40 protein-coding genes, 1 tRNA gene and 1 pseudogene are annotated in these 45,079 nt (G+C 71.6%); 25 read left to right on the top strand and 17 right to left on the bottom strand.

Annotation, left to right across the window (positions count from 1 at the left end; all coding sequences use genetic code 11):
- The 7 genes from ON36_RS12680 to ON36_RS12710 all read right to left on the bottom strand — a co-directional run.
- Window positions 1-1,930 (bottom strand): sensor histidine kinase (locus tag ON36_RS12680; RefSeq protein ID WP_043651819.1); only part of this gene is annotated, 1,930 nt, incomplete at its 3' end.
- A 208-nt stretch (window positions 1,931-2,138) separates the two neighbouring features.
- Complete coding sequence (locus ON36_RS12685; RefSeq protein WP_157224857.1) at window positions 2,139-2,522, bottom strand: DUF779 domain-containing protein; 384 nt, start codon at window positions 2,520-2,522, stop codon at window positions 2,139-2,141.
- 11 nt (window positions 2,523-2,533) lie between these two features.
- A complete protein-coding gene (locus ON36_RS12690; protein ID WP_043651823.1) occupies window positions 2,534-3,982 on the bottom strand; it encodes an aldehyde dehydrogenase family protein in 1,449 nt (482 codons plus the stop codon).
- 103 nt (window positions 3,983-4,085) lie between these two features.
- A complete protein-coding gene (locus tag ON36_RS12695; RefSeq protein ID WP_052313923.1) occupies window positions 4,086-5,336 on the bottom strand; it encodes an AfsR/SARP family transcriptional regulator in 1,251 nt (416 codons plus the stop codon).
- Between the two features lie 86 nt (window positions 5,337-5,422).
- Window positions 5,423-5,749, bottom strand: coding sequence for a hypothetical protein (locus ON36_RS12700; protein ID WP_043651824.1), 327 nt, complete (start codon window positions 5,747-5,749; stop codon window positions 5,423-5,425).
- Window positions 5,750-5,854: 105 nt separating this feature from the next.
- On the bottom strand, window positions 5,855-6,874 hold the full coding sequence (locus ON36_RS12705; protein ID WP_306306908.1) for an alkaline phosphatase family protein: 1,020 nt from the start codon (window positions 6,872-6,874) through the stop codon (window positions 5,855-5,857).
- A gap of 207 nt (window positions 6,875-7,081) precedes the next feature.
- Window positions 7,082-7,693 carry a TetR/AcrR family transcriptional regulator gene (locus ON36_RS12710; RefSeq protein WP_043651829.1) on the bottom strand — a complete coding sequence of 204 codons (612 nt, stop codon included), beginning with the start codon at window positions 7,691-7,693 and terminating at the stop codon, window positions 7,082-7,084.
- A 113-nt stretch (window positions 7,694-7,806) separates the two neighbouring features.
- On the opposite strand from ON36_RS12710, the gene ON36_RS12715 reads away from it, so the two are divergent.
- Both ON36_RS12715 and ON36_RS12720 read left to right on the top strand, forming a co-directional pair.
- The gene (locus tag ON36_RS12715) at window positions 7,807-8,847 is read left to right on the top strand and encodes an SDR family oxidoreductase (RefSeq protein ID WP_043651831.1); all 1,041 of its coding nucleotides are present in this window, start codon (window positions 7,807-7,809) and stop codon (window positions 8,845-8,847) included.
- A 15-nt stretch (window positions 8,848-8,862) separates the two neighbouring features.
- Window positions 8,863-9,078 carry a hypothetical protein gene (locus ON36_RS12720; protein ID WP_043651834.1) on the top strand — a complete coding sequence of 72 codons (216 nt, stop codon included), beginning with the start codon at window positions 8,863-8,865 and terminating at the stop codon, window positions 9,076-9,078.
- Window positions 9,079-9,484: 406 nt separating this feature from the next.
- Here ON36_RS12720 and ON36_RS12730 read toward each other — a convergent pair whose 3' ends face one another.
- Both ON36_RS12730 and ON36_RS12735 read right to left on the bottom strand, forming a co-directional pair.
- Window positions 9,485-10,324, bottom strand: coding sequence for an NmrA/HSCARG family protein (locus ON36_RS12730; RefSeq protein WP_218001193.1), 840 nt, complete (start codon window positions 10,322-10,324; stop codon window positions 9,485-9,487).
- A gap of 26 nt (window positions 10,325-10,350) precedes the next feature.
- A complete protein-coding gene (locus tag ON36_RS12735; protein WP_052313925.1) occupies window positions 10,351-11,268 on the bottom strand; it encodes an EamA family transporter in 918 nt (305 codons plus the stop codon).
- 79 nt (window positions 11,269-11,347) lie between these two features.
- On the opposite strand from ON36_RS12735, the gene ON36_RS12740 reads away from it, so the two are divergent.
- Window positions 11,348-12,220, top strand: coding sequence for a LysR family transcriptional regulator (locus tag ON36_RS12740; protein ID WP_043651839.1), 873 nt, complete (start codon window positions 11,348-11,350; stop codon window positions 12,218-12,220).
- On the opposite strand, the gene ON36_RS12745 is transcribed toward ON36_RS12740, so the two are convergent.
- The 3 genes from ON36_RS12745 to ON36_RS12755 all read right to left on the bottom strand — a co-directional run bounded on the left by ON36_RS12745 (window position 12,210) and on the right by ON36_RS12755 (window position 14,785).
- Window positions 12,210-13,511 (bottom strand): vWA domain-containing protein, encoded by a 1,302-nt coding sequence (locus ON36_RS12745; RefSeq protein ID WP_083885094.1) that lies wholly within the window; start codon window positions 13,509-13,511, stop codon window positions 12,210-12,212. The two genes, ON36_RS12740 and ON36_RS12745, sit on opposite strands and share 11 nt — an antisense overlap.
- Before the next feature lie 165 nt (window positions 13,512-13,676).
- A complete protein-coding gene (locus ON36_RS12750) occupies window positions 13,677-14,105 on the bottom strand; it encodes a nitroreductase/quinone reductase family protein (protein ID WP_043651841.1) in 429 nt (142 codons plus the stop codon).
- Between the two features lie 68 nt (window positions 14,106-14,173).
- On the bottom strand, window positions 14,174-14,785 hold the full coding sequence (locus ON36_RS12755; protein ID WP_043651902.1) for an HAD family hydrolase: 612 nt from the start codon (window positions 14,783-14,785) through the stop codon (window positions 14,174-14,176).
- A 381-nt stretch (window positions 14,786-15,166) separates the two neighbouring features.
- On the opposite strand from ON36_RS12755, the gene dprE1 reads away from it, so the two are divergent.
- From dprE1 to ON36_RS12805, 10 genes are all read left to right on the top strand, one after another.
- Complete coding sequence (gene dprE1, locus ON36_RS12760; protein ID WP_245558058.1) at window positions 15,167-16,576, top strand: decaprenylphosphoryl-beta-D-ribose oxidase; 1,410 nt, start codon at window positions 15,167-15,169, stop codon at window positions 16,574-16,576.
- A gap of 68 nt (window positions 16,577-16,644) precedes the next feature.
- On the top strand, window positions 16,645-18,138 hold the full coding sequence (locus ON36_RS12765; protein ID WP_043651843.1) for a flavin-containing monooxygenase: 1,494 nt from the start codon (window positions 16,645-16,647) through the stop codon (window positions 18,136-18,138).
- Between the two features lie 160 nt (window positions 18,139-18,298).
- On the top strand, window positions 18,299-19,570 hold the full coding sequence (locus tag ON36_RS34195) for a GlnX family signal transduction membrane protein (protein ID WP_245558059.1): 1,272 nt from the start codon (window positions 18,299-18,301) through the stop codon (window positions 19,568-19,570).
- On the top strand, window positions 19,567-20,538 hold the full coding sequence (locus ON36_RS12775) for a glutamate ABC transporter substrate-binding protein (RefSeq protein ID WP_043651845.1): 972 nt from the start codon (window positions 19,567-19,569) through the stop codon (window positions 20,536-20,538). Before ON36_RS34195 ends, ON36_RS12775 begins: the two co-directional genes overlap by 4 nt.
- Before the next feature lie 52 nt (window positions 20,539-20,590).
- Window positions 20,591-21,766 (top strand): hypothetical protein, encoded by a 1,176-nt coding sequence (locus ON36_RS12780; protein WP_043651847.1) that lies wholly within the window; start codon window positions 20,591-20,593, stop codon window positions 21,764-21,766.
- On the top strand, window positions 21,763-24,066 hold the full coding sequence (locus ON36_RS12785; RefSeq protein ID WP_083885096.1) for a serine/threonine-protein kinase: 2,304 nt from the start codon (window positions 21,763-21,765) through the stop codon (window positions 24,064-24,066). Before ON36_RS12780 ends, ON36_RS12785 begins: the two co-directional genes overlap by 4 nt.
- Complete coding sequence (locus ON36_RS12790; protein ID WP_043651850.1) at window positions 24,063-25,067, top strand: PP2C family protein-serine/threonine phosphatase; 1,005 nt, start codon at window positions 24,063-24,065, stop codon at window positions 25,065-25,067. The genes ON36_RS12785 and ON36_RS12790 overlap by 4 nt, the downstream gene beginning before the upstream one ends.
- Window positions 25,064-26,353 (top strand): vWA domain-containing protein, encoded by a 1,290-nt coding sequence (locus tag ON36_RS12795; protein ID WP_043651853.1) that lies wholly within the window; start codon window positions 25,064-25,066, stop codon window positions 26,351-26,353. Before ON36_RS12790 ends, ON36_RS12795 begins: the two co-directional genes overlap by 4 nt.
- Before the next feature lie 2 nt (window positions 26,354-26,355).
- Window positions 26,356-27,018, top strand: a complete 663-nt coding sequence (locus tag ON36_RS12800; protein WP_043651856.1) for an FHA domain-containing protein — start codon at window positions 26,356-26,358, stop codon at window positions 27,016-27,018.
- 33 nt (window positions 27,019-27,051) lie between these two features.
- Window positions 27,052-27,906, top strand: coding sequence for an SDR family oxidoreductase (locus ON36_RS12805; protein ID WP_043651858.1), 855 nt, complete (start codon window positions 27,052-27,054; stop codon window positions 27,904-27,906).
- Between the two features lie 34 nt (window positions 27,907-27,940).
- Here ON36_RS12805 and ON36_RS12810 read toward each other — a convergent pair whose 3' ends face one another.
- Window positions 27,941-28,882, bottom strand: a complete 942-nt coding sequence (locus ON36_RS12810) for a serine/threonine dehydratase (RefSeq protein WP_043651860.1) — start codon at window positions 28,880-28,882, stop codon at window positions 27,941-27,943.
- Window positions 28,883-29,051: 169 nt separating this feature from the next.
- On the opposite strand from ON36_RS12810, the gene ON36_RS12815 reads away from it, so the two are divergent.
- The 5 genes from ON36_RS12815 to thpD all read left to right on the top strand — a co-directional run bounded on the left by ON36_RS12815 (window position 29,052) and on the right by thpD (window position 32,926).
- Window positions 29,052-29,762 (top strand): response regulator transcription factor, encoded by a 711-nt coding sequence (locus ON36_RS12815; protein ID WP_043651861.1) that lies wholly within the window; start codon window positions 29,052-29,054, stop codon window positions 29,760-29,762.
- A 96-nt stretch (window positions 29,763-29,858) separates the two neighbouring features.
- A complete protein-coding gene (gene ectA, locus ON36_RS12820) occupies window positions 29,859-30,407 on the top strand; it encodes a diaminobutyrate acetyltransferase (RefSeq protein WP_043651864.1) in 549 nt (182 codons plus the stop codon).
- Window positions 30,404-31,663, top strand: coding sequence for a diaminobutyrate--2-oxoglutarate transaminase (gene ectB, locus ON36_RS12825; protein ID WP_043651866.1), 1,260 nt, complete (start codon window positions 30,404-30,406; stop codon window positions 31,661-31,663). Before ectA ends, ectB begins: the two co-directional genes overlap by 4 nt.
- Window positions 31,660-32,064 (top strand): ectoine synthase, encoded by a 405-nt coding sequence (locus ON36_RS12830; RefSeq protein WP_043651869.1) that lies wholly within the window; start codon window positions 31,660-31,662, stop codon window positions 32,062-32,064. Before ectB ends, ON36_RS12830 begins: the two co-directional genes overlap by 4 nt.
- Window positions 32,057-32,926 (top strand): ectoine hydroxylase, encoded by an 870-nt coding sequence (thpD, locus tag ON36_RS12835; RefSeq protein WP_043651872.1) that lies wholly within the window; start codon window positions 32,057-32,059, stop codon window positions 32,924-32,926. Before ON36_RS12830 ends, thpD begins: the two co-directional genes overlap by 8 nt.
- Window position 32,927: 1 nt before the next feature.
- On the opposite strand, the gene ON36_RS12840 is transcribed toward thpD, so the two are convergent.
- Together ON36_RS12840 and ON36_RS12845 are read right to left on the bottom strand one after the other, a co-directional pair.
- The gene (locus ON36_RS12840; RefSeq protein ID WP_043651874.1) at window positions 32,928-33,797 is read right to left on the bottom strand and encodes a tetratricopeptide repeat protein; all 870 of its coding nucleotides are present in this window, start codon (window positions 33,795-33,797) and stop codon (window positions 32,928-32,930) included.
- Window positions 33,798-33,933: 136 nt separating this feature from the next.
- Window positions 33,934-34,956, bottom strand: coding sequence for an ABC-2 transporter permease (locus ON36_RS12845; RefSeq protein ID WP_043651877.1), 1,023 nt, complete (start codon window positions 34,954-34,956; stop codon window positions 33,934-33,936).
- A gap of 69 nt (window positions 34,957-35,025) precedes the next feature.
- Here ON36_RS12845 and ON36_RS12850 point away from each other — a divergent pair, with 69 nt between their 5' ends.
- The 4 genes from ON36_RS12850 to ON36_RS34700 all read left to right on the top strand — a co-directional run bounded on the left by ON36_RS12850 (window position 35,026) and on the right by ON36_RS34700 (window position 38,414).
- Window positions 35,026-35,463 carry a MarR family winged helix-turn-helix transcriptional regulator gene (locus tag ON36_RS12850; RefSeq protein WP_043651880.1) on the top strand — a complete coding sequence of 146 codons (438 nt, stop codon included), beginning with the start codon at window positions 35,026-35,028 and terminating at the stop codon, window positions 35,461-35,463.
- Window positions 35,464-35,549: 86 nt separating this feature from the next.
- A complete protein-coding gene (locus ON36_RS12855; protein WP_083885097.1) occupies window positions 35,550-36,824 on the top strand; it encodes a glycosyltransferase 87 family protein in 1,275 nt (424 codons plus the stop codon).
- 76 nt (window positions 36,825-36,900) lie between these two features.
- The gene (locus tag ON36_RS12860) at window positions 36,901-37,989 is read left to right on the top strand and encodes an FAD-dependent monooxygenase (RefSeq protein ID WP_157224858.1); all 1,089 of its coding nucleotides are present in this window, start codon (window positions 36,901-36,903) and stop codon (window positions 37,987-37,989) included.
- Window positions 37,989-38,414 carry an aromatic-ring hydroxylase C-terminal domain-containing protein gene (locus ON36_RS34700; protein WP_157224859.1) on the top strand — a complete coding sequence of 142 codons (426 nt, stop codon included), beginning with the start codon at window positions 37,989-37,991 and terminating at the stop codon, window positions 38,412-38,414. The genes ON36_RS12860 and ON36_RS34700 overlap by 1 nt, the downstream gene beginning before the upstream one ends.
- A 44-nt stretch (window positions 38,415-38,458) precedes the next feature.
- Here ON36_RS34700 and ON36_RS12865 read toward each other — a convergent pair whose 3' ends face one another.
- A complete protein-coding gene (locus ON36_RS12865) occupies window positions 38,459-39,007 on the bottom strand; it encodes a hypothetical protein (protein WP_043651883.1) in 549 nt (182 codons plus the stop codon).
- 98 nt (window positions 39,008-39,105) lie between these two features.
- Between ON36_RS12865 and ON36_RS12870 the strand changes: the two genes are divergently transcribed.
- The gene (locus tag ON36_RS12870) at window positions 39,106-39,627 is read left to right on the top strand and encodes a PadR family transcriptional regulator (protein WP_043651885.1); all 522 of its coding nucleotides are present in this window, start codon (window positions 39,106-39,108) and stop codon (window positions 39,625-39,627) included.
- A gap of 75 nt (window positions 39,628-39,702) precedes the next feature.
- A tRNA-Leu gene (locus ON36_RS12875) sits at window positions 39,703-39,787 on the top strand.
- A gap of 736 nt (window positions 39,788-40,523) precedes the next feature.
- Here ON36_RS12875 and ON36_RS35830 read toward each other — a convergent pair.
- A pseudogene (locus tag ON36_RS35830) lies at window positions 40,524-41,435 on the bottom strand (recombinase family protein); the annotation flags it as partial.
- Window positions 41,436-42,129: 694 nt separating this feature from the next.
- Between ON36_RS35830 and ON36_RS33485 the strand changes: the two are divergent.
- The gene (locus tag ON36_RS33485; protein WP_157224860.1) at window positions 42,130-43,572 is read left to right on the top strand and encodes a GTP pyrophosphokinase; all 1,443 of its coding nucleotides are present in this window, start codon (window positions 42,130-42,132) and stop codon (window positions 43,570-43,572) included.
- The last annotated feature ends 1,507 nt before the right edge of the window (window positions 43,573-45,079 follow it).

The following is a 45,079-nucleotide window of genomic DNA, read 5'->3' on the forward strand; positions in this document are numbered from 1 at the left end:
TGAGCACGATCGCGCGCACGCCGCCGTAGTCGGATTCGCTCAGCCGCACCGACACCCCGTGGCTCTGCGCCAGCCGCGCGACCACGTAGAGGCCGAGCCGCGAGTCGGCGGACAGGTTGCCGACGCCGAAGTCCGGCGGCGCGGACAGCATCTGGTTGTAGCGTTCGAGGTCCTCGGGGCTCATGCCCATGCCCTGGTCGGTGATCTCGATGACCACGCCCTTGCCGACGACGTTGCCCCCCGCCTCGACCCGCGACTGCGGCGGCGAGTAGCTGGTGGCGTTGTCGACGAGTTCGGCGAGCAGGTGGACCAGGTCGGCCACGACGGCGCCGACGACGCTGACCTCGGGCAGCCGGGTGACCCGCACCCGCGCGTAGTCCAGGGTCTCGCCGATGGCCGAGCGGACCACGTCCATCACCGGAATCGGGTTGCGCCACTGGCGGCCCGGGCGGCCGCCGCCGAGGATGATCAGGTTCTCGGCGTTGCGGCGTTCGCGGGTGGCCAGGTGGTCGAGGCGGAACAGCGTCTCGAGCAGGGCCGGATCCTCCTGGCGCCGTTCGGCTTCGTCGAGGATCTCGAGCTGGCGGTGCACCACGATCTGGCTGCGGTGGGCGATGTTGAGGAAGACCGCCTTCACGCCCTCGCGGGTGCGGGCCTCGTCCACGGCGGCGCGCAGCGCGGCGGCCGCGGCGTGCTCGAACGCCTGGGCGACCTCGCCGATCTCGTCCTTGCCGAAGTCCAGCTTCGGGGCGACGTCCGCGGCGTCGACCTGTTCGCCGTCGCGCAGCCGGGCCATGGTCTCGGGCAGGCGCTCGTCGGCCAGGACCAGGGTCTCCGAGCGGAGCCTGCGCAGGCGGAGGATGATCCGGTTGGCGATGAGGAGGGCGGCCAGGAAGCCGAGCCCGCTGATCAGCAGCACGCCGCCGCCCGCGGTGGCCGCGGCGACCTCGGACTCGTGGGCCGTGTCCTGGGCCAGGCCCTGCACGTGGCGGTTGTGTTCGGTGTAGGCGCCGAGCAGCCCCGCGTTGACCTCCCTGGCCGCCGCCTGCCAGGCGGCGAGGTCCATCGGCAGCGCGGGCTGGGCGGTGGTGCTCTGGCGGGCGCTGCCGGAGCTGCCCGTCCCCGCGGCCGCGGCCGCCTGCTGGGCGGCGTAGCGCGCGATCAGGGCGGACTCCATGGCGGACAACTGCTGCCAGGCCGGGGTGGCGACGAGGGCCTCGATCCCGCGCCGCTCGTCGGCGCCGAGCTCGGTCAGGAGGTTGGTGACCTCGCTGTGGTAGAAGCCGACCTGGCGGACCAGCTCGTCGAGGCCGACGGCGGTGGGCCCGCCCGCGGTCGAGAACGACAGCGCGAGCGCGTTGCTGCGCGCCATGGCCTCGCCGGCGTTGAGCACCCGCAGGCCCTCGGCGACGCCTGCGGCCACGGTCGCGTCGGGCGCGCGGCGCTCGGCCACCTTGGTGCCCTGGGTGAAGACGTCGAGCAGCCGGTTGTAGAAGTTGTAGGCGTCGGGCGCGGGCAGCGCGAAGACGTCGGCGCCGCCACGCACCGAACTCAGGTGCGAACCCAGCGTGGCGAATCCGGCCTTGTCGTCACCGATCTCGTCGTCGTCGACCTTGCGGATGCCCGCGGACTGCTCGATCAGCACCCGGAACGCGGTGTCGAGGCGTGCGCGCGCCTGAGGCAGCTGCTGGGCCGCGGCCTCGTCTCCTGCCAGATGGGCCAGGGTCAGCTGCCGCTCGGCCTGCACCGACTCGATCAGCTCACGGCTGTAGGGGCCCGCCTGCTGCATCTCCTCGGCCCAGGTCTTGGCCTTGTCGCCCTGCTGCACCAGGTAACCCGCGGTACCGACACCCACCACCAGCAGGGTCAGACTCGGAATGAGAGCGATCGCGAGAATCCGGGTGCGAACACCGAGCCGTGCTGTGAACATCGGCCCAACGTAACGGAATTGTTGTATTCCCCGCGGCGTATGTCTCGCTGAGCGAGACGCGATTTTGTCTGCGCCGCAAGAATTTTGCTATAGCGCGAAAACGAGCTCGCCCCGCCACCTGAACGCGCTGTGGCGTCCAGGCGGCGGGGGCTCGCCGTGTCCTGCCAAGGCCCCGATCGCCCGGGCAGGACAGGTTCGGAGGCACCCTCTACAGGGTGCGGTCGGCGCCCGTGCGGGGCGGTGGGCCCGCGGCCAGCGCCTCGGCCTCGGCCTCGGTCAGCCCGCGGGTGGCCAGCACGAACCGGATGCCGGTGCCCGCCTCCAGCGATCCGTCCGCCGCGGCGCCGTCGGTCACGTCGAGGGTCAGATGGGTGTCGCGCCAGGCGTCGAATCGGTCCGGGGTGACCCAGAATTCGGTGTGCCAGGTCAGCCGGGCCAGCAGCACGTCGGTGCGGTTGATCCGGAAATCCCGGGCGGAGCGGCAGATCGGGGTGCCGTCGTCGTCGGTGTGATGGAACAGCACCGGGCCGTTCTCCTCGATGAGCTGTCGCAGCAGCGTCTGCGCGGGCTCGGTGATATCGACACGGTGCACCTGACTCAGCATCAGAACATCCCCAGTGCGTTCGGTGAGTAGCTGACCAGCAGACTCTTGGTCCGCTGGTACCGCCGGAGCGTCTCGGCACGATGTTCGCGGCCGAGACCGTAGTGCTGGTGACAGTTGGTCCACACCCGTCCCGTCCGCAGGCCGCGGCCGAGCCGGTGCGCGGTGTCCATGTCACGGGTCCACACGCCCGCGCCGAGGCCGGATCGGGTCTGGTTGGCGATCCGGATCGCTTCGTCGACGCTGTCGAAGCGGGTCACGGCGACCACGGGTCCGAAGATTTCCTCCCGGAATATCCGCATCGTGTGCGTGCCCTCGAAGATCGTGGGCTCGATGTAGTACCCACCGGGCAGACCGTCGACCTTGCGTGCTTCCCCTCCAGTGAGCACGCGGGCGCCTTCGGTCCGGCCGATGTCGATGTGGGACAGGATCTTCTCGTACTGGTCGTTGCCGGTCTGGGCGCCGATCATCGTCTCGGTGTCGAGCGGATGGCCGGCGACCAGGGCCTCGGTGCGGGCGATGCAGCGGGCGAGGAACTCGTCGTAGATCGACGAGTGGATCAGTGCCCGCGACGGTGCGGTGCACACCTCACCCTGGTTGAGGGCGAACATCACGAATCCCTCGACGGCTTTGTCGAGGAACGCGTCGTCGGCCGCCAGCACATCGGGCAGGAAGATGGTGGGACTCTTCCCGCCCGGGGTGCCCGCGGCCGGGACGATCTCGGCGGCTTCCCCGGTGTGGGCGATCGCGGCCACGCGCGGGTGCGCGGCGAGCGGGCCGCCCGCCTCGGGCCCGAAGCCGTTGACCACGTTGAGCACTCCCGGCGGCAGCAGGTCGGCGACGAGCTCGACGACCAGCAGCAGGGAGGCCGGGGTCTGCTCGGCCGGTTTGACGATCACGCAGTTGCCCGCCGCGAGCGCGGGCGCCAGCGTCCGGGCCGCCAGCAGGATGGGGAAGTTCCACGGGACGAGCCGGCCGACGACGCCGAGCGGCTCGTGGTGGTGGTAGGCCACGGTGTCGGCGTCGACGCGCGAGATCCCGCCCTCCTGGGCGCGCAGCGCGCCCGCGAAGTAGCGGAACTGGTCGACGGCCAGCGGCAGATCCGCGGCGAGGGTCTCCCGCACGGGTTTGCCGTTGTCCCACGACTCGGCGACGGCCAGGGGCTCGAGGCTGTTCTCGATCCGGTCGGCGATGGCCAGCAGGATCTCGGCCCGGGTGCGGTCCGCGGTGGCGGCCCAGGCGTCGGCCGCCCGGTGGGCCGCCTCCAGCGCCGCCTCGACGTCGGCGGCGGTGGACCGGGCCACGGTGCAGAAGACCTCCCCGTCCACCGGCGAGGTGTTGTCGAAGTAGCGGCCTTCGATCGGGGCGGCCCAGTCACCCCCGATGAAGTTGTCGTACCGGACGGCATAGCTGACGATGCCGGTGTCCGATCCGGGCTTGCCGTAGATCATCTGTTCCTCGCTGCTCGGCGGCCGTGTCCGTGGTGGGGAACACTATGGTCGGCCGAGGTTGGTGCGAGGTTGGTCAGGCGTCGACGCGGGGTATCGGGGCAGGTCAGAAGCGGTTTGCCTGGTACAGCCGGGCGGTCACGACGGCACGGCGGACGTCGTCGTGGGGGAGCAGCGCCAGGGCGTGCTCGTGGATCTCGGCGTCGTCGGGGCAGCGCTGACCGAAGGCGACGGCGTGTTCGGCGCGATCGCTGGCCAGGACGGCGTTGCGGATGCCGACGTCGAGGATGTCGCGCCAGCGTTCGATGCCGGGCGTGCTCGACCCCGGGAGCAGGGGGCCGCGGTAGAGCCACAGCGCCGAGGTCAGGTCGCCGCCCTCGATGGCGGCCAGCAGGTCGACCGCGTCGCAGGACACGGGACCGGTGAGCGTGTAGCGGCGGTTGGCGATCTCGCCCCGGGTGGCCCGGCGCAGGTGGGAGACGTCGGCCTTGAGCGTGCTCAGCGAGACCGAGCGCTCGCCGTAGACCGCGTCGTGCAGCTGCTCGGGCGTGAAGCCCTCCGGGTGCAGGGCCAGCAGCGCCAGGATCTCGAGCTGGCGCGGCGGCAGCGGTACCGGCCTGCCGTCACGCAGGAGCCGTGCGGCGCCGAGGCATTCGAGCCGGATACCGGGCGCGGGGGCGGGGGCCTCGGCGCGCAGCATCGTCTCCACGGCCGTGACCAGCGCGCGCACCGACGTCATCACCATCGGGTGCGAGCGCTCCCAGGTGGAGGACAGGTCGAGCACGCCGACCTGGCGGCCGTCGGGCCCGTGGATGGGGGCGGAGTAGCAGACCCAGCCGTGCAGGGCGGCGACCAGGTGCTCGGCGGAGAACACGGTGACCGGGCGGTCGTCGTGCAACGCCAGCGACAGGCCGTTGGTGCCCATGTTGGACTCGTCCCAGAGCCCGCCCGGGGCGAAGTTCACGGCATCGGCCTGCCTGCGCAGGCTGCGGTCACCCGCGGTCCACAGGATGGTCCCCGAATCGTCACTGACGACAGCGAGGTAGCCCGAATCCTCGGCGATGCCCCGCAATTGGCCCGCGATCTCGGTGACCGGGCGTCGCAGCGGGGAGTCGGTCCAGCGGTCGGCGATGTCGTCGTGTCCGGGCGCGACGGTGCGGGACGGGTCGACCGTGGTCAGCGACCGGCGCCACGAGTCGACCACGTCGCTGCGCATCGAGCCGTTGTCGCGCGGCAGGCGGGTGGGCCGGGCCGGGGCGGCCAGGCGGTGCCACTCCTTCTCCAGCTCGCCGCGGTAGGCCGAGAGCGAGTCCGCGCGAAGGGGTTCCGGCGCCGGCTCCTGATCTGCACCTGCCATCCGTCCTGTGTAGCAGGTCCGCGGCGATCGCGGTGGCGATTGGCCCCGCCGTGGGGCTCGCGCCGTCGAGCGGTCTGGACGGCGGGCTACTTGTTGAGGAAGATCCCGGCGACGTCGGCGTTCTTGATCGGGGTCTCGGTGTTGCGCTGGGTGGCGCACAGCAGGTCGACCTGGACGATCATCGAGTCGACCGAGGTGCCCGAGGGCTCGTTGTCGGTGCCGAGCTTCTGCTTGAGCGCCTTGGTGATGGTGATGCGCTTGGTGTCGGCGTCCTGGTTGACGTATTCACTGCACGGGGTGTCCCCGCCGCGGTTGACGAGGGTCTCGACCTCGGTGCAGCCGGTCAGCAGCGTGGCCGCCAGGGCCCCGGTCGCCAGCGCGAAGGTGCCGGTGCGGGCGAGGGTGGCGGGCATGGGTCCTCCTGAGGGGTGTTCTCCGGTGCGCGTCCGGCACCGGATCGCCCTCAGCCTAGAAGGTCGGCGCCGGATGCGTGTCCGCTCGGCGCAGGTTTCGCCGGGTCAGGACCGATACACCCGCAGCGGCACGGTCAGCTCGTCCTCGGTGAGCGAGCCGTGATGGCCGATCATGAGGGCCTGGATCGGCTCGGCGGCGCTGCGGACCACGCCGACGGTCTCGCGGGCGACGACGACGAGATCGCCGATGCGCGAAGCGCATTCGTCGCTGACGCGCGGGCCGAACCAGCCGGCGCGCACGGCCTCCTCGCGGGACAGCACGCTGAACCCGGGGCCGAGCGTCGCGGTCCAGGTGTCGCGGACGTCGCCCGCCGCGCCCGGGGTGACGTAGACATGGCGGGCGCGGGGCTCGCCGCCCAGCACGGCGACGCCCTCCTGGAGCTCGGGGTGCGTGTCGAAGTCGATCCGGTCCGACAGCTCGATCATGCCGTGGTCGGCGGTGACGATCAGCGCGGCGCCCGCGGGCAGGCGCTCGGCGATGTCGGCGGCGATGCGGTCGGTGTGCGCGAGCTCGTAGAGCCAGGCGTCGGAGGCGGGCCCGCGGGCGTGCCCGGTGGTGTCCAGGTCCGGGTGGTAGGCGTAGACGAGGGCGCGGTCCGCGCCGCGCAGCGCGTCGGTGGCGCCCGCGACCAGGTCGCCGACGCCGAAGCTGGTGCGGAAACCCCCGCCGCGGAACGACGCCCGGCTCAGCCCCGAACCGTCCTGGTAGCCGGGCCCGATCTGCACGGCCGTGATCCCGGCGTCGGTGGCGCGCTCGAAGACGGTGCGGCGCGGCTGGATCCGCTCGGGCGGGAACTCGGCCAGCGGGTCGCCGTGGCCGTCGCCGTGCAGCCGCCAGCGCAACGTGTTGAACAGCCGGTCCTGTCCCGGCAGCCGCAGCATGTGGCCGACGATGCCGGTCTCACCGGGGGTGGCGCCCGCGCCGAGGGACGTCAGGCTGGTCGCGGTGGTCGACGGGAAACCCGCGGTCAGCGTGGCGGCCGGCAGGCTCGACAGGAAGGGCGCGGCCTCGGGATGCGCGGCCAGCGCGGTGGCGCCGAGGCCGTCGACCAGCAGGACGCACACGCGGGTCGCCGCGAGGTCGAGGCCGATCCGGTCGCGCTCCCCGGCGACGTCCAGGGCCGCCAGCGCGGACGGGAGCAGGTCGGCCAGGGCGCCGTCGCCGTAGCGCGGGGTGTGCAGGGTGCCGGTCGAAATGTCGCCTGTCCGTTCTCGAGGACGATCATGGGGCCGGTTCCACTGTAGGTGATCGGGCCCGCGGCGGTGGGCGGTTCAGCGGGGCGTGAGCAGGGCGCCGAATCCGCGCACGATGTCGTCGACGAGGGTGGCCGAATCGGTGCCGAGCTGGACGCTGCGCTTGTCGAGCTGGCCGTCGACGCCGAGCGAGGCAAGGCCGTGGGCCAGGGCCCACCAGGCCACCGCCAGGGTCTCGGCGCGCTCGGCGGGCAGCACGCCGGCCGCGACTCCGGCGGCGATCGTGTCGGTGAGCACCGCGAAGGCGGCGTCCCCGGCCTCGGCGGCGTCGGGGTGCTTGTCGGGCTGGGACAGCTCGGGCCGGAACATGAGCCGGAAGTGCCCGGGATGCGTGCGGGCGAAGCGCACATAGCCCTCGGCGAGCGCGGTGAGCTGGTCGAGGGGTGCCTCGGCCGTGTCGCGGGCGGCGGCGAGTTCGGTGGCGAGGGCGCGGAAGCCGTCGATGGACAGCGCGGCGAGCAGCGCGGACCGATCGGCGAAGTGGTGGTAGGGGGCGCCGCTGCTGACCCCGGCCTCGCGGGCGACCCGGCGCAGGCTCACCGCCGCCAGTCCCTCGGTCTCGATCAGCCGCAGGCAGGCCTCCAGCAGCGCGTCGCGCAGGGCGCCGTGGTGGTAGCTGGTGCGTCTCACTCGCCCAGGGTAGGCGACCGGGTGCGCGGAATCGGCACTGGACAGCGAATCTAGGCAGTGCTTAGATGATCTGAGCAGCGTTCAGATGTGCTCGTCCTCCCGAAGGAACAGACATGACCTCCCGTGTACTCGTCACCGGCGCAACCGGATACGTCGCCGGCCACTGCATCGCCGAACTCCTCGCCCACGGCTACGCGGTGCGCGGCACCGTCCGCGACCCCGCCGCCGCGCGGACCCGCGCCCACCTGGTCGACCACCTCGCCGCGGGCCGCCTCGAGCTCGTCACGGCCACCCTCGACAGCGACGCGGGCTGGGCCGAGGCGGTGCGCGACTGCGACTACGTCCTGCACGTGGCCTCTCCCTTCCCCTCGACGCCGCCCGCCGATGAGAACGAGCTGATCGAGCCTGCCGTGCGGGGCACCCTGCGCGTGCTGCGCGCGGCGGCCGACGGCGGCGTCCGCCGGGTGGTGCTGACCTCCTCGGTGGCTGCCGTCGCCTACGGGCACGACACCGACCGGGTGCGGACCGAGGCCGACTGGTCGGTGGTCGACAAGGTGCCCGCCTATCAGAAGAGCAAGACCCTCGCCGAGCGTGCCGCCTGGGAATTCGCCGAATCCCTGCCCCCCGAACGGGGATTCGAGCTCGTCGCGGTGAACCCGGGGATGATCCTCGGCCCGGTGTTCGACGAGCGGCTGTCCACCTCGCACGAGGCGATCCGCAAGCTCCTCGACGGGTCGGTGCCCGGATCGGTGCGGACCGGCTGGACCCCGGTGGACGTGCGCGACCTGGCGGTGGCCCACCGCCTGGCCATGGAGACGCCGGGCGCGCCGGGCAACCGCTACATCTGCGCCGCCGACCCGCTCTGGATGGGTGACATGGCGCGGATCCTCGCCGACCGGTACGGGCCGCGGGGCTTCTCGGTGCCCACCCGGGTGCTGCCCGACCTCCTGGTCCGCCTGGTCGCGCTGTTCGACCCGACCGTCCGCCTGACCCTGCCGGTGCTCGGCCGGACCGAGCACGTCAGCGCCGACAAGGCGCGCCGCGAGCTGGGCTGGACCATGCGCCCGGTCGCCGACACCCTCGCCGACACCGCCGACAGCCTGATCGAGCACGGGGTGGTCGCGCCCCGCCGCCCGGCTGCCGCCCGCGTCTGAGGGGCGGGGGCCGTCGTGCTGGTCGCCACGCTGGTCGTGGGTGTGCTCGCGCTGCTGCGCCGGCTCCGCGCACGGGACGCGCCGGGCGCGGCCCGGAGGCGTCGGCCGACGTGGGTGGCGCCCGTGGTCGCGGCGGGCCTGCTGGTCGTGGCGGCGGGGGTGGGCGCCTGGGTGCTCGCGCCGTGCCTGTTCTGCCCGGAAGTGGCGAACGCCGCGTTTCGCGGAATCTGAGGACGGGTAAAGCCCGGGGGCCGGGTGCCGTTGCGGCGCCGGATGTTTCGGGAGGGGAGATTCCGTCGTGTTGATCACGCTGGCGCAGGAGGCGCCCCCGGCCTCCGACAGGCTGGTGCAGCTCACCCGCTATCTGCTGGTCCTGCTGACCGTGGCGGTGCCGGTCGCCGTGCTCGTGGCGGCGGCGGTGATCGTCGTCGTGCTCGTTCGTCGAGGCCGGGCCCGGGTGCCGGGCGCTCCGACGACCGGGGCGGTCCACGACGTCCCGGCGCCGTCCGTGGCCCGGACCCGGCCGGGGCCGCACATACCGCCGCCGCGGACGCGTCCGGTCCCGCCGCGTCCCCCCTCTCCTCCGCTCGGAATCGACGGGGGCGGAGACGATCACACGGTCTGGCGGCGGCCGCACTCAGCCGGTGACGGCGGGCGGCCGTGACCCGGTGAGCCACTCGGTGAAGGTCAGCAGACCGGGATGACGGCGGCGCAGGGCAGGCACGTCGGTGCCGAAACCCTCGCGGTCGATCCAGTCGAACATGCGCGCCGCCGCGTCGTCGGTGGCCCGGAGCTCGGCGATGGCGCGGCGGGTGAAGCGGACCGGCCTGCCGGTCACCGCGGTGACGGCTTCGGCGATCTCGGCGACGCTGAGCTCGTCCCCCGCGAGCGGGCAGGGCCCCGCGGCGTAGGCACCCGGATGAGCGAAGGCGTCGGCGGCGATCCGGCCGATGTCGGCGACCGCGATCATCGGCAACCGGGTGTGCGGTGACAGCGGCACCGCTACCTCGCCGCCGTCGCGGGGCAGCATGCCGAGCCAGTTCTCCATGAAGAACACCGGTCGCAGCACGGTGACGGTCGCAGCCAGTCCGCGCAGGTGTTCCTCGACGCGGGCCTTGGTGTCGAAATGCGGGATGCCCGTGGAGCGTTCGGCGCCCGCCACCGAGCTGTAGACCAGGTGGCCGACCCCGGCCGCGGCCGCCGCGTCGGCGACGCGGATGCCGCGGTCCGGGTCGGCGTCGGGCATGGGCTGGACGCTGAACACCCCGGCGGCCCCGGCCGCGGCCTCGCGCAGCGCGGCGGCGTCGTCGAGGTCGCCGGTCACCAGGTGGGCGCCCCGGGCGGCCAGGGCCCGGGCGGCCGGCGCGTGCGGGTCGCGGACCAGGGCGCGGACGGTCCAGCCGTCGCGCAGCAGGCTGCGGGCGACGGCGCCGCCCTGACTGCCGGTGGCGCCGGTGACGAGGATGGTGCGGTTCACGGGAATTTCCTTTCCGGACAGGGTGATCAGCGGCGCGTACGCGCCGGGGCTGGGAGCTGGCCCGCCACGATGGCGGCGAGGGCGAGCGCGAAGCCGGCGAGCTGGACCGCGCCGAGGGTCTGGCCGAGGATCACCGCGCCCAGGGTCGCGGCGACCAGCGGCGAGAGCAGCACGAGCACGGCGACCGAGGTCACCGGCAGTGCCGCGATCCCCCGGAACCACAGGACATAGGCCATCAGGCCGCCGACCAGGCCGAGCCACAGGTAGCCGAGCGCCGCGGTGCCGTCCACGGCCGGCGGCGCGCCCTCGGTCAGCGCGGTGATCGGGAGCAGGAACAACCCGCCCGCGATCAGCTGCCAGCCGGCGAAGGCCGTCGGGCTCGCCTCCGGCGGCCTGCCCCAGCGCTTGGTCAGCGTGATGCCGAGGGCCATCGACGACGCGGCGCCGAGGCCGGCCAGCACGCCGACGACGTCGAAGGCGGCCGCGGGCCCGAGGACGACCAGCCCGACCCCGGCCATCCCCGCCGCGCCCCACGCCAGCCGCCACCCCGACGGCGGCTCCCGCAGCACCAGCACGGCGAGCACCGCCACGACCAGGGGCTGGGCGGCCGCCAGCGTGCCGGCGACCCCGCCGGGCAGCCGCTCGGCGGCCACGAAGATCAGGGCGTTGAGGACGCCGATGTTGAGGATGCCGAGCACCGCCGCCTTGAGCCACCAGACCCCCGAGGGCAGCACCCGCGTGAAGGCCAGCGCGATGAGCCCGGCGGGCAGGGCGCGCAGGACCGCGGCGAAGACCGGATGACCGGGCGGCAGCATCTCGGTGACCACGATGTAGCTCGTCCCCCACGACGCCGGGGCGAGGGCGGTGAGCAGGGTGCGGGGGAGTACGCCCGCGACACCGCCGGCGGCGGGCGGGGAAACCGGTTGGGCGGCTGCTGTTCTCATACACAGCATCACACCGCGATCCGATCAATGAATCCAACACATGTTTGTCACCGGAACGATCGTCGATCACGATAGATGTATGGAGCTCCAGCAGATGCGGTACGTCCTCGCCGTCGCGGACACCAGCAGTTTCACCCGGGCCGCCGAGCAGTGCCACGTGGTGCAGTCGGCGCTGAGCCACCAGATCGCCCGCCTGGAACGCGAACTCGGCGCGCGGCTGTTCGAGCGGACCAGCAGGCGGGTCCGGCTGACCCCCGCCGGGGCGGCCTTCCTCCCCGCGGCCCGCCAGTGCCTGGACGCGGCCGACCGGGCGGCGGCGGAGGTGGCCGCGGCCGTGGGGGAGGTCCGCGGTCGGCTCGCGGTCGGCCTGATCCCCTCGGTGACGGCCGTGGACATCCCGGCCGCGCTGCGCGTGTTCCGCGGCCGTCACCCGCAGGTCCGGATCGATCTGCGGGTCGGCTGGAGCGAGGTGCTGGCCCAGCAGGTGCGCGACGGGATCCTCGACGTCGCCTTCCTCGGGCTACCGACGAGCGACCATCCGGCCGGGGTCGGCGTGCGCGAACTGCTGCGCGACCGGCTGGTCGCGGTGGTCTCACCCGAACATCCCCTCGCGGGCGCGGGGCCGGTCGGCCTGGCCCGGCTCGCCGAGGAGACCTTCGTCGATCTCCCCGCGGGGACGGCGGGCCGGATGCAGTCCGACCAGGCCTTCGCCGCGGCCGGACTCACCCGCGACGTCGCCTTCGAGGTCTCCACGGCCGACTACGTCGTGCGCCTGGTGGCCGAGAACCTCTGCGTGGCGATGCTGCCCGCCGCCTACGTGCCCGAGGACGCCGCGCTGGTCACCCTCGAGGTGATCGACGGGCCCGCGCGCATCGAGTACCTGGTGTGGAGCGCGACCACTCGCACCCCCGCCGCGTCGGCCTTCCTGGAGATCCTCGGCGTCAGCGGGTGATGCCCGCGGCGCGGGCCGCGCGCAGCCAGTCCGGGAACTCCGAGAGCAGCAGGTGATAGAGCTGGGCGTCGTCGAGCCGGTCGATGTCGTCGACGGCGAAGAAGCCGGCGTTGTCGACCACGCGGCCGTCGAGGTCGTCCAGGGTGCGCAGCAGCCCGAAGTTCGCCTTGCCGAGGCCGACGAACTGCCAGAACGCGGGCAGCGCCGAGGCTTCCCGGATCAGCGCGGCGATCTTGGCCTTCTGGGAGAAGCCGCCGTCGGTGAAGAACAGGACCAGGGTCGGGCCGTCGCCCCGCGACAGGCCGGACAGGATCTCGGTCATGATCGGCAGCTCGTCGTTGCTGGCACCCAGCGGGCCGTAGTCGATGCCGCCGTGCACGCCCGACAGGTGCAGGAACTCGGCGCACCAGGCCTCGCCGTGCTCGACCCGGATGTCGGGCAGCTTCGCGAAACGGCGGGCGTAGAGGTACGGCTCGAGCACGCCGTCGTCGTCGAGCTGGGTGGCCACCGCGATCATGCGCTCCACCACCCGGTGGACGACCCCGCGCCGATAGAGGCTGTGCATGCTGCCGGTCTTGTCCACCACCAGCAGGACCCGGGCCCGCTCCTGCGTCGCCCCCTTGGTCAGCAGGACCTTCGCGACCTCGCGTTTGCGCAGGTCGAGCACCTGGCGCTTCTCGAACGACAGCCGCTCCTCGCCGGGAGCGACGCGCACCACCGGCTCGTCGGGCGTCGGCACCGGCGCGGGCGGCGCGGCGGCCGGGGGCGCGGCCTCGGCGACCGGCTCGTCGTCGACCGCGACCCCGTGATCGGTGACCAGCGCCGCGAAACCGCCCGCATAGCCCTGACCGACCGCGCGGACCTTCCACGCCCCCGCCCGCCGGTAGACCTCGAGCGCGATCACCACCGATTCCGGGCCGAGCCCCTCGATCCGGTACTCGTAGAGCGTGTTTCCGCGCTCGTCGGCGACCGTGGCGACCGGCGGCGCGAACCCGCCGAAGGACGATCCGGCGTCGTCGAGCGTGATCACCGCCCGCACCGTGGCGATCTCGGCGGGCACGCCGTCCGGGTCGACCCGCACCGCGTCCGGCCCGCCGCCCGGCGCCGGGGCCAGCGCGACGCCGGGTCCCCGCGGCTGGTTGAAGAAGACGAAGTCGGCGTCCGAGCGCACGCTGCCCGCCTCGGTCACCAGCAGCGCGGAGATGTCGGCCGGCGCGCCGAAGCGGACGGCCAGCGTGATCGCCCCCGTTGGCAGGGGAGCGTTCTGGCCTTTTGCGAGCGCGGTCACCACGGCTGCCACCCGTCTGTCGTCCTGGTTCGGCGTATCCGGCGCGAGCCTAGTTCAGCGGCGCCGCGCGCGGGGGTTCTCCCGGCGGACCCGGAGCCCGTGCTCCACCGACCGCGCCCCGCGCTGTACCGGCCACCGACGCCGCCGGGCGTCGGTGGCCGGGGGTGGTCAGGCGCGGCGCAGGGCGAGGACCGGGATGGTGCGGATGCCCGCGGTCTTCTCCGCGTAGCCGGCGAAGCCCGGGTAGCGGCGGGCCTGCTCGGCGTAGAGGGTGTCGCGGTCGGGGCCGGTGATCTCCTCGACGGTGACGGGGTAGGTCTCGGTGCCGCGCTCGATCTCGGCGGTGCCCGCGGCGACGAGATTGTGGTACCAGTCGGGGTTGGTCGGGGCGCCCGCCTTGCTGGCGAAGACGTAGAGGGTGTCGGGGTCGTGCTCGTCGGGCAGGTACATCATCGGGGTGAGGAGGTCGCGGCCCGTCTTGCGGCCGCGATGATGGAGCAGCAGCATCGGGGCGCCTTCGAAGTTGCCGCCCACGCGGCCCTCGTTGGCACGGAACTCGGCGATGATCTCGGCATTCCAGTCGTTGGGTGCGCTCATGGGAGCGATTGTGCTGGTGAACCGGCCCTGGCGGCGGGAGGCACGACGGGTGCGGCCGCGCCGGACGGTCAGGACCGCGGATCGAATCCGTCCAGCCAGTCCGGGAATTCGGTCAGGTCGGCCAGGATGACCTCCGCGCCCGCTTCTTTGAGTTCGGTCTCGTCGCACGGGCCCGTGGGGACGCCGACCGCCACCGCGGCGGCGGCCACGGCCGCGCGCATGTCCCCGGCGTGGTCGCCGACGTAGATTCCGGCCCGTTCGGCGAGGAGCACCTCGGCCTTCGCGGTGGACCACAGGTCTCCGGCGAGGCGGTCGACCCGCCAGCCCAGATGGTCCAGATGCAGGCGGGCCAGCGGCTCGTGCTTGCCGGTGACCACCACGACCCGGCCGCCGCGCGCTCCCACGGCCCCGATGGCCTCGGCCGCGCCCGGCATGGCCGGGACCAGCGGGACGATCTCGGGATAGAGGGCGCGATAGCGGGGGACGAGCGCGGGGATCAGCTCGGGCGGCGCGCCGTTGTCGGCGAGCAGGGTGGCCAGCGGTGGGCCGAGATGCGCGGCGAAGCGCTCGCCGTCGAGCGGGATGCCGAACTCGCGACCCAATCGATCGACCGCGACGGCGACCCCGCGGCGGGAGTCGACGAGGGTCATATCGAGATCGAAGCCGACGGTCACAGACACCACCCGAGCCTAGTCGAGGGGCGGTCGCGGGGGCGCCGCCGGGCGGTTTCCGGACGCTCGACCTGCTGATTCACGTGGAACCCCCGCTGCACCGAGTGCAGACCACCCGGTCTGCCGGAGTCGGCCGACGAGGCACGCTGTGCGCGAATGCCCGTCGCGCCGATCGGCCGCAGGACACGGAAGCGACCGGGTCGGAGCCGGGTTACCGGCGGGTCGTGGATCAGCCCGTGCCGCACGCGGTTTCGCGGCGGCAGCACGTGCAGCATTGCACCCGGTGAATCGTCCTGCCGATCAGCGGGTTCCGCCCCGGTCCACGGAGGCGACACCGGAGCTGAACTGCGATCGTGGCGGCCGCCCCGGCGGTTGGCTACGTTCGGCTCGGTGACTTCCCCCTCGACCCGCATCGAGCAGCGCCGCCTCACCGGCTGGGGCCGGACCGCGCCCACCGTGGCGCGGGTGCTGTCCACCCCCGACCTGGACGCCGTCGCCGCGGCGGTCCGCGGCGCCGGTCCGCGCGGCGTCATCGCCCGCGGCCTCGGCCGCAGCTACGGCGACCCGGCGCAGAACGGCGGCGGCCTGGTCGTCGACATGACCGCCCTCGACCGGATCCACCGGATCGACCCGGAGAACGCGACGGTCGACCTCGACGCCGGGGTCAGCCTCGACACCCTCATGCGCGCCGCCCTCCCGCACGGGCTGTGGGTGCCCGTCCTTCCGGGCACCCGCCAGGTCACCGTCGGCGGGGCGATCGCCGCCGACATCCACGGCAAGAACCACCACTCGGCGGGCAGCTTCGGCAACCACCTCGAATCCCTCGACCTGCTCACCGCCGACGGCGAGATCCGCACGCTGGGCCCCGACGGCCCCGGCGCCGACCTGTTCTGGGCCACGGTCGGCGGCATGGGCCTGACCGGCATCGTGGTGCGGGCCCGCCTGCGCCTGAAGCGCACCGAGACCGCGTACTTCCTGGTCGACAGCGACCGCACGGCGAATCTCGACGAGACCATGGCGCTGCTCACCGACGGTTCCGACGAGGGCTACGAGTACTCGGTCGCGGTGCCCGACACCATCGGTATCGGCCCCGGCCTCGGCCGCGCGGGCTTCAGCCGCGGCAACCTGGCCCGGATCGAGGACCTGCCGCCCGCGCTGCGCCGCGACCCGCTGCACTTCGCCGCGCCGCGGCTGTTCACCGTGCCCGACATGTTCCCCGACGGCATGGTCAACGGAGTCACCGCCCGGCTGGGCGCCGAGGTCACCCACCGCACCTTCGCCGCGCGCGGGCGCGGCCTGATCCAGAACATCACCCAGTTCCTGCACCCGCTGGACCTGCTCGGGGAGTGGAACCGCGGCTACGGCAGGCGGGGGTTCCTGCAGTACCAGTTCTCGATGCCCCACGGCGCCGAGCGGGAGCTGGCCGCGGCCGTGCGGGCGATCGCCCACTCCGGGCACCGCTCGTTCCTCAATGTCTTCAAGCGCATGGGCGCGGGCAGCCGGGCGCCGCTGTCCTGGCCGCATCCGGGCTACATGCTCAGCCTCGACTTCCCGATGAAGGCCGGGCTCGACCGGTTCTGCGCGGACATGGACCGCCGTGTCCTGGACGCGGGCGGGCGGCTGTACTTCGCCAAGGAGTCGCGCGCGACACCCGAGACGGTGCGCGCGATGTATCCCCGGCTGGACGAGTGGCGCGCGGTGCGCGACGCGGCCGATCCCGAGCGCGTGTTCGTCTCCGATCTGGCCCGGAGGTTGCGATTGGTGACCGACGAGGAGGCGAAACTAGACGTAACTGCGTGAAACACGTAACCTCGGGGTAGCACGGGCGAAGGCGCCCGGATGTGGACCAGACGAAACGAGTAACCTCAATGACGCGGCATGTCGACGTACTGATCATCGGCGCCGGCCTCTCCGGAATCGGCACGGCCTGCCACCTCACCCGCGAGCAGACCGGTCGCAGCTACGCGATCCTCGAGCGCCGGGAGAACATCGGCGGTACCTGGGACCTGTTCAAGTACCCCGGTATCCGGTCCGACTCGGACATGCTCACCTTCGGCTTCGGCTTCCGGCCCTGGATCGGCACCAAGATCCTCGCCGACGGCGCGAGCATCCGGCAGTACGTCGAGGACACCGCGAAGGAATACGGCGTCACCGAGCACATCAACTTCGGCCGCAAGTTCGTCCACGCCGACTTCGACCGCGCCACCGCCACCTGGACGGTGCAGGCCCTGATCGAGGCCACCGGCGAGACCGAGACCTGGACCGCGAAGTTCCTGGTCGGCGCCTCGGGCTACTACAACTACGACGAGGGCTATCAGCCCGAGTTCCCCGGCGCCGCCGACTTCGCGGGACAGATCGTGCACCCGCAGCACTGGCCCGAGGACCTGGACTACCGGGGCAAGAAGGTCGTGGTCATCGGTTCCGGCGCCACCGCCATCACCCTCATCCCGTCGATGGCCGACGACGTCGCCCACATCACGATGCTGCAGCGCTCGCCCACCTACATCCAGGCGCTGCCGTCCGAGGACCCGTTCGCCGGCGGCTTCAAGCTGGCCCGGGTGCCCCAGGCCGTGGCCTACAAGATCGGCCGCGCGCGCAACATCGCCCTGCAGCGCGCCAGCTTCCAGCTCTCGCGCACCAACCCGGAGCTGGCCAAGAAGGTCATCCTGACCCAGATCAAGCTGCAGCTGGGCAACAAGGTCGACATGAAGCACTTCACGCCGTCCTACAACCCGTGGGACCAGCGCCTGTGCGTGGTGCCCAACGGCGACCTGTTCAAGGTGCTGAAGTCGGGCAAGGCCGACATCGTGACCGACCGCATCGCGAAGTTCACCGAGAAGGGCATCCTGCTGGAGTCCGGCCAGGAGCTCGAGGCCGACATCATCGTCAGCGCGACCGGCCTGAACGTGCAGATCCTCGGCGGCGCGTCCATGTCGATCGACGGCGAGCCGGTGAAGTTCAACGAGACCGTCGCCTACAAGAGCGTCCTGTACTCCGACATCCCGAACTTCCTGATGATCCTGGGCTACACCAACGCCTCCTGGACCCTGAAGGCCGACCTCGCCGCGGCCTACCTGTGCCGGGTGCTCAACCTGATGCGCGACCGCGGCTACGACAAGTTCGAGGTGCACGCCGAGCCCGAGGACATCGCGCCGGAGTCGCTGATGGGCGGGGCGCTGACCTCCGGCTACATCCAGCGCGGCGACGGCGTCATGCCGCGTCAGGGTGCCCGTGGCGCCTGGAAGCTGATCAACAACTACTACCGCGACCGCGCGCTGATGCACAAGGCGCCCATCGAGGACGGTGTGCTGCAGTTCAGCAAGGTCCGCGCGAACGCGGGCAAGGCCGCCGCCGGCGCCTGACCGACCGCGTCTCCCGGCCCCCACGCATGCCGTGCGTGGGGGCCGTTTCGTGTCCGGAGCCGGACTGCGCTGGCGCCCAGGCGATCACACGGCCGGATTGCTTCGCCTCCCGTACTATCGCGATCGAGGGACACCGCCCGGGGAGATGAAGGAGGACGGTGTGAGATCGCGCCTTCCGGCGGCCGTGCGCGCGGCGGGGGTGTGGCTGCGGCGTTTCGCGCGGACCACGCCGGGCCTGATCGGCGCGCTCATCGTGGTGCTGACGGTGCTGTGCGTCGCGGCCGGGCTCACCGCGGGTCGCCAGTTCGACGCCAAGATCGAACGCGGCGACCGCGCGCTCGCCCAGACCGAGCCGCTGGCCTTCGCGGCGCAGCGCCTGTTCGTCGCGCTGTCGACGGCCGACGCGAGCGCGGCCGCGGCCTTCCTGTCCGGCGGCATCGAATCCACCGAGGTCCGCGGCCGGTACGAGCAGGCGCTGGCCGAGGCCGCGGTGTCGCTGGCCGACGCGACCGCGGGCGCCGGGGACGAACAGACCAGGGCGGTCGTGGCGCGCATCGCCGCCGACCTGCCCACCTACACGGGCCTGGTGGAGACCGCGCGGGCCAACAACCGGCAGGGTCACCCCGTCGGCTCGGCCTACCTGCGGCAGGCCTCCGAACTCATGCAGACCTCGCTGCTGCCGCGCGCCCAGGAGCTCGAGGACGCCCGCACCGACGCCGTGCGAGCCGATCAGGACGCGATCGGCGCCGTCCCGTACACCACGGTGGTCCTGCTGGTCCTCGTGCTCGCGGTCTGCGCGGGCGGCTCGGTCCTGCTGACGCGGCGCACCAACCGGCGCGTGAATGTCGGTGTCGCCGTGGCCGGTTGCGCCACCGTGCTGGCCCTGCTGTGGGGCCTCGGCGCCACGCTGGCCGCCGGGCAGCTGCTCGACCGCGGCGCCGGGGGCGCCGGCGCGCGCGCCGACGACCTCGCCCAGGCGCGGATCCTGGCCCAGCGGGCCCGCACCGACGAAATGCTCGGCCTGATCACCCGCGGCGACATCACCGGTTCCGAGGACGCCTACCGCACCCACACCGGCGACCTGCGCGGGCGGCTCACCGCGGCCGGGATCGGCCACTCGGAGGCCGAACGCGCCCTGGTGAGCTGGGAATCCGGGCACCGCACCCAACTGGCGGCCTACGAGTCGGCCGACTACACCCGGGCGGTGGCCCAGGCGATCGGCGGCGGCCCCGACGGCTCCGAGCGCAGCTTCGACCGCCTCGACACCGCGCTGCGCACCGAACTCGCCCAGGCCCGCACCGATCTGCGCGACGGGGTGTACGCGGCGCGGACGGTCCTGATCCCGAGTCCCTACGCACTGCCGTTGCTGCTGCTCGGCGCCGCCGCGGTGGCCGTCGGCGGGCTGTGGCCGCGCCTGAAGGAGTTCCTGTGAGATCACGCGTGTGGCTGCCCGCGCTGGCGCTGGTCGCCGCGGTGACCGCCGGGTGCGGGTCGGCGCCGCCGCCCGCCGTGCCGACCGCGCGGGCGACGGCGCCGAAACTGCCGGGCGCCGAGATCGTCACCCCCGCCGCCGCTCCGCCGGTGGCGACCGACACCTGCGACGCCGAGGCGACCCTGCGCCCGGGCGCCCGCTACGCGCCCGGGGCCATGCCCGCGGGCTCGCCGATGGCCGCCATCGTCGCCAACGGCAAGCTGCGCGTCGGCGTCGACCAGAACACCAACCTGTTCGGCTTCCGCGACCCGGCCACCGGCGAACTGCGCGGGTTCGACATCGACCTCGCCCGCGAGATCGCCCAGGACCTGTTCGGCGACCGCAACCGGGTGGAGTTCCGCTCCGTCACCGCGGCCGACCGGATCAAAGCGCTCACCGAGCACAAGGTCGACATGATCGTGCGCACCTTCACCGTCACCTGCGAGCGCCGCCGCGACGTCGACTTCTCCGCCGTGTACTACCGCGCCGTCGGCCGGGTCGCGGTCCTGGCCTCGTCCGGGATCACCGGCACGGCCGGGCTGTCGGGGAAGCGGCTGTGCGTGGCGCGCGGGACCACGGCCTACAACGAGCTGTCGCGGATGCCCTGGGCGGCGACCGCCCTGGTCGTCGCGACCAACACCGACTGCCTGGTGGCGTTGCAGCAGGGCCAGGTCGATTCGATCGCCACCGACGAGGCCATCCTCTACGGCCTGGCCGAGGAGGAACCGAACCTGCGGATCGTCGGCGACCCGATCAGCTCGGGACGCTACGCGATCGGGCTCCCGCTGGGGCAGCCCGACCTGGTGCGGTTCGTCAACGGCGTGCTCGAGCGGGTCCGGTCCGACGGCACCTGGCAGCGGCTCTACCAGAATCACCTGGCGGTCCTCGGCCCCGCGCCCGCGCCGCCGGAGCCGAAGTACACGCCATGAGCACGCCCCGTCCCCCCGTCACCCGACGCCGCCCCGGTTCCGGCGGACCCCGGTGACCGCGATCCCGCCGCTGCCCGATCTCGACCGCGAGATCGCCGCGCGCACCGCGCAACTGGCCGCGGTCACCGACACGCTGGTCGAGCTCGACCGGCATCCCGGGCTGGCCCAGGTGCGCCGCTACCCGCCGACGGGGGAGACCGCGCGCCGCTGGGCGTCGGTCCAGGAGGCACTGTCGGCGCTGTGGACCGACCTCGGGCACCTGCGCGACATCCTCGACATCGTCCGGGCCACCCGGGGTTCGGGGAACCGGCTGGACGAGGCAGGCCGGGTGACCCTCGCGCGGCTGCTGTGGGGGCGGACCCACGAGATCGAGCGCACGCCCATCCCGCTGGCCGAACGGCGCCTCACCGGGCCGCGCGAACGGATCGTGGCGGTCGGGGTCGCCGACACCCTCGACCGGATGCGCGCCGCCTTCCCGGTGGTCGCCGGCTTCGCCGACGCCGTCGAGTCCGTGAACGGCCGCGTGATCGACGGCGCCGCGCCGCTGCAACGACGCGTCGAGGCGTCCGGGGGCGCGCTCGCCGCCGTCGCGGGCCCGCTGGCCGAGTTGCTGCGCCGCTCCGGCACCGACCCGCTCGGTTTCGCCCCGGGCGAGGTCGAGCGCGCGCTGGCCGACCTCGCCGCGCTCTCCGACGCCGAAACCGCCCGCCACGCCGACCATCTCGCGATCGTCGCCGACTGGCCCGCCGCCCTCGCGGCACTCGGGTCCGCGGTCTCCCGCCTCGCCGAGAGCGAGGCGCGCGCGGCGGGGCTCGTCGCCGAGGCGGCCGCGAAGATCCTGTGCGGGGCCTTTCCCGATCCGGGCGAGCCCGCAGCGGCCCTGCGCGCGGTGGCGGCGGGCCTGCGGGCGCCGACGCGCGCCGACCCGGCCCCGGCGGACGCGCTGCTCGCGCTGCGCGCCCGGGTCGCCGCCGCGCAGGCCCGCGCCGAGGAGCGAGGGGATCTCGCGCAGGGACTGCTCGACCGCAGGGCCGAGCTGCGCGGCCGGTTGCAGGCGTACCGGGCCAAGGCGGCCCGGCTGGGTGTGAGTGAGGAGCGGGACGTGCTGGCTGCGGACCGGATCGCGGCGGGCCTGCTGACCCGCCGCCCCTGCGACCTCGGCGCGGTCACCCGCGCGGTCGCCGACTATCGTCAGATCGTAGGGGAGCGGAAGGGGGCGGCCTCGTGATCTGTGGCGAGCCGGGATGCGGTGGCGCGATCGAGGACGGCTACTGCGCGGTCTGCGGGACGGCGCCGGTCGCGACGGCGGCTTTCGGGCCGGGCACGGGCGCGGTGGGGGTCGCGAAGCCCGCGCTGTGCGCCGAACCCGGCTGCGGCGGAACGATCTCCGACGGTTACTGCGAGACCTGCGGAACCGCGCCGACCGCGGCCGCGCACTCGCCGTCCGCGGTCACCCGGACCGCGAGCGGCCGTTCGTCGCGGCGGTCCTCGCGCACCGGTTCCGCGCGCTCGGCGGCCCGCGGGCGGCTCGGCGCCGGGCTGGTCGAGGTCCCGCCGGTGCCGCGCATCGATCCCGCCTCGGCGGTGCTCACCGATCCCGTCGTGCCGGAGAAGGACCGCGTCTGCGGCTCCTGCGACAAGCCCGTCGGCCGGGGACGCGACGGGGTACCGGGCCGGACCGAGGGCTTCTGCCCGCACTGCGGCACCCGGTACTCGTTCGCGCCGAAACTGCGCCGGGGCGACCTGGTCGGCGGGCAGTACGAGGTCGCGGGCTGCCTGGCGCACGGCGGCCTCGGCTGGATCTACCTGGCCACCGACCATCGCGTCAACGGACGCTGGGTGGTGCTCAAGGGACTGATCGACACCGGCGACGCCGACGCGCTGGCCGCCGCGCTGGCCGAGAAACGGTTCCTCGCCGAGGTCGACCACCCCAACATCGTCAAGATCCTCAACTTCGCCGAGCACGACGGCGACGGCTACATCGTGATGGAGTATGTCGGCGGCACCTCGCTCAAGCAGATCCTGACCACCCGCCGCCGCGAGCACGACGCCCACCTGCCGCCGGCGCAGGCCATCGCCTACGTGCTCGAGATGCTGCCCGCGCTGGGCTACCTGCACGGGCGCGGCTGGGCCTATTGCGATTTCAAGCCCGACAACGTCATGCAGACCGAGGAACGCCTCGAGCTGATCGACCTCGGCGCGGTCATGGCGATGGACGACACCGACAGTGTCATCTACGGCACCCTGGGCTATCAGGCGCCCGAGATCGCCGACACCGGGCCGACCGTGGCGACCGAGATCTACACCGTCGGCCGCACCCTGGCCGTGCTGATGATGCGGCTGCCCACGGTCGACGGCCGGCTCGGGCCCCTGCCCGACCCCGGCGCCGAACCCGTCCTCGCCCGCCACGATTCGCTGTATCGGCTGCTGCGGCGCGCCACCGATCCCGACCCGCTCGCCCGGTTCGAGTCCGCGGCCGAGATGGCCGACCAGCTCACCGGCGTGCTGCGCGAGGTCCTCGCCACCGAGGACGGGGTGCCGCGGCCCGGCATGTCGGTCTGTTTCGGCCCGGCCCGCGGCGTGTTCGGCGCGGGTGCCGAACCGCCGGTCCCTGCCGCGATCGTGGCGGGACTGCCCGTCCCGCTCGTCGATCCCGGTGACACCGGCGCGGCCCTGCTGGCCACCACCGACGCCGCGACACCGGCCGAGCTGGAGGCCGCGCTGACGGCCGGTCTGGCCGCGGTGGTCACCGGGCGCGCCGAGTCACTCGAGATCCCGCTGCGGCTGGTGCGCGCCGAGCTGGAGGCGGGTGACCCCGCCGCCGCGCGCGCCCGGCTCGGCGCGCTGCCCGCGGAGCTCGACGGCGACTGGCGCGTCGCCTGGTATCGCGGCCAGGCCGCCCTGCTCGACGGCGACGCCGCCGCGGCGGCCGCCGATTTCGACGAGGTCTACGGCATGCTGCCGGGCGAGGCCGCGCCCAAGCTGGCGCTGGCCGCCGCCCTGGAGACCGCGGGCGACACGGCGCGCGCCCGCGCGCTCTACGAACTGGTGTGGCGCACCGATCACTCCGCGGTCGCGGCGGCGTTCGGCGCGGCCCGGTCGCGGCGCGGCGACGGCGACATCGAGGGTGCGGTCACGATCCTCGACCAGGTCGACCGGGCCTCGGCCCTGTACACCGAGGCGCGCGTGATCGCGGTGGAAACCCTGCTGGCACAGCGGGATCCGGCGTCGATCGACGAGGAGATGCTGCGCAGGGCGGGCGCGCGCGTGGCACAGTTGCGGCTGGATTCGCGGCGCCGCGCGGCCCAGGTGCGGTTGTATGTATGGGAAGCGGCGCTTCGGCGGTGGGAAGCCGGGCACCGGCCCGGTGCCGGTGAGCAGTTGATGGATGTGGAATGGAACGAGCAAGGGGTGCGGACCGGGTTGGAACGCTGCTTTCGGACGTTGGCCAGGGAGGCCGACGACATGTGGTCCCGGTTCGCGTTGGTCGACCGGGCGAACGCGGTGCGGCCGAGGACCACACGGTGAGCGCGCCCGGCTGCCCGGACTGCGCGGCCGCCGAGGCGGCCGGCGACCGGTTCTGCGAGGCGTGCGGACGCGAACTGGGGGTGCGCCGGGTGGCGTTGCCCTACGCCGATCCGGCGGTGGCGCCGCAGTGCGGTGTGTGCGGCGGCAAGGAGTACAGCGCCGTCGGCTACTGCACGGGCTGCGGCGCGGCGCGGCCGGTCCCGGACCGGTTCGAGGCCGACCTGGGCGCGGTGTGCGTGCTCACCGACCGCGGCATCTCCCACGCCCGCAACGAGGACGCCGTCGCGGCCGCGGTCCGCGACATCGACGGCACCCGGGTGATCGTGGTCAGCGACGGGGTCTCGACCTCGCAGGATCCCCAGGCCGCCTCCGGCACGGCCGCCCGCAGCGGCGTCGACGCGGCGCTGGCCGCGCTGGCCGCGGGCGCGAACGCGCACGAGAGCGTCATGGCCGGGCTGGTCGCCGCCACCGCCGCGGTGCGCGGCATGTCGCGCAGCGAGCACTACGCGCCCTCGTGCACCTATGTCTCGGCCATCGTGCGCGAAACCGCCGAGGGCACCGAGCTCACGGTCGCCAATGTCGGTGACAGCCGCGGCTATTGGCTGGGCGAGCCCGGCAGCACCGGGTCCCAGCGGCTGACCGTCGACGACTCGTGGGCCCAGGCGCTGGTCGAGGCGGGCGCGCTGGAGGAGTCCGCGGCGATGTCCGACCCGCGCGCGCACACGCTGCTGCGCTGGCTGGGCGCCGACGGCGGCGAACGACCCTGGTCGGACAACTGCGTCCGCAGCGTCACGGTGCGCGGGCCCGGCATGCTGTTGCTGTGCAGCGACGGGTTGTGGAACTACCTGCCCGACGCGCAGGCACTGGCCGGCTTCACCGTCGGCGCGGCGCCCCGCTCGGCCGCGCACGCCCTGGCCGAATACGCGCTGCGCTGCGGCGGCAGCGACAACATCACCGTCGCCCTCGCCCCTGTCCCCGTCGCCGATCCAGGAGTGTCATGAGCGTCACCGAGACCGCCGGGTTGTCGATCGCGGTCGACCAGAACGAATTCCTCGCCGAGGGCGCCCACGTGGTCGACGCCGTCCTCACCGTCGCCACCGGCCCCGAGCTGGCCGCGGCCGCCACGCCCCCGCCGCGCCTGGAGATCCTGATCATCGACTGCTCCGGATCGATGGGCAACAACGGCAAGTTCGCCGCCGCCCGCCGGGCCACCGTGGCCGCCCTCGACGAGGTGCCCGACGGCACCGCCTTCGCCATCGTCGAGGGCACCGAGTCCGCGCGGCTGATCTATCCGACGGGGGCGCACTCCGCCCCGGCCGACAGCGCCCACCGGGCCGCCGCCCGCCGCGCCCTCGACCGCCTGCGGCCCGACGGCGGCACCGCCATCGGCAGCTGGCTGGCGCTGGCCCGGGAGATCGCCGGCGCGCACCCGGGTGCGCAGGCGCACGCCATCCTGCTCACCGACGGCAAGAACGAACACGAGCGTCCCGAACAGCTGGCCGCCGAACTCGACCGGGCCGAAGGCGTTTTCGTGTGCGACTGCCGCGGCGTCGGCGCGGACTGGGTGGCCGCCGAGCTGCGCGCGGTCTCCCAGAAGCTGTCCGGCGGCGCCGACCTGGTCGCCGACCCGGCCGACCTGGCCGAGGACTTCGCGGCCATGATGCGCTCCTCGGTGGCCCGCTCGATTCCCGAACTGACGCTGCGGGTGTGGACCCCGGCCGGGGCGCGGGTGCGGATGGTCAAGCAGGTCGCCCCGGTGCTCGAGGACCTCACCGGCCGCCGGACCGACCAGGGCCCGCAGGTGGGGGAGTACCCGCTGTCGTCGTGGGGCAGCGAGGAACGCGAGTACCACGTGCAGGTCGACCTCGAACCCGCCGCGCCCGGGCGGGAGAAGCTGGCGGCGCGGCTGGCGGTGGTCGCCGCGGGCGAGGTCCTCGGGCAGGGGCTGGTGCGCGCGGTCTGGACCACCGACACCTCGCTGTCCACGCGGATCAGCACCCGCGTCGCCCACTACACCGGACAGGTCGAGCTCGCCGCCGCGGTCCAGGAGGGGCTGGAGGCCCGCCGCAACGGCGACGTGCCGACGGCCACCGCGAAGCTGCGGCGGGCGGTGGAACTCGCGGCCGCGTCCGGCCACGAGGACACCGCCAAACTGCTGCGCAACGTGGTCGAGGTGGACGAGCGCGACGGCACGGTCCGGCTGCGCGGCCACGTCGCCGCCGCCGACGAGCTGGCCCTCGACATCCGCTCGACCAAGACGACGCGGGTGCGGCCGGAAGGATCCTGACGATGCCGGTGTGCCCCGACGGCCACGTCTCGACGGCCCTGGACTACTGCGACGTCTGCGGGGCCGCGCTCGCCACCGCCCCCGCACCGGATCCGGTGCCGCTGCGGCTGTGCCCGAACTGCGCGACGCCCTCGGGCGGGCGGTTCTGCGAGAGCTGCGGCCACGATTCGGCCCTGCCCGCGCCGCGCGGCCCGGCCGTCGGCGCCGCGCAGGCGACGGTGATCACCGAGGCGCCGGTGCCCGCGGGCGCGCCGGTGTGGTTCGCGACCGTCGGCGCGGACCGCGAGTACTACGCGCGCGTCCTCGCCCGCGAGGGCCCCGACGCCGAGCAGGTCGGCTTTCCCGGCTTCTTCCCGCGGCGGCGCATCCGGCTCGCGGGGCCGGAGATCCTCATCGGCAAACGGTCCGTGTCCCAGGGCGTCGAACCCGGGATCGACCTCTCGCTCGCGCCCGCCGACGCCGGGGTCTCCCGCGTGCACGCGATGATCCGGCTCGACGGCACCGAACTGACCGTCACCGACCTCGGTTCCACCAACGGCACCTGCCTCAACGGCGACGACCGCCCGCTGCGCCCGCAGGCGCCCGCGGTGCTGCGCGACGGCGACCGCATCCACGTGGGGGCCTGGACGACCATCGTCGTGTCGCTCGGCCCCGCCGAATCGTAGACAACGCATTTCGCCGTCCGTAGGGTCGCGGACATGACGAAGTTCGACGGCAAGACCTGTCTGATCACCGGCGCGGCGAGCGGCCTCGGCCGGGCCACCGCCTTCGCCGCCGCGGACAAGGGCGCCGCGCTGATCCTCACCGACATCACCGCCGACGCCCTCGAGAGCACCGCCCGGGAGATCCGCGAGCGCGGCGGCGAGGTCGTGCTGGCCGAGGCCGCCGACGTCAGCGACCATACCGCCGTCGTCGGCCTGGCCGCGAGGGTCCACGAACTCGTCGGCCACGTCGACATCGTGATGAACGTGGCGGGCATCGCCACCTGGGGCACCGTCGACAAGCTCACCCACCAGCAGTGGCGGCGGACCGTCGACATCAACCTCATGGGACCCATCCATGTCATCGAGGAGTTCCTGCCGCCCATGATCGCGGCCGGTCGCGGCGGGCACCTGGTCAACGTGTCCTCGGCGGCGGGCCTGTTCGGTCTGCCCTGGCACGCGCCCTACAGCGCGACCAAGTTCGGCCTGCGCGGGGTGTCGGAGGTGCTGCGCTTCGACCTGCGCCGGCACCGGATCGGCGTCAGCCTGGTCTGTCCCGGCGCGATGGCCACCCCCATGGTCGACAGCGTCGACATCGCCGGCGTCGACCGCAACGCCGAGGCCCTGCAGAAGGCCATGAAGCAGTTCCTGCGCCACGCCGTGACCCCCGAACAGGCGGCCGCCGCGGTCGTCAAGGGCGTCGAGCGCAACCGCTACTACGTCTACACCTCCCATGACATCCGCCTCGCGCACTGGGGCCAGCGCTACGTGCCGTTCGGCTACGACCTCGTCATGCGCGCGATGAACAACTTCATGACCTCCTACGCGCACAAGAATTCCCTGGTCCGTTGAGCGCCGCGGCGACCGGACGGCAACCGGTCCGGGCTCAGCCCGTCAGGGTCGCCGGGTCGGTGTTGGCGCCGCACAGGATCACCGCGACCCGCTCGTCCGCCGCGGGCCGGTAGGCCGGCCCGTCCGGTCCGTCGAGCAGGGCCGCGTAGGCGGTGGCGGCGCCGTGTTCGACCGCGATCCGGTGCCGGTCCCACAGCGCGCGTCGCGCGGTGACGATCGCCTCGTCGTCGAGGACGACCGAGGACACCGACGGGTCGGTCGCCAGCTCGTAGGCGGTCTGCGACACGATCGGCGCGCCCAGCGAGTCGGCCGCCACCGAATCGACCGGGACCTCGACCGGCGCCCCGGCGGCCAGCGCCGCGTGCAGGGTCGCGCAGCCCTTCGGCTCCACCGCCACCGTGCGCACCCCGTGGTGTCGCGCGGCGACCGCGGTCCCCGCGAACAGCCCGCCGCCGCCCACCGCGACGAGCACCGTGTCGATCCCGGGAACCGCGGCCAGCAACTCCCTGGTCAACGTCCCGGCGCCCGCCGCGATCAGGGGGTGGTCGTAGGCGTGGGAGGCCAGCGCCCCCGACGCGGCGGCGAACTCGCGGCACGCGGCGGCCGCGGCCGGGTAGTCGCGCCCGAACCGCACCTCGGCGCCGAGCTCACGAAGTCGCGCGATCTTCACGGGCGGGGCTGTTTCGGGCAGGAAAACGGTCGCCGGGACCCCCGCCGAGGCGGCCGCCCAGGCACACGCCAGCCCCGCGTTTCCCCCGGACGCGATGGTCAGACCGGCCGCGGGCAGGGCGCCCGTCTCGGCGTGCGCCCGCACGAAATTCTGCGCGCCGCGCGCCTTGAACGTGCCCGTGAACTGCAGGAACTCCAGCGCGAAGAAGACCGGTCCCGCCGGGTCGGCCCGCGCGGTGCTCAGCGGACGGATCCGTCCGGCGATCCGGTGCGCGGCCTGCTCGACATCGGCGTAGGTGAACGGCACTCCCCGACTATAGGCAGCGACGCCGAGTGTTACGGAAGGTTTACAAACGCGTCATCTGGTAACCCCACTAACGGTTCAAACCAGCTCGAGAGCGGGACGACGCGTCGGGGTCGGAGGCGACAGCGCCGGCCCGGTCAGGCGCGCCCGCGTGTCAGCAAAGGATGGAATCGTGAGCGCGAGCCTGATGATCGTCGACGACGACGCCCGGATGCGTGGTGCGTTGCGCCGTGCGATGGAGGACGAGGGATACGACGTCGCGGAAGCCGGTGTGCCCGACGACGCACTGACCAGGCTGCGCTGTGACGGCGCGCCCGACATGATGATCGTGGATCTGATGCGGGGGGAGACCGACGGGTTCGACTGCATCCGTGAGATCCGCCGCGACCACGACGTGCCGATCATGGTGATCAGCACCCGCGACGACACCCACGACGTGGTCGCCGCCCTGGAGGCCGGTGCCGACGATTTCGTGACGAAACCGTTCGAGATCAAGGAGGTGACCGCGCGCATGCGGGCGCTGCGGCGCCGGGCCCGCCTCGCCGCCGACCGCGACGCCGTCGTGGAAACCGTCCTCGACGCCGACCCGGTCGCGCCGCTGGTACTCGCGGCGGACGCGGGCACCGTGCGCCGCGGCGATCGCGACGTGCACCTGACGGTCACCGAGTTCCGGCTGCTGTGCGAACTCGCCGACGCCGCCGGCCGGGTGCTGAGCCGCGCCACGCTGCTGGAACGCGTGTGGGATCACGGCTTCTACGGTGACGAACGCATCGTCGACGTCCACGTCCGGCGCCTGCGGACCAAGATCGAACGCGACCCCGGCGACCCCCGCCTGGTGGTCACCGTGCGGGGACTCGGCTATCGATTGGACCCCTTGTCGTAGAAACTGTGTTGCGCGTTACGGTTTGGGCGTGATCGTCATCCGACCGCAAAGATCTCGACCGGATGACCGCAATATGGGCAGGTCACCGTTGATTGCATGTCAGCACCGACACTGTCCGTCCAGACCGCCGACGCGCCGGGTCCGGAGCTGCGGCTGCGCCCACCGCGTGTGGGCGACGCCGCCCAGCTCTGGCGCATCGCTCGCGACTCGCGAGCACTAGATCTCAACTCGAGCTACGCCTACCTGCTGTGGTGTCGTGACTACGCCGCCACCTCGCTGGTCGCCGAATACGACGGCGACGTAGTCGGATTCGTCATCGGCTACCTGCGGCCGCAGGCCCCCGACACCCTGTTCGTCTGGCAGATCGCCGTCGACGAGCGGGCGCGGGGCCGCGGTGTGGCCGCCGCGCTGCTACATCGTCTGCTCGACATCACCACCGCCGTGGGTGCTCCGAACCTGGAGACCACCATCACCGGCGACAACACCGCCTCGCAGGCGCTCTTCGGCGCCCTCGCCCGCGACCGGGGCGCGACCCTGCGCACCGTCGCGTTGTTCGCGGCAGGCGACTTCCCCGACACCCACTCGGCCGAAGACCTCTACGTCATCACACCCGCCACCCCGGCGAGCCAGGAGGAACGACGATGAACACCAGCGTTTTCGACACGATGGAATCGAATGTGCGCGGCTACTGCCGTGATTGGCCCACCGTGTTCACCACGGCGAAGGGCGCGTGGCTACGGGACGAGGAGGGGCGCGACTACCTGGACTTCTTCGCCGGCGCGGGCGCGCTGAACTACGGGCACAACAACCCCGTGCTCAAGCAGGCCCTGCTGGACTACATCGGCGGGGACGGCATCACGCACGGCCTCGACATGTCGACCGTCGCCAAGCGTGAGCTGCTCGAGGTGTTCCGCGACACCGTCCTGGCTCCGCGCGGCCTCGACTACAAGGTGCAGTTCCCCGGCCCGACCGGCGCGAACGCCGTCGAGGCGGCGCTGAAGCTCGCGCGCAAGGTCACCGGACGCGAGACCGTGCTCTCGTTCACCAACGGCTTCCACGGCATGACCCTCGGCGCGCTGGCGGTCACCGGCAACGCGGCCAAGCGGGCGGGCGCGGGTGTGCCGCTGGCCCACGCCACCCCGATGCCCTACGACGGCTACTTCGACAACACCACCACCGACTTCCAGTGGATGGAGCGGGTGCTCGACGACTCGTCCTCGGGCTTCGACCGGCCCGCCGCGGTCATCGTCGAGACCGTCCAGGGCGAGGGCGGGGTGAACGTGGCGCGGATGGAATGGCTGCGCCACCTGGCCGATCTGTGCCGGGCGCGCGGCATCCTGCTCATCGTCGACGACGTGCAGATGGGCTGCGGCCGCACCGGCCCGTTCTTCTCCTTCGAGGCGGCCGGCATCACGCCCGACATCGTCACCCTGTCCAAGTCCATCGGCGGCTACGGCCTGCCTATGGCGCTGGTGCTGCTCAAGCCCGAACACGACCAGTGGAAGCCGGGCGAGCACAACGGCACCTTCCGCGGCAACAACCCGGCCTTCGTCACCGCGACCGCCGCGCTGCGCGAGTACTGGTCCGGCGCCGGTCTGGCCGAGACCACCGCCGCCAACGGCGCGCACGTGGCCGCCAGCCTCGGCGCGGTCTGCGACACCTTCGACGGCATCAGCACCCGCGGTCGCGGCATGGTCCACGGCATCGTCTTCGACGATCCGTCCCAGGCGGCCAAGGTCTGCCGCACCTCCTTCGAGCGCGGCCTGCTGGTCGAGACCTCCGGGTCCCTGGACGAGGTGGTGAAGTTGCTGCCGCCGTTGACGATCGGCCGGGACGAACTCGACGCGGGCCTCGAGCTGCTGACCGGTTCCATCGAGACCGTCTGTGGTGGTGCCGCATGATCGTGCGCACCACGGCGGAGATCACCGGCACCGACCGCGACGTCGCGGGTCCGGGCTGGCGCAGCAAGCGCATCGTCCTCGGCGGCGACCTCGTCGGATTCTCGTTCCACGAGACCACCATCGACGAGGGCACGGTGCACGAGTTCCACTACCAGAACCATGTGGAAGCGGTGTGGCTGGTCGAGGGCGAGGGGACCCTGCTCGATCGCGAGACCGGCGTGGAATACCCGCTGGGACCGGGCTCGATGTACCTGCTGAACGGTCACGAGCGGCACCGCCTGTCCGCCCGCACCCGCATGCGCATGCTGTGCGTGTTCAACCCGCCGGTCACCGGCCGCGAAGTACACGACGAGAACGGGGTGTACCCCCTGCTACGAGTGGAGGAGGAAGTGGGTGCCTGACCGCGCCGACCGATACCCGACGCGCCTGCCCGAGCCCGCGCCGCACCGCCGACGGGTCGACCCGGTGGTGTGGGGGCGGATCGAGTCCCCGGCACTGACCGAGTTCGACGCCGCCGGATTCGCGATCCTGCCCGATCTGCTGACCCCCGACGAGGTGGCGGAATTCGGTGCCGAGGTGGGGCATCTGGCCCAGGATCCCGCGCTGTTCGGCGACGACCGGGTCATCGTGGAGCCGCGCGCCAACCAGGTGCGTTCGGTGTTCGAGGTGCACCGGCTCTCGGACCGGATCGCCGAGCTGGCGACCCGGCCCGAGATCGCCGGGCTGGCCCGGCAGATCCTGGGCTCGGAGGTGTACCTGCACCAGAGCCGGGTCAACTACATGCCAGGCTTCGGCGGTACCGGATTCTTCTGGCACTCCGACTTCGAGACCTGGCACGCCGAGGACGGGATGCCCGCGCCGCGGGCGGTGAGCGTGTCCATCGCGCTGACCGACAACTACCCGTTCAACGGCAGCCTGATGGTGATGCCCGGGTCGCACCGCACCTTCGTGCCGTGCCTGGGCGAGACACCGGACGGCCACTACCGGGAATCGTTGCGACGCCAGCAGATCGGCGTGCCGACCGAGGAGGACATCACCGCGCTCGCGCAGCGGCACGGCATCGCCCAGTTCACGGGGCGCGCCGGATCGGCGCTGGTGTTCGACTCGAACCTGATGCACGGTTCGGCGGGCAACATCACGCCGTTCCCGCGCTCGAACATCTTCCTGGTGTTCAACAGCGTGGCCAACCGGCTCGAGGAGCCGTTCGCCGCGCCCGCGCCGCGGCCGGAGTACATCGCGGCGCGGGAGTTCGCCGCGGTCTAGGTCAGGCGGGCCGTGTCCCGCCGCGCAGGTCGGCCAGCGCCGCCGCGGCCCGGGGATCACTGGGCGCGGCGGCGCGCCACCAGTGCTCGGCGGCGCCGTGGTCGCCGGAGCGCAGCAGCAGCGCGCCCAGGTCGTAGGCGGCGCCGGGGTGCCCGGCCTGGGCGGCCTGGGTCCACAGCGACCGGGCCGAATCGTGGTCGCCGCGTTCGTGCATGGCCGTGCCGAGATCGTGCAGGGCGCGGCCGACGCCGCCGGGGCCCGCGGTGAGCGGGACGTCGGCGTCGTCGGGGGGCCGCACGACCGCGGGGGAGGGCGCCGCGGGCGCGGGGGCGACCACCGGGACCGGCAGCCGCGTGGTGTCGGCGTCGGCGCCGCCCCCGAGGTATTCGGTGGCCAGCTCGACGACCAGCTCGTTGAAGTCGGGATCGCCGACGCCGGTGCTGCACCACAGCGTGGAGGGCTGCCCGGGCAGCAGGTCGACCACCACGCCGTAGTTGCCCGTCCACGACTCCTGGGCGCCGGATTCGCCGACCCACACCGGGGTCACCGTGAACATCGCCTCGGGCGCGTCGGCGGTCAGCTCGATCTCGATGCCCGAGGCCAGGGCGTCGTACCAGATGTCGACGCCCGCCAGGCGTTTGCCCCCGAGGCTCAGGTGCCCGTCGAGGACCTGCAGCCCGACCCCCATGCCGGTGAGCTCACCGGGCGCGCTGGCCGACAGGGCCTGGAGCCGAACGACGGTGGTGCCCAACGACATCGCCTCGGTGTACATGGGATAGACGGGGGCGCCGCACCAGTCGATGGGGTCGGCGCTGCCGTAGCGTTGCGCCAGCGGTAGCGGGATGTTGTCGTGTCCGCCCGGTTCGGTCATCGCCTCGCACCGTCCTTCCCCTGCCCCGTTCCTTTCGCGGCTACACCGTACTCGCCGTATCCGGCCCGAACACGCGAATCGCCCGAACACACGCCGAGGCGCGTGATCCGGGCGATTCGCCTGGTCGGCAAGGGAATCAGACCGCGACGACCGACTCCTCGAGTTCCTCGGCGACCTCGGCGGGCGCGGGCGGGGCGGCGTGGCGGCGCGCCTCGTACCGGGCGGCGACGAGCATCAGCACGACACCGGCGATCAGCCAGGCCGCCAGGCTCGCCAGGCGACCGCCCAGTCCGGCGCCGCCGTCGAAGTACAGCAGCGAGCGCGTGCCCTCGACGAAGCCCGCGCCGTTCCAGAACGCGTGCAGGGCGCCGAAGAAGCCGTTCTGCAGTTCCGGGCCGTAGACGCCGCCGGAGGTCGTGAAGTTGAGCATCACGAACAGCACGATCATGGCCAGGGTGGTCCAGCGCTGCAGGAAGGTGTGCAGGCCGATGCCGATGGTGATGATCCCTGCCGTGTAGAGCCACATCATGCCGAAGACCGCCGCGTAGTCGTGGTCGACGACGTGGAAGACCGGGCCCGCCACGAGCATCCCGATCGCGCTGATCACCAACGCGGTGCCGACGCCGAGCAGGGCCCGCACCCGCATCCGCACGGCCGCGCCCGCCGCGCCGAGGACCGCCACGCTGGCGTAGGCGCCCACGCTGATCGCCACCAGCAGGAAGAAGATGCCCTGGCCGGTCGGGTCGCCGCCCGCCTTGGCGCTGATGTCGGTGATCCGCAGCGGCACGCCCTGGTGATCGGAGACCTGCCGGAAGGCGACCTCGGCGGCCATGGCCGAGGTGTCCGACGCCGCGCTGGCGACCAGGAGTTCCGGGGTGCGCGGGTCGGGCACGTAGGCGCCGGTGAGGTCGCGTGCGGCCAGGGCGTCCACCGCGGCCGCGCGGTCGGGCAGGGTGACGACGTCGAGCGCGTCGCCGCCCTTGTCCTTCATCGACTGAGCGAGCACCAGCGTCTGCGGGGAGTCGCCGACGACGGCGAGGCGCAGATGGTTCGGCTCGGGGGAGTGGAACGCGCCGAGGTAGGCGAAGGCCATGCCCACGCACATCAGCAGCGGGATCAGCAGGTGCCCGGCGATGTGCCGGAACTGGTGACGGGTCATCGGGACGAACTCCTGGGGAACGGCGATCAAAGTTGGTAAATACAACTATTAATGTTGTACTATACAACTATGAATCCGGAGCGCACAACTCCCCGCGACGTCGCCGTGGACACCATCCATCGCGAACTCACCGCGTTCGCCCGCCGCGCCCGCGGCCGCGCCGCCGAGCTGCACCCCCAGCTGTCCCTGGTCGCCTACAGCATCCTGGGTCTGCTCATCGAACGCGACGGCGCACAGGCCGCCGAGCTGGCCGAGCAGTTCCTGCTCGACAAGTCGACCGTCAGCCGTCAGGTCGCCGCCCTCGAACGCCTCGGCTACCTCACCCGCGAGATCGACCCGGTCAACCGGCGCAACCACATCCTGCGCGCCACCGCCGACGGCCGCCGCGTCGCCGCCGAGGCCGAGGCCAGCAGGCAGGCCGCCTTCGAGCGCCGGCTGAGCACCTGGTCCGACCGGGATCTGGCCCAGCTCGCCGCCTACCTCACCCGCTACAACAACGAGGCCTGAGCAACCCTCCGGCGACCGCGCGGGCGGCGTCACGGGCCGCGGCCCGATGCCGCGACCGCAGGCCGCGGTCGGTATAGTCGCCGCGGATGAGTAGTGACACCACCCACCCCGTATCGAGTCCCACCCGCCCGGTCCGACCCGCGCTGTGGGTGGTGCCGGTGGTGCTCGCCGTACTCGCGCTGTGGTTCAGCTTCCATTCGTGGGGACCGCTGAAGAGGTACTCCGGCGACTTCATCGATCTGCAGGTCTACCAGCTCGGCATCGAAGCCATGCGGCACGGTTCCGACCTCTACGGCCAGCTCCCCAAGACGTCCGCGGGTATCGGCCTGCCGTTCATCTATCCGCCGTTTGCCGCGATCGCCCTCCAGCCGTTCGCGCTGCTGCCGTGGTCGGTGTCCAAGACGCTCTACGTCGTGCTCTCGCTGGCCGCGCTGACCTGGGCCCTGTACCTGGTGGCCCGCCGGTACCGCCCCGACGACCGCGAGACCGCGGTCTGGATCGCGGCCTGCGCCCTCCCGCTGGCCATGTTCCTCGAGCCGGTCCGCGCCACCCTCGACTTCGGTCAGGTCAACCTGCTGCTGATGGGACTGGTCGCCGCCGACTGCCTCACCCCGAGGACCCGCTGGCCGCGCGGCGTCCTCATCGGCATCGCCGCCGCGATCAAGCTGACCCCCGCGGCCTTCGTGCTGTTCTTCCTGATCCGCAAGGACTATCGCGCCGCGGTGACCGCCGCCTCCACCGGAGCCGTCGCCACCGCGGCCTCGTTCCTGATCCTGCACACCGAGTCCATGCGCTACTGGTTCGGCGGGCTGGGCAACGTCTCGGGCCTGAGCGGATCCGACTTCCACACCAACCAGTCCATCCAGGCCGTGCTGGCCCGCCTGAAGTTCGACGGATTCGCCTTCGACGCGCTGTGGGTGGTCTTCGGGCTGCTGGTTCTGGCCCTGGTCGTGGCGGCCATGCGCAAGGCCGCCGACGAACCCGCGCTCGCGCTGTCGATGAACGCGGTGTTCACCCTGCTGCTCTCGCCGATCTCGTGGTCGCACCACTGGGTCTGGATCGCCCCCGCGCTGCTGGCCATGGTGCTCTACGCCGTACGGCTGCCCCGGCGCCGGGCGCTCGGCTGGTACGCGACCATCGCGGTCACCGCCGGCGTGTTCTACTACGCCCCGCACAACTACCTGCCCGGCGACAAACACCTCGAGCAGGCCTGGACCCCGATGCAGCACATCGTCGGCGACACCTACGTCTGGCTGGCCGTCGCGCTCATCGTGCTGTTCCTGGTGACCGGCCGCCGCCCGGTCACCCCGCCGAGCCGTCCGCGGGCCCGCCCCGAGACCGAGCCGGTCGCGGTCTCCTGACCCGCGCAAGCGGCGCGCACGGCGCCGCAAGCCGCGCGCAAGGACCACGCCACCCCACCTCGGCATCGTCGGGTCCATGAACGAGAACGTGGATGTGGTCATCGCTGGTGCGGGCCCGGTCGGGCTCATGCTGGCCTGCGAACTGCGCCTGGCCGGCATCACCGTGCTGGTGGCCGAACCCCGCACCGAGATCGACCCGACCCTCAAGGCGGGGGCGATCAACCTGCCCACCGCCCAGGCCTTCCATCGCCGCGGCCTGCTGCCCGCGCTGGCCGAACGTCACGCCGCGGGCATCGCCCGCATCGCCCGATTCGCCGCCTCGCGCGGCGCGAGCGCGCCCGCCCGGCTGCCCGGCGGCCACTTCGCCGGGCTCATGCTCAGCCGCCCCGACGTCGACGACGATCCCGACTTCGCCCACGCCGGTCCCGCCGGTGCGGTGTGGTTCGTCAGCCAGCAGGACATCGAGGAGATCCTCGGCGCCCGCGCCGCCGAGCTCGGGGTCGACGTGCGTCGCGGTGCCGCCGTCACCGGCTTCGCCGACGACGGCACGGGCGTCACCGTCGAGCTGGGGGAGACCCGGGTGCGGGCGCGGTGGCTCGTCGGCTGCGACGGCGGCCGCAGCGCGGTGCGCAAGCGCGCGGGCTTCGACTTCCCCGGGCTCGACCCGGAGATCACCGGCCGCCAGGCCGTCGCCGAGCTCCGCGGCGCCGACGCGCTCCCGGCCGGCTGGAACGCCACGCCCACCGGCGTCTTCGTCCACGGCCCCACCCCCGGCCGCTTCCTCACCGTCGAGCTCGACGGCCCGCCCGCCGACCGCGACGCCCCCGTCACCGCCCGAGAGCTCCAGGGCAGCCTGCGCCGCGTCTCCGGCGTCGAGGTCGAGGTCGGCGCCGTCCACTCCGCGACCCGCTTCACCGACAACACCCGTCAGGTCACCGACTACCGCCGCGGCCGGGTCCTGCTGGCGGGCGACGCCGCCCACGTGCACTCGCCGTTCGGCGGCCAGGGCCTCAACCTCGGCATCGGCGACGCGGTCAATCTCGGCTGGAAACTGGCCGCGGTCGTGCACGGAAACGCCGGCCCCGACCTCCTCGACACCTACACCCGCGACGTCATCCCGTCGGCGCGTGGGTCCTGGAATGGACTCGCGCCCAGATCGCCCTGATGCGCCTCGACCCCCGCAGCCGAGCCCTCCGCGCCGTCGTCGCCGAGCTCGTCGCCACCCCGGACGGCTCCGCCGCGATCTTCAAGCACATCGCGGGCATCCGGCACCGCTACGACCTCGGCGGCGCCCCCCTCGTCGGCGCCGCCGCCCCGCACGCCGCCCTGGGCGCCGATGTCACCGGCCTCTTCGCCTCCGGACGCGCCGTCCTCGTCGGCTTCACCGGCGGCGCCGACCCGGCCGATGTCGCCGGCCCCTGGTCCGATCGCCTCACGATCGTCTCCGCCGCGACCGCGGGTCCCGACGGCATCACCGGTCTGCTGATCCGGCCCGACGGCATCGTCGCCTGGGTCGGCACGGCGCGCACCACCGGCCTGCCCGAGGCGCTCTCCCGGTGGTGCGGTCCCGCCCGCCTGCCCGTCGCCTGACCACGTCCGGGCCCGCCGTCGCCGCACGGCGGGCCCGCGCGTCCCTACGCGGCCGCGAGCGCCCGCGCCCTGACCCGCTCGGCGTACCAGAGGGTGAACACCGCGGGCGCGCCGAACGTGAACACATGCGTCACCGTCGAGGCGACGGTGCCCGCGTGCGCGACCAGGGCCAGCGTCACGCACCCGAGCACGAACGCCGCCGTCCACACCCCCGTGAGCACATACCCCGTCCGCACGAACAGGGGAGTGTCCCAGAACTCCCGCGGCGTGGACTGTTTCGCGATTCCGAGGGTGAACGGCACCCGCAACGCCAGCGAGGTCAGCGAGATCAGCGCGAGCGCGCCGTTGGCGAACGACGGCGCGTACGCGTGCAGCGGCGTACCCGGGTCGAGGAACGCGACCACGCTCAGCCCCGTGAAGTAGATCAGCGACCCGATCTCGATGATCACGGCGTCGACCGGCCACCCCGCCCGCAACCGCGCCGCCAGCTCCGTGAGCGCGATGAGCGCCGCGGCCAGGGCCGCCCACTGCCAGTGCGCCGCGGGAACCACGGCGTAGACGATCCACGGGGCGAAGGCGCGCAGGAAGTTCATGTCGGGTGCTCCTCGGTGCCGCAACATTCCAGTTCTGACATGTCGAAGTCTGAGGTTCCATGCCCGACATGTCAAGACTGGAATGTAGGATGATTGCCATGAGCCTCCGCCACGCCCTCCTCGGCATGCTCGCCGACCACCCCGCCAGCGGCTACGACCTGCTCGGCCGCTTCCGCGAGACCCTCGCCAACGTCTGGCCCGCCACCCAGAGCCAGATCTACACCGAACTCACAAAGCTCGCCGACGCCGGCCTCGTCGCCGTCGACGAGGCCGGCCCCCGCGGCCGCAAGCAATACGCCCTCACCCCCGCCGGCGCGCGTGAACTTCGTCACTGGCTCACCGAGACGGCCCCCAAGCCCATCACCCGCAACGAGACCCTCCTGCGCGTCTTCTTCCTCGGCCACCTCACCCCCACCCAGGCCGACGACTATCTCGCCGCCATCGAAAACCGCTCGACCGCAGCACTTTCCGACCTGGAACACCTCCGCGACGCCATCACCGGCGACTCCGCCGACGCCGTCTACGGCCGCCTCGCCGTCGACTGGGGCATCCGCTTCCGCCGCATGAACCAGGAGTGGGCCGCCTGGGCCCGCACCCAGCTCCCCGCCGACGAGAGTTGATCATGAAAAACCGGCGCCTACCAGCCGATTTGGTGGAGTGAGCACGGGTCGGCTAATCTTTTGGCACACCACCGAGTCCGGGTGGCGGAATGGCAGACGCGCTAGCTTGAGGTGCTAGTGCCCGTATTAGGGCGTGGGGGTTCAAGTCCCCCTCCGGACACAACCGTTATACACACGGGTGGGCTTGCTTCGGCAAGCACCACCCGTGTTTTTTCGTTGTAGGTCAGTTTCAGGCCGAGTCGGCGGTAGACCTCGTGTTTGTCGTTCGGGTCTGCTCTGCGGAGCGCGGTGGTGAGTTCGCCGAGTGAGTCGATGAGTTGTCTGATCTCCTCGCGGGTCAGTTGCCTGCCGCGGGCTGTGTCCCTGGTGAGTGCGTCGAGTCGGGTCTGTGCGAGTTGGCGCTGGTCGAGAGTTTCCTGGGTCCAGGTGGCGACGAGGTGGGGGTCGGTGCCGGCTTCGAGGGCTTGGCGGTGGGCGGTGAGTGTGCGGTCGAGTTGTGCGAGCTGTCGGCGGGTGGAGGCGATGGCGGGGTCGGGGCCGGGCTGGTTGCCGTGCAGGATGGTCAGGGTTTGTTCGATGGACTGTGGTTCGAAGGCTGTGGCGAGCCAGGTGTCGAGGGGTTCGGTGATCTGGTCTTCGCGCAGGTACACGGTCGGGGCGTGGTCGATGTTGTTCGCGGTCGCGTATTCGGTGGGGTAGCGGCAGCGGTAGTGGGCCCGGTCGTGGTTCCAGTTGCCTTGCATGCGGCGGCCGCAGGCGTGGTGGGTGATGAGTCCCTTGAAGAGGTAGCGGTGCTTGCGGGCGGTGGTGACTCGTCCTGTGGTTCGGGGGCCGCGTGCTGCGAGCTGGTGTTGGACGAGGTCGAAGATGGTGCGGGTGACCAGTGGCTGGTGGGCGGGGTGTTCGGAGTGGACCCAGCGGGATTTGTCGTTCCAGGTGAGCTTTGTCTGGTGGCCGAGGGCGACGTCGTTGACGTCGATGAGGGATTCGTGTTTGGTCTGTTTGTTCCAGACCTGGTGGCCGGTGTAGCGGGGGTTGGTGAGGATGGTGCGGACCGTGCTCTTGGACCAGGCGATGCCGTTGCGGTGGCGGTTGCGGGCTTGGTCGTGTGCCGACGGGCAGGCGATGCCGTCGGCGGTGAGGCGTTGCGCGATGGCGAAGACACCGATCTGCGACAGGTATTCGGCGAAGATCCGCTGGACGACGGGGGCTGCGACGGGGTCGGGTTCGAGGCGGTGGAGGCGTTTGCCGTCGGCTGCTTTGCCGGGGTGTGGGTGTGGGCCGGCGTCGGCGAGTCGGTATCCGTAGGGTGGTCGGCCGCCGAGGTAGCGGCCTTCGATGTGTGCTTGGGCGGCCATGGAGGCGCGGACGCGGATCTTGATGCGGTTGCGTTCGCCTTTGGACATGCCGCCGAAGACGGACATGATCAGGTCGTGGGCTTCGGAGTCGGGGTCGATGGGTCCGCCGACCTCGGGTACCCAGAGTTGCACGCCGTAGTGGACGAACACGGGGAAGGTGAGCCCGAATTGGTTGCCGTAGAAGGCGCGTTGGGGTTCGCCGATCACGACGGCATCGAATCCGCGGTCGGGGTTGGCGAGTGTTTCGAGGAGACGGTTCGCTTCGGGGCGGCGTCGCCAGGGGATGGCGCGGGATTGGCCGATGTCGAAGAACTCGGTGACGATCTCGCCGTGGGGTTCGACCAGGGTTCGCGCACGTGCGAGCTGCCAGTTACGGGAGGCGGCCGGGTCCTGCTGGTCTTCGGTGGAGACTCGACCGGCGAAGGCAAAACGAATGATCCTGGTTGCCATGCTCACTCCGAACGATCGTTGTCGGGGTCTGAGGGTGCGCAGTTGTGCAGCAGGCGTAGCAGTGCGGCCGCTGCTGCGGCGTTGAGCTGGGGAGGGTTTCGCGGGCGAACCACATCGAGGGTGTCGGTGTCGATGGGGTGGTGGGGGCCGGGATCTTCGGGCGAGGGGTTCACGTCGTCAGCGGGCATGACAGGCTCCGGATCGGCCCGCCGGTTTGCTTCCAACTCCATAGAACAGGAAAACCTGTCGGTGTGCTAGGCATCGAGCCGGCTGGGTGGATCAGGGACGGGGAGTCGCTTCCAATCCCGCGATCGCCCTGTACGAGCGGGTTCGGGTGAACGGGCCGTGCCGCGAACCGATGCGCCGGTTCTACGATCCTTCGGACAGGACGGCTGTGCGTTCGGACCAGTCTGGCGACTGCGCCGTGTTCCTGCAACGCCGCCGGCCAGGCTCTGCGAATGACCTTCGCCGACTGCGGCCACCGGGCCCCTCCCGCCCCGTAGCCCGCCGTATGCGGATTACCAGCGGCGGACTGTCGATAGTCGCGAGACTGTATAGATACCCCCAGGCCGAAACTGCTTCGCCGATGAGCGAGTTGGCCCGCATGTGCGGGATGGTTCTCAGGCGTCGCCACCTCCCCACGCTGCTCAATTGGCCTCCGCGTCCGCGGGATGTCCCCGTGGTCGGTTAGTTCGTGGCGGATGTGCAGGAACTATCGCCGTTGTGGCGGGTGATGCAGCACGACGCTGCTAGCCTTGCGCACGGCGGTGTTGAACTTCGTGCCGCTTGCGGTACTTGTCAGGAGCTTCACCGTTGTTTAGCCGCCATCGGGCGTTTGGAGTGGGTAGTGGGTTTTATCGATGATTTCATGGTTCGGTATGCAAAAGAGTTCGATTTCTATGAAAATGTTGCGCGGCGTGCACGCGACTTGATCGACGCAGAATTAGGAAAAGAGGGTGTTAAAGGTGCGGTAACGCATCGGGCAAAATCCATAGACCGACTCGAGGCGAAGTGTCGTCAGCGAGATGCGAGGACTGGTAAGGCGTATGGCTCTGTCGACGCGATATTTGAAGATATAGTTGATTTGGCGGGAGTGAGGATAGCCCTATATTTTCCTTCGGACGGAGATATCGTTGCATCCATCATCTCAAGGATTTTCGATGTCATCGGCGACCCGAAAGTGTTTCCCGATGTGGCAAAAGAAAGGCCGGGAGACCCCCGGTTCTCGGGATATGCTGGAAAGCACTTCCGGGTCAGATTCAAAGACGCCGCCCTGTCGTCGGCTGACAAGAGATATGCGAACGCGAAAATAGAGATCCAGATCGCATCTGTATTTATGCATGGCTGGTCCGAAGTTGAACATGATTTGGTCTACAAGCCCTTGGATGGCGGCTTGTCGGAGGAGGAGTACTCGCTACTGGACCAACTCAACGGCCTTGCGATGTCAGCCGAGATCGCCCTTGAGAACCTTAGAAAAGCCATGAAGAGGCGGGTGACGGAGCGAAAGCGAGAGTTTGGTAATCACTACGAATTGACGACCTATCTGCTGGACCGGCTGGGAATTTCGGACAGGGAGTCCATTACCGGTGCCGGCCTAGGGAGAATGGATCAGTTGTTTTTGTTTCTCGGGCGCCTGGACTTGAATCGACCAATGGCGTTGGACGAATATGTGGATTCATTGCATGATCAGTTCGAAAGGCGCCCGCTCGCAGACCAGGTTATCGACGAACTGCTTAGAAATGACGAGAGCCGATATGGTATTTATGAGCAAGTTCGCAATCGAAGTGAGGTTGTCGACAGTGGAATTTTGGGCAACTTCATGCTGAGTTGGATTAAACTTGAGCGGCTGGAGAGGGAGCTTCACCCCGGCGGCCCTGCCATCCGTAGTTTTGGTCGTCAGTTGGAGCGCTCTGGAATTCTGGATGCTGATATGGCCGGTGAGATCGGAGCGATCCGAAACATGCGCAACAGGATCGTACATGGTCAGGATGACTCCTTCTCGATTGCTGACATTGAGAATGCAACCGAGCGGTTGAACGGGCTCACGAGGCAAATATCTGAAACTGTTGGACGGCGAAACCTGCACGGTGAAGTCATGCCTACGTCTGTGGAACAATCCGACAGTCCCTCTGAGTAGTGGTATCCAGTGTGCCGCAACGCCCAGGACGGCGGCTGGCGAGTATTTCAACCGGGCGCTAGCTCGCCCCTATGTGCGGCATTCTCGGTAACAGATGAGCATATACCCGGCGCGGCGCGAAGGTGGCGACGGCGAGGTTCTAATCGCCCGGGCGATTGTCCCGCTGCCCCGGGCGGTCTCTGTCTGTGTGCCCGCGCGCCATGTGTTTAGTCCGCTAAACGGCGTGTGGCACCTGAACCGTGTCTGTGCCCGTGTCGGTGGTCCGCCACGGGTCCGTCTCGGCTTGTTATCGGCGACCCCCGACGTTCGAAAGCGCGCGGCGAATGTGTGTCGGTAAGGCTATCGGGTGGCCTGCGGAGAGGGCCGGTTCGGTGGCCGGACCGGATGGCGAACACGCGAACGGATCGACCCGATTCTCTACTCCGTCGTCGGGCGCCGAGGCGTAAGCCGAGACACCCGAAGGACTTCCGCTAGATAGGGATCGCCGACGAGCGCTCCTAGCGTAATATCGACGGCATCGAACGGATGCGCCTCGTCAATGACGACATCACCACCCCCGGTTACGCACCTCGCCGAGCAGATGCGAATCGGGTGACCGTCTGGGCGTTGGAGACGGCTGTGCTCAGCGGCGTGTAACTGCTGGGCAGATCCGGAAACGGTAAGGCGGCAGCACCGGTGAGGCCGTCGACTGGCACCCGGCGAGCGGATAACCTCGCTGGTGAGGGCCGACGACGCACCCGCGACTTCGTTTACGGCTGGCCCGAAATGGCTCAACGTCGAACCGCCATGGGTGTACTGGATGACATGCGCGGATAGACCCGAGCGACTGCGAAGCCGAAGATTCGCTCCACCCACGTCAACACAGTGTGCCGCAGCCAATGTGCACCGATCTGCAGCGTGGGCCATCTATGGCAGCGCACGTCCCGCACCGCATCCACATGTGGCCGTACCGACGGCGCGTGACCGGACGGCCGTGCCGGTAACGCAACGACTGCTCACCAAATTGGTCACTCGGTCGAACTGGGTGGTAAGCATCGGCGGCATGTTGTCGGCGAGACCTGCTGCGAATGAACCGTGCCGCCTTTCCCTAGCAGCTTCGCCGTCCCCTTCCCCGAACCCACGTCCGAGGGCCGCAGCGGCAGCGCGCTACCAGTGCGGTGTGCGGTCTTGAGATGTATGCGCAGCAGCAACACGTCCAGCTGCAGTCCCAGCGTCGTCGGGCTATCGATTCGCCGCGAACTAGTCCTCGCGCAACTGCTGCACCGCGAGATTGTCGTCGCCAACTGTCGGTGCCTCGACGGGATCGGCTCCGACCGCAATGCCTTGTCAACCCAGCATCAATCGAACACGTGCATCACGCCCGGCAGGCATAGGTCAATCGACCGGCCCGGCTTCCTTCCGTGGCTTCAGTCGCCGTCTCCTTCGGTGTCGCTGGTGTCGCCTCGCGCCCAGCGTTCGAGGATTTCCCGGTTGTCCGGCGCGATCTCGGGTCGGTCGGTGTAGTGGG

Origin of the sequence: Nocardia thailandica NBRC 100428 (assembly GCF_000308795.1) — a bacterium.
Taxonomy (GTDB): Bacteria; Actinomycetota; Actinomycetes; order Mycobacteriales; family Mycobacteriaceae; genus Nocardia; species Nocardia thailandica.

Excerpts from the sequence above, each read along its gene's own strand:
- ON36_RS12690 (WP_043651823.1), bottom strand. The coding sequence starts at position 3,982 with ATGATCTACGGCAAGCCCGGATCGGACACCGGCATCGTCAGCTATGCC.
- ON36_RS12695 (WP_052313923.1), bottom strand. The coding sequence starts at position 5,336 with ATGGCAGGTGCAGATCAGGAGCCGGCGCCGGAACCCCTTCGCGCGGAC.
- ON36_RS12700 (WP_043651824.1), bottom strand. The coding sequence starts at position 5,749 with ATGCCCGCCACCCTCGCCCGCACCGGCACCTTCGCGCTGGCGACCGGG.
- ON36_RS12715 (WP_043651831.1), top strand. The coding sequence starts at position 7,807 with ATGACCTCCCGTGTACTCGTCACCGGCGCAACCGGATACGTCGCCGGC.
- ON36_RS12735 (WP_052313925.1), bottom strand. The coding sequence starts at position 11,268 with ATGAGAACAGCAGCCGCCCAACCGGTTTCCCCGCCCGCCGCCGGCGGT.
- ON36_RS12740 (WP_043651839.1), top strand. The coding sequence starts at position 11,348 with ATGGAGCTCCAGCAGATGCGGTACGTCCTCGCCGTCGCGGACACCAGC.
- ON36_RS12750 (WP_043651841.1), bottom strand. The coding sequence starts at position 14,105 with ATGAGCGCACCCAACGACTGGAATGCCGAGATCATCGCCGAGTTCCGT.
- ON36_RS12765 (WP_043651843.1), top strand. The coding sequence starts at position 16,645 with ATGACGCGGCATGTCGACGTACTGATCATCGGCGCCGGCCTCTCCGGA.
- ON36_RS12795 (WP_043651853.1), top strand. The coding sequence starts at position 25,064 with ATGAGCGTCACCGAGACCGCCGGGTTGTCGATCGCGGTCGACCAGAAC.
- ON36_RS12800 (WP_043651856.1), top strand. The coding sequence starts at position 26,356 with ATGCCGGTGTGCCCCGACGGCCACGTCTCGACGGCCCTGGACTACTGC.
- ON36_RS12805 (WP_043651858.1), top strand. The coding sequence starts at position 27,052 with ATGACGAAGTTCGACGGCAAGACCTGTCTGATCACCGGCGCGGCGAGC.
- ectA (WP_043651864.1), top strand. The coding sequence starts at position 29,859 with ATGTCAGCACCGACACTGTCCGTCCAGACCGCCGACGCGCCGGGTCCG.
- ectB (WP_043651866.1), top strand. The coding sequence starts at position 30,404 with ATGAACACCAGCGTTTTCGACACGATGGAATCGAATGTGCGCGGCTAC.
- ON36_RS12830 (WP_043651869.1), top strand. The coding sequence starts at position 31,660 with ATGATCGTGCGCACCACGGCGGAGATCACCGGCACCGACCGCGACGTC.
- ON36_RS12840 (WP_043651874.1), bottom strand. The coding sequence starts at position 33,797 with ATGACCGAACCGGGCGGACACGACAACATCCCGCTACCGCTGGCGCAA.
- ON36_RS12845 (WP_043651877.1), bottom strand. The coding sequence starts at position 34,956 with ATGACCCGTCACCAGTTCCGGCACATCGCCGGGCACCTGCTGATCCCG.
- ON36_RS12850 (WP_043651880.1), top strand. The coding sequence starts at position 35,026 with ATGAATCCGGAGCGCACAACTCCCCGCGACGTCGCCGTGGACACCATC.
- ON36_RS12855 (WP_083885097.1), top strand. The coding sequence starts at position 35,550 with ATGAGTAGTGACACCACCCACCCCGTATCGAGTCCCACCCGCCCGGTC.
- ON36_RS12860 (WP_157224858.1), top strand. The coding sequence starts at position 36,901 with ATGAACGAGAACGTGGATGTGGTCATCGCTGGTGCGGGCCCGGTCGGG.
- ON36_RS34700 (WP_157224859.1), top strand. The coding sequence starts at position 37,989 with ATGCGCCTCGACCCCCGCAGCCGAGCCCTCCGCGCCGTCGTCGCCGAG.
- ON36_RS12865 (WP_043651883.1), bottom strand. The coding sequence starts at position 39,007 with ATGAACTTCCTGCGCGCCTTCGCCCCGTGGATCGTCTACGCCGTGGTT.
- ON36_RS12870 (WP_043651885.1), top strand. The coding sequence starts at position 39,106 with ATGAGCCTCCGCCACGCCCTCCTCGGCATGCTCGCCGACCACCCCGCC.